The sequence below is a fragment of the Bifidobacterium indicum genome, assembly GCF_036987015.1.
GTDB lineage: Bacteria > Actinomycetota > Actinomycetes > Actinomycetales > Bifidobacteriaceae > Bombiscardovia > Bombiscardovia indica.
Genome location: NZ_BTXM01000001.1, coordinates 514,860 through 572,530 on the forward strand (window position 1 = coordinate 514,860; position 57,671 = coordinate 572,530).

Annotated in this window: 46 protein-coding genes, 1 tRNA gene and 4 pseudogenes (2 of these 51 cut by a window edge); 8 read left to right on the forward strand and 43 right to left on the reverse strand. The window is 61.7% G+C overall.

What is annotated here, in order from left to right:
- On the forward strand, positions 1–659 hold the 3' portion of the coding sequence (locus AACP59_RS02285) for a 2,3-bisphosphoglycerate-dependent phosphoglycerate mutase (protein ID WP_339349677.1). Its footprint begins 136 nt before the window's first position; the window shows 659 of its 795 coding nt (coding positions 137–795); its start codon lies beyond the left edge, outside the window; it ends in the stop codon at positions 657–659.
- Between the two features lie 44 nt (positions 660–703).
- Positions 704–1,627: a LysR family transcriptional regulator gene (locus AACP59_RS02290; RefSeq protein ID WP_297316830.1), complete on the forward strand. Its 924-nt coding sequence runs from the start codon at positions 704–706 to the stop codon at positions 1,625–1,627.
- 130 nt (positions 1,628–1,757) lie between these two features.
- Here AACP59_RS02290 and AACP59_RS02295 read toward each other — a convergent pair whose 3' ends face one another.
- From AACP59_RS02295 to AACP59_RS02345, 11 genes are all read right to left on the reverse strand, one after another.
- Complete coding sequence (locus tag AACP59_RS02295) at positions 1,758–2,702, reverse strand: DsbA family protein (RefSeq protein ID WP_339349679.1); 945 nt, start codon at positions 2,700–2,702, stop codon at positions 1,758–1,760.
- A 99-nt stretch (positions 2,703–2,801) separates the two neighbouring features.
- On the reverse strand, positions 2,802–3,521 hold the full coding sequence (gene pyrE, locus AACP59_RS02300; RefSeq protein WP_339350069.1) for an orotate phosphoribosyltransferase: 720 nt from the start codon (positions 3,519–3,521) through the stop codon (positions 2,802–2,804).
- The gene (locus AACP59_RS02305; protein ID WP_297316841.1) at positions 3,518–4,447 is read right to left on the reverse strand and encodes a dihydroorotate dehydrogenase; all 930 of its coding nucleotides are present in this window, start codon (positions 4,445–4,447) and stop codon (positions 3,518–3,520) included. The genes pyrE and AACP59_RS02305 overlap by 4 nt, the downstream gene beginning before the upstream one ends.
- Before the next feature lie 80 nt (positions 4,448–4,527).
- Positions 4,528–5,358: a dihydroorotate dehydrogenase electron transfer subunit gene (locus AACP59_RS02310; protein ID WP_339349680.1), complete on the reverse strand. Its 831-nt coding sequence runs from the start codon at positions 5,356–5,358 to the stop codon at positions 4,528–4,530.
- On the reverse strand, positions 5,355–6,437 hold the full coding sequence (gene pyrF, locus AACP59_RS02315; RefSeq protein WP_339349681.1) for an orotidine-5'-phosphate decarboxylase: 1,083 nt from the start codon (positions 6,435–6,437) through the stop codon (positions 5,355–5,357). The genes AACP59_RS02310 and pyrF overlap by 4 nt, the downstream gene beginning before the upstream one ends.
- On the reverse strand, positions 6,425–7,873 hold the full coding sequence (locus AACP59_RS02320; RefSeq protein ID WP_339349682.1) for a dihydroorotase: 1,449 nt from the start codon (positions 7,871–7,873) through the stop codon (positions 6,425–6,427). Before AACP59_RS02320 ends, pyrF begins: the two co-directional genes overlap by 13 nt.
- Before the next feature lie 19 nt (positions 7,874–7,892).
- Positions 7,893–8,306, reverse strand: a complete 414-nt coding sequence (locus AACP59_RS02325; RefSeq protein ID WP_297316835.1) for an aspartate carbamoyltransferase regulatory subunit — start codon at positions 8,304–8,306, stop codon at positions 7,893–7,895.
- On the reverse strand, positions 8,303–9,259 hold the full coding sequence (gene pyrB, locus AACP59_RS02330) for an aspartate carbamoyltransferase (RefSeq protein WP_339350071.1): 957 nt from the start codon (positions 9,257–9,259) through the stop codon (positions 8,303–8,305). The genes AACP59_RS02325 and pyrB overlap by 4 nt, the downstream gene beginning before the upstream one ends.
- A gap of 157 nt (positions 9,260–9,416) precedes the next feature.
- Positions 9,417–12,506: a bifunctional [glutamine synthetase] adenylyltransferase/[glutamine synthetase]-adenylyl-L-tyrosine phosphorylase gene (locus tag AACP59_RS02335; RefSeq protein ID WP_297316837.1), complete on the reverse strand. Its 3,090-nt coding sequence runs from the start codon at positions 12,504–12,506 to the stop codon at positions 9,417–9,419.
- A 117-nt stretch (positions 12,507–12,623) separates the two neighbouring features.
- A complete protein-coding gene (locus AACP59_RS02340; RefSeq protein ID WP_366515886.1) occupies positions 12,624–12,914 on the reverse strand; it encodes a helix-turn-helix domain-containing protein in 291 nt (96 codons plus the stop codon).
- Positions 12,901–13,578 (reverse strand): hypothetical protein, encoded by a 678-nt coding sequence (locus AACP59_RS02345; protein WP_297316838.1) that lies wholly within the window; start codon positions 13,576–13,578, stop codon positions 12,901–12,903. Before AACP59_RS02345 ends, AACP59_RS02340 begins: the two co-directional genes overlap by 14 nt.
- A 493-nt stretch (positions 13,579–14,071) precedes the next feature.
- Between AACP59_RS02345 and AACP59_RS02350 the strand changes: the two are divergent.
- Positions 14,072–14,650, forward strand: a pseudogene (locus tag AACP59_RS02350) (ROK family protein); the annotation flags it as partial.
- 75 nt (positions 14,651–14,725) lie between these two features.
- Positions 14,726–15,550, forward strand: a pseudogene (locus AACP59_RS02355) (ATP-binding cassette domain-containing protein); the annotation flags it as partial.
- A gap of 402 nt (positions 15,551–15,952) precedes the next feature.
- Here AACP59_RS02355 and metF read toward each other — a convergent pair.
- The 16 genes and pseudogenes from metF to lepA form a co-directional block, all read right to left on the reverse strand.
- On the reverse strand, positions 15,953–16,831 hold the full coding sequence (gene metF, locus AACP59_RS02360) for a methylenetetrahydrofolate reductase [NAD(P)H] (protein ID WP_297316116.1): 879 nt from the start codon (positions 16,829–16,831) through the stop codon (positions 15,953–15,955).
- Between the two features lie 50 nt (positions 16,832–16,881).
- The gene (metE, locus tag AACP59_RS02365; RefSeq protein ID WP_339349685.1) at positions 16,882–19,203 is read right to left on the reverse strand and encodes a 5-methyltetrahydropteroyltriglutamate--homocysteine S-methyltransferase; all 2,322 of its coding nucleotides are present in this window, start codon (positions 19,201–19,203) and stop codon (positions 16,882–16,884) included.
- Between the two features lie 149 nt (positions 19,204–19,352).
- Positions 19,353–19,913, reverse strand: coding sequence for a SixA phosphatase family protein (locus AACP59_RS02370; RefSeq protein ID WP_297316114.1), 561 nt, complete (start codon positions 19,911–19,913; stop codon positions 19,353–19,355).
- Between the two features lie 66 nt (positions 19,914–19,979).
- Positions 19,980–21,104: a tRNA (adenine-N1)-methyltransferase gene (locus AACP59_RS02375; RefSeq protein ID WP_297316113.1), complete on the reverse strand. Its 1,125-nt coding sequence runs from the start codon at positions 21,102–21,104 to the stop codon at positions 19,980–19,982.
- Complete coding sequence (locus AACP59_RS02380; RefSeq protein ID WP_297316112.1) at positions 21,104–23,056, reverse strand: ABC transporter ATP-binding protein; 1,953 nt, start codon at positions 23,054–23,056, stop codon at positions 21,104–21,106. The genes AACP59_RS02375 and AACP59_RS02380 overlap by 1 nt, the downstream gene beginning before the upstream one ends.
- Positions 23,056–24,819: an ABC transporter ATP-binding protein gene (locus AACP59_RS02385; protein ID WP_339349686.1), complete on the reverse strand. Its 1,764-nt coding sequence runs from the start codon at positions 24,817–24,819 to the stop codon at positions 23,056–23,058. Before AACP59_RS02385 ends, AACP59_RS02380 begins: the two co-directional genes overlap by 1 nt.
- Positions 24,820–24,980: 161 nt before the next feature.
- Entirely contained in the window at positions 24,981–25,877 is an 897-nt protein-coding gene (locus AACP59_RS02390; RefSeq protein ID WP_339349688.1) for an ABC transporter ATP-binding protein, read from the reverse strand.
- A gap of 49 nt (positions 25,878–25,926) precedes the next feature.
- The gene (locus tag AACP59_RS02395) at positions 25,927–26,382 is read right to left on the reverse strand and encodes a tripartite tricarboxylate transporter TctB family protein (RefSeq protein WP_297316109.1); all 456 of its coding nucleotides are present in this window, start codon (positions 26,380–26,382) and stop codon (positions 25,927–25,929) included.
- 86 nt (positions 26,383–26,468) lie between these two features.
- Positions 26,469–26,879: pseudogene (locus AACP59_RS09465) on the reverse strand (FAD-dependent oxidoreductase); the annotation flags it as partial.
- Between the two features lie 84 nt (positions 26,880–26,963).
- Positions 26,964–28,034, reverse strand: a pseudogene (locus tag AACP59_RS02400) (glutamate synthase subunit beta); the annotation flags it as partial.
- Positions 28,035–28,038: 4 nt separating this feature from the next.
- Positions 28,039–32,613 carry a glutamate synthase large subunit gene (gltB, locus tag AACP59_RS02405; RefSeq protein WP_339349690.1) on the reverse strand — a complete coding sequence of 1,525 codons (4,575 nt, stop codon included), beginning with the start codon at positions 32,611–32,613 and terminating at the stop codon, positions 28,039–28,041.
- Between the two features lie 288 nt (positions 32,614–32,901).
- On the reverse strand, positions 32,902–33,063 hold the full coding sequence (locus AACP59_RS02410) for a hypothetical protein (RefSeq protein ID WP_339349692.1): 162 nt from the start codon (positions 33,061–33,063) through the stop codon (positions 32,902–32,904).
- 92 nt (positions 33,064–33,155) lie between these two features.
- Positions 33,156–33,803, reverse strand: a complete 648-nt coding sequence (locus AACP59_RS02415; RefSeq protein ID WP_339349693.1) for a hypothetical protein — start codon at positions 33,801–33,803, stop codon at positions 33,156–33,158.
- An 812-nt stretch (positions 33,804–34,615) separates the two neighbouring features.
- Positions 34,616–34,987: a hypothetical protein gene (locus tag AACP59_RS02420; RefSeq protein ID WP_297316104.1), complete on the reverse strand. Its 372-nt coding sequence runs from the start codon at positions 34,985–34,987 to the stop codon at positions 34,616–34,618.
- A gap of 686 nt (positions 34,988–35,673) precedes the next feature.
- A complete protein-coding gene (hemW, locus tag AACP59_RS02425; RefSeq protein WP_339349695.1) occupies positions 35,674–37,080 on the reverse strand; it encodes a radical SAM family heme chaperone HemW in 1,407 nt (468 codons plus the stop codon).
- Position 37,081: 1 nt separating this feature from the next.
- Positions 37,082–38,959: a translation elongation factor 4 gene (gene lepA / locus AACP59_RS02430; protein WP_297316102.1), complete on the reverse strand. Its 1,878-nt coding sequence runs from the start codon at positions 38,957–38,959 to the stop codon at positions 37,082–37,084.
- A gap of 144 nt (positions 38,960–39,103) precedes the next feature.
- Here lepA and rpsT point away from each other — a divergent pair, with 144 nt between their 5' ends.
- Positions 39,104–39,364, forward strand: coding sequence for a 30S ribosomal protein S20 (rpsT, locus tag AACP59_RS02435; protein ID WP_339349697.1), 261 nt, complete (start codon positions 39,104–39,106; stop codon positions 39,362–39,364).
- Between the two features lie 35 nt (positions 39,365–39,399).
- On the opposite strand, the gene AACP59_RS02440 is transcribed toward rpsT, so the two are convergent.
- The 3 genes from AACP59_RS02440 to AACP59_RS02450 all read right to left on the reverse strand — a co-directional run bounded on the left by AACP59_RS02440 (position 39,400) and on the right by AACP59_RS02450 (position 42,354).
- A complete protein-coding gene (locus AACP59_RS02440) occupies positions 39,400–40,206 on the reverse strand; it encodes a trimeric intracellular cation channel family protein (protein ID WP_339349699.1) in 807 nt (268 codons plus the stop codon).
- 166 nt (positions 40,207–40,372) lie between these two features.
- Complete coding sequence (locus tag AACP59_RS02445) at positions 40,373–41,500, reverse strand: branched-chain amino acid aminotransferase (RefSeq protein WP_297316099.1); 1,128 nt, start codon at positions 41,498–41,500, stop codon at positions 40,373–40,375.
- Between the two features lie 212 nt (positions 41,501–41,712).
- The gene (locus AACP59_RS02450) at positions 41,713–42,354 is read right to left on the reverse strand and encodes a 50S ribosomal protein L25/general stress protein Ctc (protein WP_297316098.1); all 642 of its coding nucleotides are present in this window, start codon (positions 42,352–42,354) and stop codon (positions 41,713–41,715) included.
- Positions 42,355–42,610: 256 nt separating this feature from the next.
- Between AACP59_RS02450 and AACP59_RS02455 the strand changes: the two genes are divergently transcribed.
- A complete protein-coding gene (locus AACP59_RS02455; RefSeq protein WP_297316097.1) occupies positions 42,611–44,629 on the forward strand; it encodes an AMP-dependent synthetase/ligase in 2,019 nt (672 codons plus the stop codon).
- Between the two features lie 297 nt (positions 44,630–44,926).
- On the opposite strand, the gene AACP59_RS02460 is transcribed toward AACP59_RS02455, so the two are convergent.
- The 12 genes from AACP59_RS02460 to AACP59_RS02515 form a co-directional block, all read right to left on the reverse strand.
- The gene (locus AACP59_RS02460; protein WP_339351159.1) at positions 44,927–45,331 is read right to left on the reverse strand and encodes a DUF2511 domain-containing protein; all 405 of its coding nucleotides are present in this window, start codon (positions 45,329–45,331) and stop codon (positions 44,927–44,929) included.
- A 57-nt stretch (positions 45,332–45,388) separates the two neighbouring features.
- The gene (locus AACP59_RS02465; RefSeq protein ID WP_339349702.1) at positions 45,389–46,249 is read right to left on the reverse strand and encodes an ATP-binding cassette domain-containing protein; all 861 of its coding nucleotides are present in this window, start codon (positions 46,247–46,249) and stop codon (positions 45,389–45,391) included.
- Positions 46,233–47,039, reverse strand: a complete 807-nt coding sequence (locus AACP59_RS02470; RefSeq protein WP_339349703.1) for a murein hydrolase transporter LrgB — start codon at positions 47,037–47,039, stop codon at positions 46,233–46,235. The genes AACP59_RS02465 and AACP59_RS02470 overlap by 17 nt, the downstream gene beginning before the upstream one ends.
- Positions 47,036–47,521, reverse strand: coding sequence for a hypothetical protein (locus AACP59_RS02475; protein WP_339349704.1), 486 nt, complete (start codon positions 47,519–47,521; stop codon positions 47,036–47,038). The genes AACP59_RS02470 and AACP59_RS02475 overlap by 4 nt, the downstream gene beginning before the upstream one ends.
- 237 nt (positions 47,522–47,758) lie before the next feature.
- Positions 47,759–48,592: a hypothetical protein gene (locus AACP59_RS02480; protein ID WP_297316092.1), complete on the reverse strand. Its 834-nt coding sequence runs from the start codon at positions 48,590–48,592 to the stop codon at positions 47,759–47,761.
- 10 nt (positions 48,593–48,602) lie between these two features.
- Positions 48,603–49,202, reverse strand: a complete 600-nt coding sequence (locus tag AACP59_RS02485) for an RNA polymerase sigma factor (RefSeq protein WP_297316091.1) — start codon at positions 49,200–49,202, stop codon at positions 48,603–48,605.
- Between the two features lie 508 nt (positions 49,203–49,710).
- Positions 49,711–50,718: a GTPase Era gene (gene era / locus AACP59_RS02490; protein WP_339351157.1), complete on the reverse strand. Its 1,008-nt coding sequence runs from the start codon at positions 50,716–50,718 to the stop codon at positions 49,711–49,713.
- Positions 50,719–50,737: 19 nt separating this feature from the next.
- The gene (locus AACP59_RS02495) at positions 50,738–52,141 is read right to left on the reverse strand and encodes a hemolysin family protein (protein WP_297316089.1); all 1,404 of its coding nucleotides are present in this window, start codon (positions 52,139–52,141) and stop codon (positions 50,738–50,740) included.
- 19 nt (positions 52,142–52,160) lie between these two features.
- Positions 52,161–52,733, reverse strand: a complete 573-nt coding sequence (gene ybeY / locus AACP59_RS02500) for an rRNA maturation RNase YbeY (RefSeq protein WP_297316088.1) — start codon at positions 52,731–52,733, stop codon at positions 52,161–52,163.
- The gene (locus AACP59_RS02505; protein WP_339349706.1) at positions 52,730–54,034 is read right to left on the reverse strand and encodes a PhoH family protein; all 1,305 of its coding nucleotides are present in this window, start codon (positions 54,032–54,034) and stop codon (positions 52,730–52,732) included. The genes ybeY and AACP59_RS02505 overlap by 4 nt, the downstream gene beginning before the upstream one ends.
- A 28-nt stretch (positions 54,035–54,062) precedes the next feature.
- Positions 54,063–54,410 (reverse strand): histidine triad nucleotide-binding protein, encoded by a 348-nt coding sequence (locus AACP59_RS02510; protein ID WP_339349707.1) that lies wholly within the window; start codon positions 54,408–54,410, stop codon positions 54,063–54,065.
- Positions 54,411–54,511: 101 nt separating this feature from the next.
- A complete protein-coding gene (locus AACP59_RS02515; RefSeq protein ID WP_297316085.1) occupies positions 54,512–55,291 on the reverse strand; it encodes a 16S rRNA (uracil(1498)-N(3))-methyltransferase in 780 nt (259 codons plus the stop codon).
- 150 nt (positions 55,292–55,441) lie between these two features.
- Here AACP59_RS02515 and AACP59_RS02520 point away from each other — a divergent pair.
- Together AACP59_RS02520 and AACP59_RS02525 are read left to right on the forward strand one after the other, a co-directional pair.
- Positions 55,442–55,529, forward strand: a tRNA-Leu gene (locus tag AACP59_RS02520).
- Between the two features lie 207 nt (positions 55,530–55,736).
- On the forward strand, positions 55,737–56,615 hold the full coding sequence (locus tag AACP59_RS02525) for a TrmH family RNA methyltransferase (RefSeq protein ID WP_339349708.1): 879 nt from the start codon (positions 55,737–55,739) through the stop codon (positions 56,613–56,615).
- A 74-nt stretch (positions 56,616–56,689) separates the two neighbouring features.
- Here AACP59_RS02525 and AACP59_RS02530 read toward each other — a convergent pair whose 3' ends face one another.
- Positions 56,690–57,671 carry the 3' portion of a uracil-xanthine permease family protein gene (locus tag AACP59_RS02530; RefSeq protein WP_339349710.1) on the reverse strand. 347 nt of this gene lie beyond the right edge of the window, so only the last 982 of its 1,329 coding nucleotides appear in the window; its start codon lies beyond the right edge, outside the window; the stop codon is at positions 56,690–56,692.

The window sequence follows — 57,671 nt, forward strand, 5'->3', positions numbered from 1 at the left end:
TCTCCGAGGCCGGGCTCAGTCCCGATCTTATATTCACGTCCCTCCTCTCCAGGGCCATATGGACCGCCGATATCGTTCTGGACCTGATTGACCGGGCCTGGATTCCCGTGGAACGGACCTGGAGACTGAATGAACGGCACTACGGGGCCTTCCAGGGTGAGACCCGACCGGCCATGCTGGAGCGGTACGGAGAGGAAGAATTCCGGGCCTATCGACGTTCCTTCGATGTTCGGCCACCGGACATCGACCTCGCCTCCCCATACTTCCAGGGGGATGACCCCAGATATGCACCGACCATGCAGGACCACCTGGACACGTTTGACCCGGCGGGGATCAGGGCTGAATGCCTGAAGGACCTCCTGATCCGGCTGGAACCGTACTGGCGCGCCAGGATTGCCCCTGCGCTCCGGAATGGTGCCACGGTCCTGGTCGTCACGCATGGGTCCGTGGTCCGGGCCCTGATCAAGGAGTTGGAAGGGGTCGGCGACCAGGATATCGCCTCCATCAATGTGCCCACCGGGGTTCCCATGGTCTACGAATTCGGAACCGATGTCCGTGGTGAGCTACGCGTGAAGGGCGAGGGCCGGTACCTGGACCCACAGGCGGCCACCAAAGGCATGCAGGAGACAGCGGACCTGGGGCGGGGTGCCAAGGGGTGAGTCGGGTATTCCAGCCGTAACGGACCTGGTATAGATTTGGTGGCATGACACTGCTCCAGCTGCGCTATATCGTTAAAATCGTCGAATGCGGTTCCATGAACGAGGCCTCCCATGAGCTCTACATATCCCAGCCGGCCCTGAGTTCTTCGGTCAAGGAGCTGGAGAACGAACTGGGAATCGAAATCTTCACCCGCCACTCCCAGGGAATCGCCCTGACCGTTGACGGGGCTGAGTTCCTGACCTATGCGCGGCAGATCCTGGATCAGACCGACCTCCTCGAGGCCCGCTACAAGCAGGTCAAGCCCCGCAAGCAGCTTTGCCGGGTCTCCACCCAGCACTACATGTTCGCCGTCGAGGCCTTCGTGGAGATGATCAACTCGATCGACTCCGAGGAGTATGAGTTCACGATCAGGGAGACCAGGACGCGGGAAATCATCGACCAGGTGTCCACCCTCCAATCCGAAATAGGCATCATCTATGAGTCCGACTTCAACCGTCAGGTCCTTTCCAAGATGATGCGCGAGAAGCACCTGGACTTCCATCCCCTCTTCAAGGCGGATCTGCATGTCTTCCTTGCGCGTACCAACCCCCTGGCCAACCGGAGGGTCCTGACCATGAAGGACCTGGACCCCTATCCCTTCCTCCAGTACGAGCAAGGGGATGAGGGATCCTTCTACTTCGCCGAGGAGGCGGTCTGGCCGGACTATTCCCCCAAGCAGATCAACGTGACCGACAGGGCCACCATGCTCAACTTCATCGTTGGCCTCAACGCCTACACGGTCTGCACCGGCATCGACAACGAGGATCTGAACAACGAGAAGATCGTCAGTGTCCCCTTGGAATCGGACGAGTCGATGCTGCTGGGCTGGATCGTCAACAGCCGGACCAAGATATCACACGCGGCCGAGCTCTACCTGGACAAGCTGCGGGATGTGGTGGCCAACCATGGGTACTCCCTCATCGAGTAGGGGCAGCACTGACGGTACGTCATGACATTGGCCGGTCGGTCAAATCGCCGGAACGCAGAACCGGGGACGTCCATATACAGCCGGGCGCCCCGGTCCCTCTACCTCCGCGACCGGAGGTGGAGGATTGCGGTCAGAACGGGAGGGGGTTCCCCTCGGAGCCGATGGACGGAGTCGTTCCGCGCCTGCCCACCTGGGATGCGTCCAGACCTAGGGACTTGACCAGGGTCGAATCCAGGTGCCCCAGGCCTCCGGAAGTCTTGCCGGCAGCACTGATATCCCAATGACGGCCATTGATCAGGATGGTCGGAGTGGTGAATTCACCCTTGGAGTCCTTGGCGTCCTTTCGGGTGATGGTGTAATCGTTGACCTTCTTGACCCAGTCCTGGTAACGCCCATCGGCAAACCGGGCGGTGACGGATTCCGCCACACCTGCCTTTCCTGCCTGATCGGCCAGTTGCTGGTCGGTCACCGGCTTGTAGGACTCCTCATCGGGTTGGAAACCCTCCTCGAAGATTGCGGACTCAAAGGCCAGGAAATGGTCGGGGTCCTCTTCGGCCACAGTGGCCAAGGCGTTCCCCACCCGGGTCGAGTAGTGGTCGCTTGAGACCTTGTCCAGGAAGTTCAGGAAGGTGTAGGTCACGGTGATCTGTCCGGCCTCGACCATCTTCTCCAGCCTGGGGTCGATGACTCGTCCCACCTTCCCGCACCAGGGGCACATGGGATCCACGAAGACATGGACGATGGGGACCCCGGGCTCCTTCCTGCCCATTCCCTTGGCTGATATGGTCAGACCGCCCTCCTTGTCGGCCACGGAGGGCTTCACCTTGACGGCCTGGAGCTCCTCGTAGGCCTTCCTGCTGCCGGTCGGCCCCTGGGTCGGTGCTGCCTGGGATGCCCGGGCCTGGGCCTCCTTGTCGGCCTGACCCTTCCGGTGCCAGGAGAAGAGGCCGCCGGCCAGGACCGCCAGGACCGCAACCAGGGCGATTGCGGAGATGATGATGCTCCTGTTCTGCCTGCCGACGAGGGCCTGTGCCTGTTCGGGTTGTTCGTTCGGTTCCACTGGGTTCGTGTCCATAAGGTCCTTCGTTGTATGTCGGGACCCCGCCCGGGCGGGGTCACCCTGGTCAGGCCACCGGCCGGCGGCATGTTTTGACCTGCACCAATCTACACCAGGTCAGGCCCCGTATCTGGCCAGGTAGTCCTTGGCGGCCGATGCCACCCGATCATCCAGGAGGGGCCGGCCCCGGTCGTCTTTCATGGTGCCTGCAGCCTGGAAGATCTGATAGACGTTGACGATGCTCAGCACGGGGAAGTGGAATTCCTCCATGATTGATTCCACGGCCGATCCACTCCCCTGCCCGGTCTTTTCCATCCGGTCCACGGAAAGGACCAGACCCACGATCTCAACCTTGGCTTGGGAGAGGATCTTGGGAACCACCTGGCGGACAGCCGTGCCGGCGGTCATGACATCGTCGACCAGGAGGACCCGCATGCCGTCGTGGAGCTGGGTGCCGACCATAAGGCCGCCGTCACCATGGTCCTTGACCTCCTTGCGGTCGAAGGTGTATCCCAGGTTCATGTCGTGGGCGCCACCCAGGGCTATGGCGGTTGAAACGGCCAGGGGGATCCCTTTATAGGCCGGTCCGAAGACCGTGTCGATGTCTGGCGGGAGGGTCCCCGCCCTGACGGCCTGGACGATGGTCCTGGCGTAGAACTCCCCCAGGAGGGCGATCCCGGGCCCGTCGTTGAAGGCGCCGGCGTTGATGAAGTATGGTGAGCGCCTTCCGGACTTCAGGGTGAAGTCCCCGAACTTCAAGGCCCCGCTTTCCAGGAGGAAGCGGGTGAACCCCTGTTGGAGGTCGTTCGAACTGTTGGTTGAGGAATCCTTGTTCATTTCCATGTCTTTCCTTGAGCGAGCAGGTCGGCCAACTCCGGTCGGGAGTCCAGGAGGTCATCCAGTTCCCGGGCCACCCGGACCGGGGCGACCGGGTCCAGGAGGGCGGCTGCCCCCACCTCCACGGCGTTGGCGCCGGCGTAGAGGAACTCCAGCGCCTTCTCGCCGGAGTCGATGCCGCCGATGCCGATGATGGGGATGTCGGGGAGGGCCTTGCGGACCCTCCAGACGAATCCCAGGGCTATGGGGAAGACGCAGGGGCCCGAGACCCCACCGGTCTCCTGGGCCAGGATGGGCTCCCCCGTGGTGATGTCGATGCGCATGCCGACCAGGGTGTTGATCAGGCTGAGGGCGTCGGCCCCGCCCTCCACACTGGCCTGGGCCACGGCAACGATGTCGGTGACGTTGGGGGTCAGTTTGACGACCATGGGCTTGTCGGTCATGCCGCGCAGGCGGTGGATCAGCCGGTTCAGGGCCTTCGGGTCGGTTCCCACCGACATGCCCCCGTGGGAGACGTTGGGGCAGGAGACGTTGATCTCCAGCATGTCAGCCGGGGAATCGGCCAGGCGCTCGACCACCTGGGCGTAGTCGTCATCGCTGTGCCCCGCAACGTTGGTGACCACCGTGGCACCCAGGGATTTGAGTCTGGGGAGTTCATCGACCAGGTAGCGGTCGACGCCGGGGTTCTGCAGACCAACCGAATTGACCATCCCCGCAGGGGTCTCGGCCGTCCTGGGCGAGGGGTTGCCCTCCCAGGGGATGGGAGATACGCCCTTGGTTCCTATGGCCCCCATATCGGCCACATCATAGTAATCCTGGCAGGCATCCAGGTTGAAGGTGCCGGAGGCGGTGCCCACAGGGTTCTTCCAGGGAACCCCGGCCACGACCGTGCCATGCTTCCAGGAATGGGGCTCCAGGGGATCCATTCCCAGAGCGGGGTTCTGATTGGTTGATGCGTCCTGCTCCCCATCCATGACCGTTCCGCCTTTCTCCATGGTCTCGTCCATCAGCGCCCGCCATCCTTCCAGACCAGGTCCTGGGCCCGGAAGACCGGACCGTCCTTGCAGACCTTGAGACGTCCATTGACGGTATCCACCACACAGGCCACACAGGTGCCGTATCCGCATCCCATCCTGGACTCCATGCAACACTGGGTGGGGATGGACCGCTTGCCGGCCCAGAAGGCCACGGCCTCCATCATCGGGGTGGGGCCACAGGTGAGTATGACCGTATTCGAGGGGTCAATGCCTGATTCGACCCCATCAAGAAGGGTGATGACATCACCATGGTCATTGCTTATGGACCGCAGATCGTCCACCAGGCGTTCCACTATCCGATCGGCGAAGTGGAGGTTGCGGTAGCCGAGGAGGGCGGTCGATTGGGCACCCTCCATTCCCCGGATGGCCTGTGCCGCCCTGATCAGGGGTGGAACGCCGAGTCCCCCGCCGACCAGGATGTAATGTGCGGCACCGCCCAGGTCGAACCCCTTGCCGAGGGGACCAAGAAGGTCGACGGAATCGCCGGGACGCAGCTCGGAGAATTCACGGGTTCCCTTCCCCACCACCCCGAAGATGACCTCGATCTGACCGCCGTCCAAGACCCTGCTGATGCCCAGGGGGCGAGGAAGGAGGGTCATGGAATCAGCAGGATACAGGTTGACGAAGGAGCCCGGATGGGCCTCCTGGGCCGCGAAAGGGTCCTTGATGGTCATCCGCCAGACATCCCGATCCAGGGCCTCCATCCCGGTGATCATGTCGGTGCGCCGCCCGGGTCGACGGCCGGCCCTTCGGGCTCGGTCGATCACCGGTTCCGTGGTCGTGAAGACTGCCTGACTCATCTGTTCTCCTTCAGTGCTTGGTTCAGATCGTCCTTCATGGCTTGTGTCGCCCGTCTGGCGGCATCGGTCACCAGGCGTAGGGCCGCTGGCAGACTCAGGGCCGGCGTGTAGGCCTGGTCCTTCCTCCAGGCGGCGATGATGCCCCTGGAGGAGTTGACGATGGCCCCCCTCCCCTCGGCGTCGAACATGGGGACCACATCCCGGGCGGACCCTCCCTGGGCGCCGTACCCGGGTACCAGGAAGAAGGTGTGGGGCATGGCCCGTCGGAGGGTGGACCCGGCCTGGGGATGGGTGGCGCCGACCACGGCGCCCAGTCGGGAGTATCCGTAACCGCCATGCGAGGCCGCACCCCAGTCCTCCACCATGCCCGCCAGGTGTTCGAAGAGCATACCCCCGTCAGTGCTGTCCCCGCTTACCTGGAGCTCCTGGATCTGCTTGGAGGAGGGATTGGAGGTGTGTACCAGGACGAAGAGGTCACCATCGGCCTCCTGGGCCGCCTGGATGAAGGGGTCCAACCCGTCACTGCCCAGATAGGGGTTGACGGTGATGGCATCCTCATACCAGGGGAAGCCATGCACCTGCATCGATCTGGTACGGCCCTGCCGCCGGCTCCCACCCTCCCGCCTGGCTTCCTCCCAGGTGAGAGGCAGTCCGGAAAGGTGGGCCGCGTAGGCCGAGGCCGTGGATCCTATATCCCCGCGCTTGATGTCACCGATGACGTAGAGTCCCCTGTCGGCCGCCGCCCGGCAGGTGCCGGTATAGGCCTCGACGCCCGAGGGTCCCAGGGCCTCGTACATGGCGATCTGTGGCTTGACGGCAGGAACCAGGTCGGAAACCCCGGCAATGACGGCCAGGTTGAACTCCAGATAGGCCCGGGCCAGGTGATGGGCCCATATGGCCTGGACCTGGTCGTCTCTCGAGCCGGCATCGTCATCCGGAATGCCGGCCGCGGCCAGGCTCTGCCTGGTCCCATCACGGGCCTGATCGATGAGCTGTCCGGGGATGAGCTCAGGACGGGGGTCCAGGCCGACCACGGTGGGGTTCCCCTTCTCTTTGATGAGTTCAATCAGTCTGTCCACACTTGTCTCCCCTCCCTGGAATGGGTTTGCCGCCAATCGACCCGGTCCGCCCTGATACGGGAGAAGACCAGGTCGGAGTCCTTTATGGTGGCCCGGACCTGTCCCCTCACCTTCCAATCCTGGAAGGGGGTGTTCCTGGCCTTGGAATGGAAGCGGTCGGCGTCCACCGTCCATTCGCCCGTCGGATCCAGGATGACCAGTCCGGCATTGTCCGTTCCTGTCAGATCGATCGTGGAGTCTTCCCGGGGCATATCCTCGATCCTGGTGACCCTGGTACCCAGGAGGTCGGCGGGGGCCAGGCTCATGAGCTCGATCAGGCGCCGGTGGGAAATCAGTCCGGATTCCACCAGGGCCTGGTTGCAGACGGCATAGGCTGTTTCCAGGCCGATGATCCCGTTGGGGGCTTTGTCCAACCCACCGGCCTTGTCATCGGCGGCATGGGGTGCATGGTCGGTGGCGATCATGTCGACGGTACCGTCGGCAACGGCCCGGAGGGTGGCTTCCTGGTCCCTTCTGGACCTGAGTGGTGGGTTCATCTTGGCCATGGTGCCCAGCCTGAGTACGTCCTCGTCGCAGAGCGCCAGGTAGTGCGGCGCCGTCTCGCAGGTGACCGGCAGGCCCTCCTCCTTGGCCTGGCGAATGGCCTGGAAGGCCCCGGCCGTGCTGACATGCTGGAGGTGGACCCTGGTGCCGGTCCTCCGTGCCAGGTCGATGTCGCGCTGGACGATGGCCAGCTCTGTCGAGGCGGGGACCCCGGGCAGGCCGAGCTGTCGGCTGACCGGTCCCTCGTTGATGAAGCCGGAGTCGTGATGTTCACAGTGGTCGAGGATGGGCAGACCTGCATCCCGTGCCGCCTTGGCCACAGCCTCCAGGGTCCGGTCGGTTACAGCCGACCCGTCGTCGCTGATGGCCAGGACGGGATGGGCGGCTGCACCGGGGTTGGTCCGGGAGGCCCGGCCGGAGGGCAGGTAGATCCTCCAATCATCGGGATTGGAGGGCACCTGCCCGGCCCGATCCTTGGAGGCGGCCACACAGAGGGCGTAGTGAACGGGCAGTGGTCTACCCAGGTCCCCCTCGAAATCCTGGAGATACTCAATGACGGTGCGCCCGTCATCCATCCGGGCCCACCCGTCCATGGCCGGCTCGGTGTTGGGCAGGATCAGGACCTGGCCATATCCACCGGCAGCGGCCGCTGCGCACCCGGTGACCATGTCCTCCTTCTCGACCTGCCCCGGATCGCGGAAGTGGACGTGGGGATCCTGGAAGGCCGGAGCGAGGACCATGCCGGTCAGGTCGATTGTGCAGGTCGACGGGGCCCCTGATTCCTTCAGGGCACCGGTCTCGTCAATCAGCTCCCGGGAGGGATCACAGTCCAGGACCAGGTCGACCTGATGACCGGTCCGCCACAGTCGCAGACCCTGGAAACGTATCCTCATGCCCCAGCCCCTTCGGTCCTCAGAGTTCGGCTTTCTCGTCGCAGTAGTCGCAGCGGTAGACCCCGGAGTCATCCAGGTGGAAGCACTGGTCCGCCCCACGCTCCACGGAGGTGACACAGCGGGGATTGACGCAGGAGATGACGTTGACCAGGTGGACGGGCCTGTCGGGCTTGTGCTTGCTGACAATGTGGCCCTGGCGGACCATGTCGACCGTTGCCTGGGGGGCGATGAAACCCAGGGCCGTCAGGTCCAGGTCATCGCTCTCCTCGATCTTGATGATGTCCTTGCGGCCGTACTTGTGGCTGTCCGTGTTCATGATCAGGGCCAGACGGGTGCTGGTCGGATCCACGTGCAGATAATGCAGGACCTTCAGGGCCGTACCCGACTGGACATGATCGATGATGATGCCGTCGACGATGCTGGTGACCTTCATGCCTGCACCTCCTTCCTGACTTGGTAGCCGGGCAGTTCATCACCAAGGAGGGCGCTCTCCAGGGCCATTCTGACCAGCATCCCGTTGCGGACCTGTTCGAAGTAGGCGGCACGGGGGTCCTGGTCCACGCCGGCGGTGATTTCGCTGACCCTGGGCAGAGGGTGGAGGATGGCCATGTCCGGCCTGGCTGCCTTCAGCTTCTCCTCGTCGAGGATGTAGGTGTCGCGCAGGCGGAGGTAGTCATCTTCATTGAAGAAGCGCTCCTTCTGGACCCTGGTCATGTAGAGGATGTCCAGATCGCCGATGACCTCGCCCAGGTCGCTGGTCTCCCGGTAGGTGCAGGTCGGGGAGGCGTCGATGCGTTCCAGGATGTACTCCGGGGTCTTCAACTCGTCGGGGCTGATCAGGACGAAGTCGACCTGGCCCAGCCGGCACAGGGTGGAGATCAAGGAGTGGACGGTCCGCCCGAAGGTCAGGTCACCGCACATACCGATGGTCAGGTTGGTCAACCGGCCCTTCCTGGCGCGGATGGTGGCCAGGTCGGTCAGGGTCTGGGTGGGGTGCATGTGGCCGCCGTCGCCGGCGTTGATGACCGGGACCGAGGCGGCGCGGGAGGCCACCAGGGCCGCCCCCTCCTTGGGATGCCGCATGGCGACGATGTCGGCGTAGTTGGAGACGGTCTTCAGGGTGTCGCTGATGGACTCCCCCTTGGAGACACTGGCCAGCTGGGCCCCGGCGAACCCGATGACCTGGCCGCCAAGACGGAGCATGGCCGTCTCGAAGCTCAGACGGGTTCGGGTGCTGGGCTCGTAGAAGAGGGTGGCCAGGACCCGGCCGTCGCAGGTGTGGGCCACCTCACGCCGGTGGGAGTCGATATAGGCCGCCCTGTCCAGGAGGTCCTTGATCTGTGGCAGCGAGATGTCGTCAAGGGTGACGAGGCTGCGTCCCTGCAAGGACCTGGAGGAAACATGATTTGGGAAAACCGATTCCGTGGAGGGGACTTCCCCCGAATGACGATCAAACTGTTCAGACAACGGCTCACCTTCCTAAAAGGTGGCCACCTTGTGTGACCTGAACAATCATAATCCGCCCCTGGGACCATCAGACGGATCAATGTCCGTAGAAGAGACGCTCCATGACCTCCCGGCAGCGACGCATGGCGGCCAGGAGCTCATTGGCGAACCGCTGCCCGCGGTGGGCCGGATACCCCAGGTAGACGGCGATTCCTCCCAGGACATTGCCGTCATCCGGAAGGATGTCGGCCTGGGTGATCCTGCCCGACCAGAGGAAGTTGCCATTCCTGGCGGCCGTGCACAGGGTCCAGCTTTTCCTCAGGACCTCTGCATCATCATGGCCGATCAGGTCGGCTTCCTCCAAGGCAATCAGGGCCGGCAGGGTGGAGGTGACCCTGAGTCCGGGGCAGTCATGGGCATGACGGAGTTGGAGAAGCTGGACCGTCCACTCCACATCGGATAGGCCCCCCTTGCCCAGTTTCAGGTGACGGTCACGTCGAACGCCCCGCGGCAGGCGCTCGGCCTCCATCCTGGCCTTGAGTTTGCGAATCTCCCCCACCTGGTCCTCGCTCAGGGGTTGATCGGGATAGCGCAGGGGATCGGCGATGGTTTCCAGGAATTCTTTGGCCAGGTCGGGGTCGCCGGCCGCAGGACGCGCCCGGATCAGTGCCTGGTGCTCCCAGGTGGATGACCAGGATTGGTAATACTCGCGGCAGGATTCCAGTGACCTCACCAGTGGTCCGTTCCTTCCCTCGGGGCGCAGGTCGAGGTCCAGGTCGATCCTGGGTTCCAGACTCAGGGAGCCCCCCAGAACCGAGCGAAGGTCGGTCACAACATCCTGGGCGAAGCCGCCGGCCGCCTGGTCTTCTGCTCCCGGAGCAGGCCGGTAGATCAGGATGGCATCGGCATCCGAGTTGAAGTTCACATCACGACCGCCGTAGCGCCCCATGGCGATGAGGGCCAGACTGGCCGGTGCCGTCTCCAGTGAGGATTCCTCGAGACGACGCTCCACGGCCCAGTCCAGGCTGGTCCCGATGGCCGCATCATAGACATCGGCCATGCCGGTCAGACACTGGGCCTGGTCGTTGACCTCACTCATCCAACCCAGGCCTATGCGTTCGATCTCTTGACGACGCATGGCCCTGATGGCCGAGGCGAAATCGCAGGCCTGGTCGGCGTGACGAACCCGGTAGGACCTGCACCGGCCATCAAGCGAGTCCAGACTTCTGGGTTTCAGGTCATCGTCCCGCCCCAACCAGGTGACGGACTGGACCGACTTGGCCAGGGCACCGGAAAGGTAGCGCGAATTCGACAGGACATGGCAGAGCCGTCTGGCGGCAGAGGTGGAGTCCCTGAGAAATCCCAGGTAGGTGCTCTTGCCCCCGAAGCGTTCCTCCAGGGTCCTCCAACCCAGAAGTCCCATATCAGGGTCCTGACCCTCCCCCAGCCAGTTCAGGACGGCCGGCATAAGGATCCTGTTGATCCGGGCAGACCGTGAAACGCCACTGGTGAGAGCCTCCACGTGACGTATCGCGGCATCGGGGTCGGCAAACCCGATGGAGACGAAGCGTTCCCGCGCCGCATCGGGTCGAAGGCTGACCTCGTCCTCATCCACCTGCGCGTTGATCGGAAGCATGGGACGGAAGTAGATGGCCTGATGGAGCTGACGAACCTGAATCCGTGTGGCTTCGTACCTGTCAAGCAACTGGTCGGCATGAAGACCAAAGGCACGGGCGAGCCGTCTCAGGTCGGGATTCCCCTCCAGCTCATTGAGCCCCGGGCGCTGGCGGTGCCTGGACGTCCCCTGGCCGATGTCGGGAAAAAGATGGGTGCGACGAAGTTGCCACATCTGCAGACGGTGCTCCATGACCCGCTCGAATCGGTAGTCCTCGTCAAGCGCCTCACCGTGCTTCTGGGAGATGTACCCACCTGCGGCAAGGGCGGCCAGAGCCTGAAGGGTCGATGGGGTCCGCAGGTTCCGGTCATTGGGACCGTGGACGAGCTGGAGCATCTGGACGGTGAACTCCACGTCTCGCAGACCACCCTGGCCCAGCTTGATCTCCCGATCCCTGAGTTTTTCAGGTATGTTCCGTTCCACTCTGGCCCGCATGGCCTGGCAATCATAGACGAAGTTCCTGCGTTGGGATGCCCCCCAGACGAACTGTTGGGCCATGTCGTGGTATGCGGATCCCAGCACGGCATCGCCGGCGACCGGTCGTGCCTTCAACAGTGCTTGGAACTCCCAGCTTTCTGCCCAGGACCGGTAGTAGTCGGCATGGGCCTCCAGACGACGCACCAGGGGCCCGTCCTTCCCCTCGGGCCGCAGGGCGGTATCAACCTTCCACAGAGGCGGTTCGGCGGATCCGGGAATGATGGACTGGCAGATCTTCTGCAGGAGGATGGCGATCTTGGTGCCGATGCCGATCAGGTCCTGATCGGCAGTCTCTCCGGATGGTTCAACTACGTAGATCAGGTCGACGTCGGACACGTAATTCAGTTCCCTGGCGCCCAGTTTGCCCATGCCGATGACGGAGAAACGGCAATGCTCCGACGATGGAACCTGCTTCCTGGCAATGGCCAGCGCCCCCTCCAGGGTGGCCTCGGCAAGATCCGACAGGGACAGGCTGATCTCCGGTTGCACGGTTTCTGGATCCGCGGCGGCCAGGTCGCGAGCCATGATCGCGACCAGCTGCATCCGATATTCGGCACGAAGGGCATCGACCTCTCCGGCCAGGGTCCCTTTCCCTGCCGGTTCGGCCCCTTCGGCATCCAGTGCCTTGGCGATCCTGTCTTTTCGGACCTGAAGAGGGCAGTCGCTCAGACGAAAGGGATCACAGGCCGCTGTCTCGACCAGGGCGGGGCGCGAGCGCATCAATCTTCCCATGGCCTCGGAAGCCCCCAGGACACGAACGAGTGACCTGATGGCAGGGCAGGTTGAATCGGACTGTCCTCGCAAAAAGTCCGGTGGTCCACCGCAGGAGCGTTGGTCAAGGATCATCATCAAGGAGGACAGGGCGACATCCGGATCGCAGACCGATTCCAGGGCGTCGATCAGGGCATTTTTGATCCGCCCGTCCAGACCCAACCCGTCCAGGCGGATCAGATCGACCCTGGCCCGATCCAGATCCTGCAGACCCAGCCGGATCAAGTCCGATGTCTTGAGCTGCTGATGCCCATCTTCCGCCATGCCGCCTCCACCCGATATTCGTAAGGAGATCCCCGTGTCATTATAGGTGACAATCCAAACCGGTCGCCGGAGTCAAGGAGCCAGGCGGACGCTACGGCCTGCTCCTCGATGCATGTCCTACCTGATGCTCTCGTCTCCATGTTCCACCGGTCGGTATTCCAGGATATCCCCCGGCTGGCAGTGCAGTTCCCGACAAATACCGGCCAGGGTGGAGAAGCGAATGGCCGAGACCCGGTTGTTCTTGATCTTGGACAGGTTGACCGGAGTGATGCCCACCCTGGCGGCCAGCTCCTTTAAGGTCATCCGCCGCTCCGCTATGATCCTGTCCAGCCTCAGGACGATCCGACCCGATGGAATGTGTTCCGTGCACTGAGAGGGTCCGGCCTTCTCCTGTTCAGATGAGACCATCATCCTCCCTCTGCAGCGTGATTCCGTATGCAAGAATCCGAGCCAGGGCGTAGACGACGATAGCGGCCAAAACCAACAGCGCAACGACCGTAAAGTTGTCTTCCATAGTGATGTGAATCGGGCTTTCGTATCCGGCAAGGCCGGATTCCCGCATCGGCCCGTACCGATCGGCGGAGGCCCCTGTGGCCATATACTCGGCATTTGCTTCCATGAACCCTTCAGCAAATCCAATGGCCATGGGCACGCCTGAAAAAATCACGGCCAGAGCGACCAGACAGCGGCCCATGCCATGGAGGTGATGCAGGTTGGCCTGGTTGAAGGGGGTCACGGGTGTGTGCTCCTCATCATCGGATTGTGCATAGGTCGACATGGCGGCAAGGTCATGGAAGAACGATGCCAGCAGGACCAATATGATGGCGGCAAGAAGATAGGAGATTACCGCCTGGATCCGGATACCGGACCCGTTCGACCGTGTAACGTTCAGCCCTACGCTATAGACGTTGGGCAGGAGGGCATCGGTACACCCCAGCAACCTGAGGGGCAGATTGGACCAGGGAAGAACGGTCGTTCCCACAACGACAACAAGTGCCCCTGCCCAGTGCAGGTACTCCAGACCACGCGTCAGATTGTGCAGAAAACGATCCATCGGCTGCGGTTTGTACATGTCGGCCTCCTCGTCATCGAATATAGAAGCAACGCAATGTCAGTGACAGTATAACATATCGTTTATCGATATACGATCATTGGGATACGAGACATGCAGCGAGCGGTCTTCATCAATTCACGACACGAACCTACCCGAATCCGCGACAATTCGAACCCGGTGACCGTTCAAATGGATCAACGACCACGGCCCCCGACCCCCTCCTCCCCGCGTTCAAACGGGCGTGGCATCCGTGCCGCACCCATCCATACCCGACGAAACGGGAAGACGGCTATGTGTGCCCTGGGATCCTCGCGAACGATTCAACAGGCGCTCCGGTCTCCGCCGGACCATTTCACCGCAGGACATACCGGGGACCGTCCACACCGCCGAACCACGGCTGGGGTCCACTGCGGCACCATCGTGGTGTTCCATAGGGGTATCATTCGATTGCTCCTGGACGAGGACCGTGATCCCCCAGCTCCATGAAGATGCCCGAACCGGTCATTCCCGTATCAACGTCGACAATGATGCAAACTACGCAGCAATGGCCGAATTGCGGATGGGGGCGGCTGTCGGAAAGCGCCACTTCGTTTACATTCACGCCAATGATGGGGTCGGGGCGGGCATCATCATCAACGGCGAGCTCTGGCGGGGAACGACAGGACTGGCCGGTGAGATAGGCCATGTCCAGGTTGATCCCCTCGGAGACATCTGCATCTGCGGCAACAGGGGCTGTCTGAACACGGTTGTGGATGAGAGCCGGCTGGTCTCCCTGCTGAGCGTGACCCACGGCACCATGACCTTGGAGGACCTGGTCGCCAACGTCAAACAGGGTGACCCAGGTTGCAGGCGTATCGTCGCCGATGCAGCCATCCGCATCGGCAACGTGGTCGCCGACCTATGCAATGCCGTTGATCCACAGGTTGTCGTTCTTGGTGGCATACTCGGTACTACAGGTTCGGTCTTTCTGGACCCACTCCAGGAGACCCTGCAGCGCATGCTTTTCCCAGACGCCATGGTGCCCATGGAGGTTCTGTCCGCCCACTATCCGATTACCGGGCCAGCACTGGGTGCGGCTATGATGGCAGTCCGAGCACATCGCCGTGTCCTCGCAATCCGCAGGCCAGACATCATAGAGGAGGTGGCCGATTTGAGTGACGTCACGCCATTGATGGAGATGTGCGGCATCTCAGTCAAATTCGGATTCATTCATGCCTTGAAACAGGTAAGTCTCAGCGTTCGGCGCCGTGAGGTCCTGGCCATAGTCGGCGACAACGGAGCCGGGAAGTCCACCATGATCAAAATCATGTCAGGACTTCTCCATCCCGATTCCGGCACCCTGCGCTGGCAAGGTGAGACGGTTGCCATACCCTCCATCCGTGCAGCCGCACAGATGGGGGTTGCGGTTGTCTTCCAGGGTCAGGATTTTTGTGACAACCTGGATGTATCCGCCAACCTCTTCCTGGGCAAGGAACTGCGGGACAAACACCTGTGCAGGGATGACGAGACCATGAAGGGGCGGACCCGGCAGGTCCTTCAGTCTCTCTCATCGGTCATCCGTGTCGGTCAGCCCATGGCCTCCCTTTCCCTGGGGCAGAAGCAGACCGTGTCCATTGCCAGGACTCTCCTGGACAACCCTGAGTTGATACTCCTCGACGAACCAACTTCCTCACTCTCCGTCATGCAGTCCGCCGAGGTGCTCAACTACATCAAGCGGATGCGCTCCGAGGGGCAGAGCATCGTCATGGTGTGCCACGACCTGCCCGATGTATTTGCCGTGGCCGATAGAATAGCCGTCATGCGGCAGGGGCGTCTGGTAGGCATACTGGAAACCTCGAAGACCTCTTACGAGACGATTGTCGCACTGATTTCAGGCATCGACCCGGAAGATGTCATGAACGAAACTGAACGAATCAACGCCATGGCCAATGCTCAGGCCCGTGTTCACGCCTTGAGGGGCACACGGGCAATCAGCCTGGACGCGGTCTGAAGGGAGCCCGGCTTGTCGCCTACGGACCTTGCCGTCATCATAGGATGCGGAATTCTGGCCTTTCTGGTGGGATTCTTCTTCGGTCTGCTGCCGATGATGAACGACCGTATGACACCCGATCAGAGAACATGGTCGCAGGTGGCATCCCTGATCGGCATAGGCCTGGCGGTCGTTCCCATCCTCCTTGGCCAGGATGCGGCATCCTGGGTGGCCATTGGAGGCATGGTTGCGGGAATTCTGGTCGGCATCATTCCGGCGATCAAGAGGACCATGCAGACTCGGTTCACATGGTTGCGGCCCCGACAGGGATCAAGCACGGGAAAACCAAACGAAGAACACTCACCCAAAAGGAAGTCATCCCAGAGCGGGACATCTCGAGATAACCCATCCGAAGGTGGCAAATCACACGGGAAGCACTGAGTTGCCTTCCTGCTTAGTTGTCTTGAAGAGGTGATGGACGTTGTGCCAGATGCGGCGGGTGACGCCGGACTGGTTCATCGAGTAAAGATGGATTCCGTCCACACCCTGGGAGACCAGATCGGCGATCTGCTGAGAGGCATAGATGATTCCTGCCTCGCGCAGGCTGGTCCGGTCATCGCCCCACTTGGTCAGGATGGTCTCCACCGCAGGCGGGATCTTCGCCGCACAGACCTCGCTCATGTGACGTACCTGACCCACGTTGGTGATGGGCATGATGCCCGCCTCGATCGGCACGTCGATTCCGGTGGCCCTGGCCCTGGCCAGGAAGTCGGCGAAGTCGTCATTGTCATAGAAGAGCTGAGAAATCAGATGAGTTGCCCCGGCATCGACCTTGATCTTCAGGTTGTCCAGGTCTGCCTGGGGTGATGATGCCTCGGGATGGGTCTCCGGGTAGCATGCTCCGAAGATGGTCATGTTTGGGCGCTTGGCATGGATGTAGGCCACCAGGTCGCTGGCATGGTCGAACACGCCGGCCGGGGTCCTCCCCTCCACGCTGTCGCCGCGCAGGGGAAGCACGGCGGCCACACCCGCCTTGTCGAACATATCCAGGGCCTGGTCGACGATCTCCTGGTCGGCATACTGGGCCGTGAGGTGGGCCACGGCGGGAATGCCGTACTCGGTATGGATGGTCCTGGCTATCCGGGCCGTGGCCGTCCGGTCGGACTGCTTGCCCGTGCCATATGTGACGGATATGAAGTCGGGCATGAGCCCCTCCAGGCCATCCAGGGTGTCGTAGATGGTTCCCACCGGTGCATCTCGCTTGGGCGGGAAGACTTCCAGGGAGAATATGGGCTCATGCATGATGGATCATCTCTGTTTCTGCCGGCTGTGGGGGCCGCCGACCGCCATTGTCAGTGCTGCGCCGAGAGTTCGTCCCTGACCTGTCGGGCTGCGGCGACCATGTGCTCCAGGCTGGGCCAGGTTTCCTCGTTGCCACGGGTCTTGAGCCCGCAGTCGGGGTTGATCCAGACCTTGCCGGCATCCAGCTTGTCTAGGATGGCATGGATCCGCTCGACGATCTCCTCCCGGGAGGGGATGCGGGGCGAGTGGATGTCGTAGACCCCGGGACCCGCCTCGGTTTCGAAGTGGGCCTCCTGGATGGCATCCAGGACCGTCAGATCCGACCGGGAGGCCTCGAAGGAGATGACGTCGGCATCCATGGCATCGATGTCCTTGATGATGTCATTGAACTCCGAGTAGCACATATGGGTGTGGATCTGGGTGGTCGGCTTGACGGCCGAGTGGACCAGCCGGAAGGCGGGCACTGCCCAATCAAGGTACCTGGTGTGCCAATCGGAGCGCCGGAGGGGCAGCTTCTCGCGGAGGGCGGCCTCGTCGATCTGGATGACCCTGATTCCTGCGGCCTCCAGGTCCAGGACCTCGTCACGGATGGCCAGGGCCAGCTGTTGGGTCTGCTCTTGGTGGGAGATGTCCTCACGGGGCCAGGACCAGTTCAGAATGGTGACCGGGCCGGTCAGCATGCCCTTGACCACATGCTTGGTCCGGGACTGGGCGTAGGAGCTCCAGCGGACGGTGATGGGCCTGGCTCGGGATACGTCGCCCCAGACGATGGGGGGCTTGACGCAACGGGTGCCATAGGACTGGACCCAGGCGTTCTTGGTGAAGAGGTACCCGTTCAGGTTCTGACCGAAGTACTCGACCATGTCGTTGCGCTCAAACTCTCCATGGACCAGTACGTCCAGGCCGATCCGCTCCTGGTGGTCGATGACCTGGTCGATCTGGGAGGCGATGAACTGGTCGTACTCCTCCTGACCGATCTCCTTCTTGCGCAGCTTGGCGCGATAGGACCGCACTTCGGCCGTCTGGGGGAAGGAGCCTATGGTCGTGGTCGGCAGGGTCGGCAGACCGAGTTCATCGGCCTGGATCCGCTGCCGCTCCGCCCTGTCGGGTTGGCGGACGAAGTCCTGGTCATCCAGGGCGGCCAGACGACTGGATACAGCCTGATCACGCTCCACCCTGGTCCCGTCGAAGAGGCGCTGGTTGTCGGCCAGGGCCCGGGAGGACTTCTTCCCCGCCTCATCGGTGTCTGCCAGGACAGCCAGATCGCGCAACTCTCCCAGTTTCTCGACGGCGAAGGCGAAGTGCGGACGGACGGTCTGTGCGTCCAGCCCATCCTCATTGGCAACGGTGAAAGGCACATGGAGGAGGGAGGAGGCCGTGGAGACGACCACATCCGGGGTGAGCTGACGGACCGCGTCCAGGATGCCCAGGCTGACCGCATAATTGTTGCGCCAGATGTTGCGACCATTGACCAGCCCCGCGAAGACCATGGTCCCATGGCTCACGCCCGACCTCTTCAAGGCGGCCAGGTTCTCGTCACACCCCTCGACCAGGTCCAGGCCGATGCCGTCGAAGGCCAGCTCGTTGATCTGGTCCAGGCAGTCGCCCACATGGCCGAAGTAGGTCTGAAGGAGGACCTTCACGCTCCCCTTTCCACCCTGGCGGGCGGGTAGGATGCCCTGGTAAAGGGTCCTGAAGAGATCCAGGTCGCCATCCTCCTTGTCCAGGACCAGATAAGGTTCGTCCAGCTGGACCCATCCCGCCCCCAGGTCGGCGAAGCGACGGATGATGTCGGCATAGGCCTGGGCCAGGGAGGCGACCAGGTCCTGTCCGGGCTCGAACTTCTCGCCCTCGGGGCCGCGGGCCAGCTTGAGGAAGGTGTAGGGGCCGATCAGGACGGGCTTGGTGATGATGCCCAGGTCCTTGGCCTCCTGGAACTCATCGAAGGGCTTGGTTCCGGTCAGCTCGAGCCGGGTATCCGCGTCGATCTCGGGGACCAGGTAATGGTAGTTCGTCGTGAACCACTTCTTCATGGGCTGTGCTGTCACGTCGCCCTGGTCGCCCTGGTATCCACGGCCCATGGCAAAGAGCGTGTCCTCGGGGCCCAGGCCCAGGTCGCGGTAGCGGCGGGGCACCGCGTTGAGGAGGATGGCGGTATCCAGCATCTGATCGTAGTAGCTGAAGTCGTTGCTGGGAATCAGGTCGATGCCGGCCTCCCGCTGGAGCCTCCAGTGATCGGCACGGAGGGTGCGGGCCGTCTCCTTGACCTGGTCCAGGTCAAGCCTCCCCTTCCAATAGCCTTCGATGGCCTTCTTGAGTTCCCGTTGAGCGCCGATGCGCGGGAATCCGATCACGGATGTGCTGGCTGACATGAAACCTCCCGGATGATGGTGATACCTCAGGTCAGGTTAGCAGTGCCCGCCGTTACCGGGTAATCGGCAGGGGTAAGGTGTCGCTATAAATTCAATTGATACCCCTCCTGATTGCCGACGGGAGAAGGGCTTGTGGCAGGGCGACCGCATCACTTGGAGAAGTCGTGCGGCGCCAGGATCCCCAGAAGCCGGGCCGTGTGGGTCTCCCACTGGTTGAAGGGCTTTTCGGAACCGAATACGACCAGATTCGCCGGTGAAAGCCCCAGGTTGAGGAGGTCCAGAAGATCGGGGTCGGATTCCGGCTTGGCCAGCCACTGGCTGCAGATGGACATGATGGGCTCGTGCCCGATGATCATGAGTCGGTGCTGCCCGGGCCCGGTCTGGGCCAGCTGGTCGAAAACGGCCTGCATACCCGACTCGTAGAGGTCCTCGCGATAGTCCACCTCGGGGCCGTCCCCCAGGGGCTTGAGCATCCTGTCCAGGGTCTGACGGGCGCGTCGGGCCCCGGAACAGACGATTCTGTCTGGCACCAGATCGTATCGAACCAGACCCTTGCCCACCTTCCGGGCCTGCTTGAGCCCCTTCTCGGTCAACTGCCGGTTCCGGTCCCCATCGGGTGCGTCCGATTCGGTCTTGGCATGGCGCATCAGCATCAACGTATAGGTGCACTTGCCTGCGTGCTTGGTGATCTTTTTTATGTTGACACCCATACCGAGTCCTTTCTCCGATGGGAGGGTCGGTTAGCGAAGAGGCCATCCCCTCCCATTATGGCAGATTCAGCCCCTCGTTTCTCCACGGTCTTCTGGAGTCGTGCTGTTCCGGTCGATGGTCCCTATCTCCCTGTCCAGATCACGCAGGACCCTGCGCAGTTTCCGATCCGAGATGTCCCTGAGCTTCAGGGATTCCAGGTCCTGGTTCCCACCAGACCCGGCAACCATCTGGTCGATGTCGGTGGTGTAGTCCTTGGTGGCCCGGATCTTCCTGTGGAGGGCCTCCTGGCCGGGGGCCATGGCCCTGCTGGTCACCAGGAAGCCGGTGTGGCCGATCATCTGGTGCTCGGGACGAACCGCCAGACCGTCGGCCTTCCAGGAACGTTCCATGGTCTCCTGAATCTCCGGCTCGGTCCAGTGCCCGCTCTTGCGTAGGGCCTCCACCATCCGGCTCATCTGGGTGGTGGTGGTGATGTAGGCGGTGATGACCCCGCCCGGGGCCACCACCCGATAGGCGGAGTCCAACCTGTTCCAGGGGTCCAGCATGTCCAGGACGATCCGGTCGAAGTACCCTTCGGCCAGTTCGACCGATCTGGTGTCAAAGTCCCCGACCAGGAGGTTCCACCAGGCGGGGCGGCCGCCGTAATAGACGGTGGCGTTGCCCATGGCCACACGGGCGAATTCCGGCCGGGCCTCGATGCTGGTCAGGGACCCCTCCGGTCCGACGGCATCAAGGAGGCCCAGGCTCATGGCCCCGGAACCCGCGCCGGATTCCAGGACGCGCATCCCCTGACGGATGTCGCCCAGGGAGATGACCTGGGCGATGTCCTTGGGGTACATGATCTGGGCACCCCGGGGCATGGAGAGGATGAAGTCCTCCATACGGGGTCGCATGACCGTATACTGCCAGCCGCCGACGGCCCGGGCCGACTTCCAGGGCTTGGCCCGGTCTCGTTCCAACGGTCCGCTTGCATCAGGCTCGGCATCAGTATGGAGGCCATGCCAGGCTTTGGCTGATATGGAGGTGATGACGGAACCCTCAGGCAGGCCGACCATGGCCTCATGGGGCAGGAATCCCCGATCGGTCTGGGTCACCCCACCCGGGGTGAGCATGACGGTGAGCAGGCGACCCTTCCGGTCGGTCAGCTGCACACGCTCCCCATAGGCCAGCGGTCCGCGTCGTACCCCCATCAGTCCTCCTCGTCTCCCTTGATGAACTGGGAATTGTAGAGGGAGGCGTAGGCGCCGCCCTTCTCCAGGAGCTGGTCGTGGGTTCCCTGTTCTATGACCGAACCGTGGTTGACCACCAGGATCAGATCGGCGTCACGAATGGTGGAGAGGCGGTGCGCGATGACGAAACTGGTCCTGCCCGACCGGAGGGTGTTCATGGCCTGCTGGACCAGGAGCTCGGTACGGGTATCCACCGAGGAAGTGGCCTCGTCCAGAATCAGGATGTCCGGATCGGAAAGGAAGGCCCTGCAGATGGTCATCAGCTGACGCTCCCCCTGGCTAAGTTCACTGCTGTCCTCGTTCAGGACCGTGTCGTAGCCCTGGGGGAGCTTCCTGATGAACTCGTCCACATGGGTGGCCTTGGCCCCCTCGATCATCTGCCTGTCGGGGATGGTCTTCCCCTCGTCCAGACCGTAGAGGAGGTTGTCTCGGACCGTGCCATCGAAGAGCCAGGTGTCCTGGAGGACCATGCCGAAGTGGCTGCGGAGCTCGTGGCGGCTGACCCTGGAGGTGTCGACCCCGTCGATGGTGATCTTCCCGCCCTGAATCTCGTAGAAGCGCATCAGGAGGTTGACCAGGGTCGTCTTGCCTGCGCCGGTCGGACCGACGATGGCGATGGTCTGCCCTGGTCTGGCTTCTATGTTCAGGTCCTTGATCAGGGGCTCCTTGGGATCATAGGAGAAACGGACGTGGTCGAAGCGGACGTGACCCTGGATGCGGCCATCGTCCCCCTGACCCAGGTGGTCGGGATGCTCAGGGTCCGGACGCTCCTCGGGCTCGTCAAGGAATTCGAAGACCCGCCGACAGGAGGCCAGGGAGGACTGGAGCATGGTTCCCATGGAGGCCAGCTGGCCGATGGGCTGGGAGGCCTGACGGGTGTACTGGGTGAAGGCCTGGAGACCACCCAGGCTCATGGTCCCGTCCAGCACGTGCACACCGCCGATGATGACCACCACGACGAAGCTCAGGTTCCCGAAGAAGGTCGACATGGGGGTGACCAGGGCCGAGAAGAAGGAGGCCTTGAAGGAGGCCTGGTAGAGTTCCTGGTTCTTCTCCTCGAATTCCGCCTCGGCCGCCTTCTGATGACCGAAGGCCCTGACCACCGTGTGGCCGGAGAACATCTCCTCCACATGGCTGTTGACCTGGCCGGTCCGCATCCACTGACGGGTGAACTGGGGCTGGGTCTGCTTGAGGATGATGCCTGCACACAGGGCCATGACCGGAATGATGATGAAGGCGATCAGGGTCAGCAGGGGCGATATGGTCAGCATCATGATGAAGGCGCCGATGATGGAGAAGACCGAGAAGAGGAGCTCGCCAAGGATCTCCTGGAGGGTACCCGAGATGTTGTCGATGTCGTTGGTCGTTCGGCTCATGACCTCACCGCGGGGGGTCCGGTCGAAGTATTCGAGCGGAAGGCGGTCCATCTTGTCTTCAATCTGGCGGCGCATGGTATAGACCGCGTCGGAGACCAGCCTGGTCATCAGGAAGTTCTGGACCAGACGGACCAGGATGGAGATCACATAGATGCAACCCACGAAAAACAGTATGCGCGCGAAGCGGTTCCAGTCGATCCCCACACCCACCTGGACATCCATGGAGGCGATCATCTGGGCGAACTTGTTCTGCCCCTTGGCCTCCAGGTAGGAGACGACCGCCTCCTTGGGGGTGCCGGGCTTGGCGCCCAGCTTGACCAGCATGGATCCCAGGATGCCCTCGAAGAGAACGTTGGTGGCCTGCCCCATGATCTTGGGGCCGATGACGATCATGGCCACGGCGGTCATGCCGGCCAGGACCATGACAATGACCCTCCAGGGGCTGGCCAGGAGGTACCGGACCAGGCGCTTGACGGTGTGCCTGCGCTCGCCCTTCCGCAGTACCGGGGCCATGGACCTGTCGATTTCCTCCGCCATTACTCGGCCCTCCCTTCGCCGATACTGAGTTCCTCCACGTCAGGACCCTGGCCACCCTGGGATTCGACGATCTCCTGGTAGGTGGTGCAGGTCTGCATGAGCTGGTCATGGGTGCCCCGGCCGACTATCCGGCCCCTGTCCAGGACCAGGATCTGGTCGGCGGTCCTGATTGAAGCGGCCCGCTGAGCGACAACAACCTGTGTCGCTTCGCGGGTGACGGGGCCCAGGGCCCGGTGGAGGGCCCGGTCCGTGGTCATGTCCAGGGCCGAGAAGGAGTCGTCGAAGGTGTAGATGCGGGGGTTGCGCAGGATGGCTCTGGCCATGCAGAGACGCTGCTTCTGCCCGCCGGAGTAGTTGGTTCCGCCCTCGGCCACGGGGGCGTCCAGCCCGGCCGGATTCTCCTTGATGAAGTCCTCGGCCTGGGCGATGCGCAGGGCCTGCCAGATCCTATCGTCATCGGCCTTGGGGTTGCCATAGAGCATGTTGCTGCGTATGGTCCCGGTGAAGAGGGTGGCCTTCTGGGGAACGGGGCCGAAAAGGGATGCGAGCTGATCGGGATCGTACTCACGCACATCGTGCCCATCGACCAGGACCTGCCCACCGGTCGCGTCGAACATCCTGCTGGCCAGGCGGACGATGGTGGACTTCCCCGATCCGGTGGCCCCGATGATGGCCGTGGTGGTACCGGGCTTGGCCTCGAAGGAAATGCCGCTGAGCACGGGGTCCTCGGCACCCGGGTATGAGAAGTCCACCTGCCGGAACTCCAGAAATCCCTTCGCATCCGTGGGGCGGTAAGGGTTTTCCGGGGCCCGAATCTCGCTCCTTGCCCCCAGCACCTCGTTGATCCTCCTGGCGGCCACTGCGGCGCGCGGCAGCATGACCGACATCATGGCGGCCATCATCAGGCCGGATAGGATGATCATCAGGTATTGGATGAAGGCCTGAAGGGCGCCGATCTGCATCCCTCCCGAGTCGATCCGCTTCCCCCCGAACCACATGATGGCGATATTGGAGAGGTTGAGCAGGAACCAGAGGAGGGGAACCATCATGCTCATCAGGCGACCGGTGGAGATCAGGACATCGTAGACGTCCTTGTTGGCCTTGTCGAATCGCCGGGCCTCGGTCTTCTCCCGAACAAAGGCCCTGATGACCCGTACGCCGGAAATCTGCTCGCGAACCAGGCGGTTGACCGAATCGAGCATGTTCTGCATTTTGGAGAAGAGAGGGCCCATCTGCCGCAGGAGGACGAATGCGATGATCAAAATCACGGGGACGATGACGGCCAGGGACCAGGTCAGGGGGCCGTCCTGACGCAGGGCCAGGATCAGTCCGCCGATGAGCATGACCGGTGCCTGGAGGATGATCATCAGCGTCTGCATGGTGGTCATCTGCATCTGCTGGACATCGTTGGTGGTACGGGTGATCAGTGAGCCTGCGGAGAAGCGCTCGATCTCGTTCAGGCTGAAGCCCTCCACCGAGGAGAAGAGGTCGCGACGCAACTCGTATCCCATCCGCATGGCCAGACGGGTTGCACAGTAGACGGCCACTATATTGGCGAGGATCTGGAGGGTCGTGATCCCCATCATCTCCCAACCGATGCGGTAGATGGCATCCTGGTCACCGACGGCCACGCCCTTGTCGATGATGTCGGCCTGGAGGTTGGGGAGGTAGAGGTTGAGTGCGGTCTGCGCAACCTGGAAGAGCACCAGCACCAGCACCTGCATCCAGTAGGGTTTCAAGTAGCGGGTCCAAATCTTGATCACTTCGACATCCTTCTGAGCATGCGCTGTCCCTGGCGCTTTCAGGATAAGAAACCGTCCTAGTCTACACCCGGGAAGCCCTTTCTGAATCTACTTCTCCTTGAGCTGAGCATGAGGGAGGAAAGACAGCGGGCGGAACGGCTGAGACCATCGGCCACCCCGGATCAAGCGGCGGCAAAGGCACCCCACCGGCCATCCTCGTGGACGACCTTCAGGTCCAGGCCGAAAAGTTCGCTGAGACGGCTTCCGGTGAGCCCCTGTTCCGTCGGCCCCTGGAAGGTGATGGTACCGGGGTCCGGATCACCAGGGGTCTGTACACGGTCAGGGTCCTGCAGGGGTCGGCGGCCCATCATGGCAACCCGGTCAAAACCCAGGGGGATCTCCTCCAGGCGGTGGGTGACCAGGATGACGGTCCGCTCCGTATCCTCCTGACCAATCCGGGTCAGGGCCTTGAGGACCAGCTCCCGTCCCCCCAGGTCCAGGCCGGTCGTGGGCTCGTCCAGGATGAGCAGGTCGGGGTCGGCCATCAGGGCCCGGCAGATCAGGACCCTGCCACGTTCGCCCTCCGAGAGTCGATACATCCGCTTCCCCCGCAGATAGACAATGCCGAACCGATCCATGAGCTGCATGGCGGCATCCTCCTGGTCGCGGGTGAACTCTTCCCGCCACCTGCCGGTGGTGTCGCTGAAGGCGGTCAGGACCACATCGTAGGGGTCCTCCTGGGGGTTGATGGTCTTGGCCAGTTCGGCCGAGGCCAGTCCTATCCTCCACCGGTAGGAGAAGACGTTCACCTTGCCCAGCCTGTTGCCCAGGATGTCGACGGTGCCGCTGGTCGGGAAGCCACGGGTGCTCATCATGGAGATCAGGGTCGACTTGCCCACACCGTTGGGTCCGAAGAGCACCCACTTCTCCCCCCGGCCCACCTCCAGGTCGACATGGTCGAGGATGACGCGGCCCTGGCGTCTGTACTGCACATCCCTGAGCCTGATGGCCGGTGCCGATTGCCCTTCGAATCCGGCCCCCTGGTCCGGGGGCCCCCCGGTGACTGCGCTCCCCGACATCCTCATCCCTGCACCTTTCAGTAATCACCGTCCGCCTGGACGGGCCGTGTCAAACCGCGGTACCGTATGAATCCAGGTTGGGGTTGTCCTTGTAGGACCCGCCCACGAAGAAGAGGAGGACAATCCCCAGGCAGAAGACCGCGGCCATGGTGATGGTGGCCCAGAGCGGAATCTTGGGGAACCACATGCAGACCAGGAAGGCGATTCCCGAACCGATGATCAGGAACCATGCCAGGATACGCATCCACTGACGGAAGGAGTGTGGAGACCTGACCAGCTTGGGATTGCGATAATTGGGATTGCTGACCTGACCCTCATCCGGCAGGTCCGAGTGGCCCGTGGGTTTCCATTCCCCACTCTGGCCGGCAGCCAGCCTGCGGGACCGTTCCTGCAGGGTACGCTCGTCGACCAGACCGGCCCGGCCGCGGTCGACCCCCTGGTATTGATCCCGTTCTCCCCTACGACTGCGCTTGGCCTGTGCCCTGCGCTCAGCGCGGTTGGTCATTGCACCGCCTCCATTACTCCGTTGCTCATCAATGAACCGGACGATCGCCCCGGGGGCAACTCATCCGGAAACCGTATCAACTCATCTTAGCGTGGGATAGGAAGAGCCATGGGGCCTTGGGAGGACACGATCGCAGCGGGCAGCTCCGTGGCCCCGGTCAGATACCGGTCCACGGAGGCCGCACAGGACCGGCCTTCCGCAATGGCCCAAACCACCAGGGACTGGCCGCGGCCCGCGTCACCGCAGGAGAAGAGGCCGTCCACGTTGGTGGCATACCCATCGTCCCGTGCCACATTCCCCCGCTGGTCCAGATCGACCCTGGTCTGATCGGTCAGGGTCCGGGTCTCGGGGTGGGCGAATCCGACGGAAATCAGAACCAGGTCGGCAGGTAGGACCCGCTCGGTCCCGTCGACCGGAATCAGGCGGTGCCGGTCATCCTCCTCCACCGTGACGATCCTGACCCCCCTCACATGTCCCTGGCCGTCCTCCTGGAATCCTGCAGGCGCCATGGTGGTGTCGACCATTGCCCTAGGGTCACCCTTCTCCAGGCCGGCTGAGGACAGGACCTGCTCCTTGTCCAGGAACTCCAGGCTGTCCACGCAGTACTCATAGGTACCGCCCTCTGCCATGGAGGTGGTCTTCTGGTAGAGCCGCGCATAGATGGGCCAGGGTTGGCTTTGGGGGCGCTCCATGGGCTCACGGGGTCTGATCTGCAGTACGGTGACCGACCTGGCACCCTGGCGCAGGGCGGTTCCCAGGCAGTCGGACCCGGTATCGCCGCCGCCGATGATGACCACATCCTTACCTGCGGCATCGATTCGATGCAGGGGCTCCTTCCCCATCAGTTCGCGGGTGGGACCGGGCAGGTAGTCCATGGCATAGTGGATGCCCTCCAGGCTCCGACCGGGCAGGTCGACATTCCTGGGGACCGTGGACCCGATGGCCACGACCACCGCGTCGTACCGGCAGCGCAGCTCATCCCAGCTGATGTCACGACCGATTTCGACACCGGTATGGAAGCGGGTGCCCTCGGCCTCCATCTGCTGGAGGCGCTGGTCCAGGAGGGACTTCTCCAGCTTGAAGTTGGGGATACCGTACCGCATCAGTCCGCCGATGGCATCGGCACGTTCGTAGACGACGACCGTGTGGCCTGCGCGGGTCAGCTGCTGGGCGCAGGCCAGGCCGGCCGGGCCGGAACCGACCACGGCAACGGTCATGTCGGTCAGGCGCTGCGGGGGCTTGGGCCGCACCAGGCCCAACTTCCAGGCCTGGTCGATGATGGTCTGCTCGTCCAGCTTGATCATGGTGGCCGGCTGGTGGATGGACAGGACGCAGGAGGACTCGCAGAGGGCCGGGCAGATGCGGCCGGTCACCTCCGGGAAGTTGTTGGTCACCGAAAGCCGGTCGTAGGCATCCTCCCACTTTCCCTGGCTGACCAGGTCATTGAACTCCGGTATGACGTTGCCCAGCGGGCAGGCCGTCATGCAGAAGGGGGTGCCACAGTCCATGCACCTGGCCGCCTGCTCGGTCGTCCAGGGCTGGAGACCGGACTCGGCGTGAACATCGTTCCAGTCCTGGAGACGCTCGGCAACGGGCCGCTCCGCAAGTTCATGCCTGGTGCGGACCTTGAGGAATCCTTTGGGGTCTGCCATGATGTCAGCGGGCTCCTTCCGTGACCTGTTCGTAGGTTTGCTCCCAGACACCGGGTGCGTTGAAGTCCACCCTATCCCGCCGTGCCTGATCCATGACCTCCTTCATGGCCAGGAACTGCCTGGGGACCACATGGGTGAAGCGGCGCAGGGAGGTGGACCAGTTCCGGACCAGGGTCTGGGCCGTGACCGATCCGGTCTGCTCGGCATGGGCCTTGACCAGCCCGAAGAGCTCCTCGGCATCCTGCAGGTCGGGAACCAGGAACTTCAGCGACCCGTCCTTGGCAGCTTTGGGGTTGACCCTGGCCATGTCCAGATCCAGAACGTAGACGTCACCGCCGGAGAATCCGGCACCGAAGTTACGGCCCGTCGGACCCAGGATGACCACGGTGCCGCCGGTCATGTACTCGCAGCCATGGTCCCCGACACCCTCGACCACGAACCGGCCCCCGCCGTTCCTGACGGCGAAGCGCTCGCCGGCCTGCCCGGCCACATACATGGACCCGGAGGTGGCGCCGAAACCCGCAACATTCCCGCAGATCACGCTGGTATGGGGATCGAACCGGACCCCATCCTCGGGTCTGACCACCAGGCAGCCGCCGGAGAGTCCCTTGCCCGCATAGTCGTTGACCTCACCGTAGACACGGATGGTCTCCCCATGTGGGATGAAGGCTCCGACGGACTGCCCGGCCGATCCGTGCAGGGTGATGTCGACCGTGTCCTCGGGCAGACCTTCGGACCGGTATCTACGGGTGATCTCGTACCCCAGCATGGTCCCGACGGTCCTGTCGACGTTCCTTACCGGCTCCTCGATTCTGACCGGTTCCCGCCGGTCCAGGGCCGCCTGGGCCATCCCGATCAAAACAGTATCCATGGATCCGTCAAGTTCGTGGTCCTGATCCTCGGTGTGGTGGAGGATGGTGCCCGGGGTGGGGCCGGGCTGCATGAGGACCGGGGCCAGGTCTATCCCCTGGCTCTTCCAGGTCTCCACGGCCTTGTCCTGGTTCAGGCACTCCACGTGGCCCACCGCCTCCTCAAGGGTGGCGAAGCCCAACTGGGCCAGGATTTCTCGCACCTCCTCGGCCATGAACATGAAGAAGTCGATCACATGCTCGGGCTTGCCCTGGAACCTGGCACGGAGCTCCGGATCCTGTGTCGCGATGCCCTGGGGGCAGGTGTTCTTGTGGCAGGCGCGCATCATGACGCACCCCTCCACCATGAGGGCCGTGGTGGCGAAGCCGAATTCCTCGGCTCCCAGAAGGGCGGCCACAACCACGTCACGTCCGGTCTTGAGCTCACCGTCGCACTGGACCACCACCCTGCTTCGCAGACCGTTCATGATCAGGGTCTGTTGTGTCTCGGCCAGGCCGATCTCCCATGGGGTCCCGGCATGCTTGATGGCGTTCAGGGGTGCCGCTCCGGTTCCGCCGTCCTGACCGGAGATCAGAACCACGTCGGCATGGCACTTGGCTACACCTGCGGCCACCGTCCCCACACCGAACTCGGATACCAGCTTGACGTGTATCCGGGCCTTGGGATTGGCCATCTTCAGGTCATGGATGAGCTGTTTCAGATCCTCGATGGAGTAGATGTCGTGGTGGGGAGGTGGTGAGATCAGCTCCACACCCGGGGTGGCACGCCGCACCTCGGCGATCCAGGGGGGCACCTTGGCCCCGGGCAGGTGGCCGCCCTCCCCCGGTTTGGCCCCCTGGGCCAGCTTGATCTGGAGGTCTGTGGCAGAGACCAGGTAGTCGCTGGTGACCCCGAACCGTGCCGAGGCGATCTGCTTGATCCTGCTGGTCCGCTTCGGATCATCGATCCTGTCCTGGGATTCCCCACCCTCACCCGAATTGGACCTGGCACCGATTTTGTTCATGGCCAGGGCGAGGGTCTCGTGCGCCTCCTGGGAGATGGACCCATAACTCATGGCTCCGGTGGAGAACCTTTTGACGATCTCGCTGGCCGGTTCCACCCGGTCCAGGGGGATCGGCTGACGTTTGGGAACCAGTTTCATCAGGCCACGGAGGGTCATGATCCTGTTCGAGGTGTCATTGACGTAACGGCTGTACTCCTTGAAGAGACCGTAATCACCCCGCTGGGTGGACTGCTGGAGAAGGAAGATCGCCTGGGGGTCGTTCAGGTGGTTCTCGCCGGTACGACGCCACTTGTAGTCCCCTCCGGTCTTCAGGTTGCGGTGGGGCCTGGCCGTCCACTGGTTGGGATAGGCCACCCGGTGACGGATGGCCACCTCCTCGGCGATCTCCTCCAGACCGATGCCGCCCACCCTGGAGGTGGTCCCCGTGAAGTACTGGTCGATGACCTCCTGACTCAGCCCGACGGCCTCGAAGAGCTGGGCGCCGCGGTATGACATGATCGTGCTGACGCCCATCTTGCTCATGATCTTGAGGACCCCGGTGCTCAGGGCCTTGACCAGGTTGATCGAAGCCTGTTCCGGGGTGACGCTCAGGTAGCCGGAATTGGCCAGGTTCTCCACCGATTCCAAGGCCAGGTAGGGGTTTACACAGGCTGCACCATAGGCGATGAGGAGGGCCACGTGGTGGATCTCCCTCACGTCTCCGGCCTCGACGGCCATGGAGACCTGGGTACGGGTATGACGGCGGAGAAGGTGGTGCTGGACGGCACTGGTCAGGAGGAGGGAGGGAATGGGGCCCCAGGTATGGTTGGAATCCCTGTCGGAGAGAATCAGCACATTGCTGCCCTGGTCGATGGCATGGTCCACCTCATCGAAGATCTCGTCCAGTCGCTCCTTGAGGGCTGGGCCCTTCCCGGCCACCTGGTAGAGGCCCCTGACCAGATGGGGCTTATAGTAGCCGCCCAGGATCCTGGCGTGCTCCAGGCGCTTCAGCTGTGCCATCTGGTCGGAATCGACCACGGGCAGGTCGATCCTGATCTTCTTGGCATGGTGGGGCAGGTCCTCCAGGAGGTTGGGCTCCGGGCCGATGGCCGAGGCGATGCTGGTCACGACCTCCTCGCGCTCCCAGTCCAGGGGCGGGTTGGTCACCTGGGCGAACTTCTGGGTGAAATAGTCGAAGAGCATCCGGGACCTGTTGGACAGGACGGCGATTGGTGCGTCGTTGCCCATGGAACCGATCGGCTCCGCCCCCCGCTGCGCCATGGGTCCCAGTATCAGCTTCAGGTCCTCCTGGGTGTAGCCGAAGGCCCGCTGACGCCTTTGGACAGAGACCCGGGAATGGTTGACGTGGGCCCGCTCTGGCAGGTCGTCCAGGCGGACCGTGTTCCGGGAGACCCATTCGCGGTACGGATGCTGGCCGGCAAGCTGGTGCTTGATCTCCTCGTCCGGGATTATCCTGCCCTTGGCCGTGTCTACCAGGAACATCTTCCCCGGCTCCAGACGCCCCTTGCGCAGGATGTGGCCCTGGGGGGTCTGGTTGAGCACCCCGGCCTCGGAGGCCAGGACCAGGTGCCCCTCATCCGTGACCTGCCACCGGCCGGGACGAAGTCCGTTCCTGTCCAGCTGGGCACCCACCAGTGTCCCGTCCGTGAAGACGATGGCGGCCGGGCCGTCCCAGGGTTCGATAAGCGTGTTGTTGTATTCGTAGAAGGCCCTGAGGTCGGGGTCCAAGTCAGTGTCCTTCTCCCAAGCGGGAGGAAGCATCATGGAGATGGCATGCGGCAGGGAACGGCCGGCCAGATGGAGGAGTTCCAGGATTTCGTCGAAGGTGCCCGAGTCCGAGCCGCCAGGGGTGGCGATGGGCAGAAGGGATTCCATGTCGCCCAGAAGTTCGGAGCGCAGACGCCCCTCCCTGGCCGACATCCAGTTCCTGTTTCCCTGGATGGTGTTGATCTCCCCGTTGTGAGCTATGAGCCGGAAGGGCTGGGCCAGGGGCCAGGAGGGGAAGGTGTTGGTGGAGAAGCGTGAGTGGACGATCGCCACCCTTGCCTTCATGGCGGGGTCGAGCAGGTCGGGAAAGAAACCGGTCAGCTGCATGGTGGTCAGCATCCCCTTGTAGGTGATGGTCCTGCAGGAGAGGGAGGCGAAGTAGACCCCCACCTCATGTTCGGCCCGTTTGCGTACCCGATAGGCCAACCGTTCCAGGTCGAGGCCCCCCCGTCTGGCCTGGTCGGCGTCCTGGAGCACCAGGGTGCGGAAGAGGGGCATGGAGGAGAGGGCCTGGAGGCCCAGACCGTCAGGGTTGGCAGGGACCACACGCCAGGCCAGGACCTCCAGCCCCTCCTCTGCCGCGATGGCGGCGATGGCCTGCTCCTGCTCGGAGGCCCTGGCCGGATCCCTGTCCAGGAAGGCCAGGCCCGCCAGGTAGTGGCCCATCGACGGCAGGTCCACATCAAGGCTGGCCCGCATGAATTCGTCAGGCATGGACATCATGATGCCCGCCCCGTCGCCGGTGTTGGGCTCGGCACCCACGGCACCTCGGTGATCCAGGTTGACCAGGACCTGAATGGCCTCGTCGATGATCCTGCGCTCGTCCCTCCTGTTCAGGGTGGCCACCATTCCGATGCCGCAGGCGTCGTGCTCGGCTGCGGGGTCATAGAGACCCCGGGGCTGGTGGACGCGCAGATCAAGAGGAGTCTGGAAGGACACCGCAATCACCCCATTCTTGGACAGGTGGCGTAGGGGGCACTCCAGGTGCCCCGCTCATCGACGTAACAGTGACTTCATAGGATAACCCATCCGATTATCACATCCGTGTTACTTTTCGGATGCGGGTTCATGAGCAGGTGTTGCGCCATTCTTCGCCGCTGATTTGTCAGTATGCCCGCCCAAGGGCTCTTCGACATCCGTACTGACGGGTGCCCTCGCTCCTCCGGAATGGTCCGCTCGCGGATTCCTGTCAGGAATCAGGCCATCTCCACTGATCGGTCCTTACGCTCAGCTGTCGGCAGGTGTGTGGAGTACAAGCGCAATTCCCTTGACGCACCTGCACAAAGCCGGCAGGATCAGATGAGACAGGAACCCGCAGACGACCAGGATGACCGTAAGATAGAGCGCCAGACCCCAGCCCGCCTGCCAGAGGGTAGTGTGATTTTCCACAATGACCCCCCTCGATGGGCCGGCATGATAGTCGACGCCAACGGTTCCTGCTGAACGCTTGGCGGACAAGAGCTCACCTCGATCACCAACCTTCAGTGCCAGATCAACCGACAGAGCATCGCCATCCCTGGCCTGGATGTCCTGAGCCGCCTGATAGAGGCCGGCGGGACATTGCGGCAGGAATAGGCAATGATAACCCCGACATCCTTGCCATCCGTTGTGAACGCAGTGGCATCCCCCTCATCGGTCGACCTGGTCCACCTCTCGCTATGTTCATGCCAGACCATCCACAGACCCTGATCGTCCTTGAGCCTCAGGACCATGGGCGGGTACTCACCGACTCCCCTATCGTTCGTCATCGTGAACTTGAGCTTGGCAGAGGCACGGTGGAACACCCGTACAGTCTTCGTTGTCTCTTGGGTGCCGTCCGACCATGCAATCGTAGAATCGAGTCGCAGGATAGGGTCTGGCCCCTCATCCGGCAAATCTGCCTGGAACCGGATGCCCAATGCAATCGGACCCTCCACGACGTCATCAAGCAGCTTGGTCAGATCCAACCTGATATGCCCGTCCGAATCAAGCTTGGCGGCGATCGTCGGGAGGAGGTGATCGGAACGACAGTCATTCGAGCTCCTCACATGCACATCGACATCCTGATCTCTTGTCAGGGTGAGTCCGACAAGGTCAGCATCCAACACCCAGGAAGTGGTCAGGGCATCACCGGGGAACCTGGCGATCACTTCCAGACCCCATCGTGTTTCATCACCTGTTTCTACAGGTATGACGGCTGAGGAATCATCCGGATTCACGCAGGATGTCATGGAATCGGTGAAGACGAAAGGCCTTGTCTCGGCGGTAGGGGCCGACGGGTGAAGACATGGCCGATCCTGGCGTCTTCGGTGATCCTATGGGACATCAATCCGGTTTCGGTGAATAATGGCCCCCCTCCATCATCCATGATCAGGTAGGCTCAGGCCTTCACCCGCACGGTCAGCGTGTCTCCCGAACCCTTGACGTACAGTACGGGTTGGATGGCTCAGCTTGACTCCTGATCAGCAATAACGGTATTGACCGACCGGAGGATGCGTTCCCGACGGTCGAATCCCTCCCAGTTCTCGCACAACCTCCGCGGGGAACGACATTCGTCCGAGAAGAGGGCATCTATGGCGTCTTCCTGGACCGATAAGGCACCACTGAACAAAGGTCGTTCACCCTGTCCGAACACTTCCGGATCCACCTTGGTGACGGCCTGCCCGATTAACTCGGTGACCTTGCTGGGTTTTGAGCCTATCGGCAGTCTGGGGAACGCCACCTTTCATGGAATACCCGGTGTATTCCTTCAGTCGGTAGAGGCTGAAGGTGTGTACCCTGACCTGCTGTCCTGGGCTCACATGGATGGTCAGGGGCAGGGTCGGAAGCTCCTGGTCATTGATATTAGTGACTTCGGTGCCGCCCTTCGGCATGGTCGTGATGATCCTCCCCGCCACGGCGAAACAGCTCAGACAGACCGGAAGCAGACAGATATAGTATACCGAAGAAGACCGATGCCCTTTCATGAGGCCACCTTTGCGAAGAAAAGGCCGGTCGAGGAAAGTATGACCACGTTCAGTTCCAGGATGATGACCCAGACGGCCAACCACTGCCACCCTCCATGCCTGCGCTGCCCGACCATGTCAACGGCCTTGGAAGCATCCATGGGAAGCATGGCCGCACCGATGCAGAGTACTACCATGCCCGCCAGGGAGGCCTCCGACCTGCGGCCGAAGATGAAGGCGAACACCACCAGGGAGAACAGATAGAGGCATTGGAACGTGAATACCGTCATTCCAGCGGATCGGTCTTGGGTGGCGACCCTGATAAGGAGGAACTCGGCAAGGCACCAGACCAGGATGACCACCATCAGGATGTATCTGGGAGAGGGCATACCAGGGGTGTAGATAGATCCGGTCAAGGGGTGAAGACGCGGGCCCGCCTCCCGCCACCCCGTACCTGCTCAGAAGGGGGTTGGCTGCGACGATACCCAGGAGTGCGCCCATATACAACGTGGAGGAGAAGATGAACACGTGCATAACCCAGGGTCTACGGGAGGCCTGGACGATGAGCGGCGGAACCAGGAAAGAGACGGCACAGAGACACAGGAAAAGAGAAGGGACATCACACCCCCGGTCTGGTCGTTGATACCCGTACAGGCCAGGAACCAAGGCCTGAGGACGCTGAGCGAAGTGAAATCCAGACTGTAGCGGACCTGAATGGCCGCACTGGCAGCAAGGACCAGGCAGAGGGCAATGAAACGGATGGTCAGCCCCGTATAGGAGAAGGGGTTGGCCAACCGGTTCTCCCTCTCCCTGTCGCGCAGGTTCCTCCGCCTCTTCCTGGTCTTGGCAACAGGGTCCTCATCGTCCCATATCGGTCGACCCTTTCCGCTGGCTCCGGTCAGAAGCGGAACGTACAGCAGACGGTTCCCGACGGTGTAAACCAAACTGCTGAGCGAATTCGCCATGGAACCAATTTCCCTCTCGTGTGCCTTTGCCCCGATGGATTCTAGAAGAGTCGAGTGGATGGACGATCACCGGATCGGAGACAGGGTTCAATAAGCACAAGCGCCATCCCTCAGGCGTCGATTGATTCCAGGATCCGTTCGATAACCAGATCGTTCAGCAACCTGCCTTGTCGGGTGGCCACGATACGTGAACCGTCCGTATGGATGAGGCCCTGATTGATCAGGTCGTCGATGGTTCCGGGACTGGGACGGAAACCGGTTCTGGTCTCCAGCTTTTCCAGGTCAAGGCCCTCACGCATCCGCAACCGTAGCATGACTGTCTCTTCCAGGTCCTGGGAAGAGGTCAACGTTTCGGCACCCTGCCATGGAATCAGCCCCCTCAGCATGGTCGAGGCCCACGCAGGGGGGTGTCTGATATCCCAGGACCGAATCGAAGCACGGGTCAACCCTTCTGCCCCGGGCACGGATTGCTGCCACCATGGGTCCAGGGGATACGAATCCATTTTGAACGGGCTCGGAAGATCGGCATCCCCCTTCCCCTGCGACTCCGGAAGTACATGCTCCCGGCCTTCCACCGGAAGCGTCCTGCGGAATCCCGGCGATAGGGCACTTTCTCCTGTTCCATCCTCACAGGTACTTCCCGCCTTCACCGGTTCGGCTTCCACGGACAGATAGTGTGAGTGGGCACCCGGCCCTATCCCGGCCCAGTCCACATTCCGCCAGTATCCCAGGTTGTGTCTGCACTCGTGTCCGGGCCGGGCCCAGTTTGAAATCTCGTACCAGTCCAGACCAGCCCCCGTCAAAAGGTCATCGGCCAACTCGTACATGGCGGCCTCGTCGTCATCGTTCGGTCGGGGCATACGACCGGTGGCCACGGCACGGCCCATCTTCGTGGTCGGCTCCAGGGTCAGGGCATAGGCCGAGACATGGTCCACCCCCAGGTCGATGGCCGCCTCCAGGCTGGTCCGCCAATCCGCCAGGCTCTCACCCGGTGTTCCATAGATCAAATCAACGCTGGCCTCCAGACCCAGGGCCCTGGCCGTCTCGACGTTCGCGGTCACATTGGCGGGGGTGTGGGTCCGGTCCAGGGTCTTCAGTACATGGGGAACCGCCGACTGCATCCCAAAGGAAACCCTGGTGAACCCATCCTGTATCAGGGTCTCCAGATACGCGGCGTCAACCGTATCCGGATTGGCCTCCGTCGTGATTTCGGCCCCATCCTCCAGTCCCCAAAGGTCCCTGGCCGCCCGGACCATGCGGCCCAGGTCGTCCGGTGGAAGGATGGTGGGTGTTCCGCCTCCGAAGAAGATGGACGAGATGGCCGGTTCGACGATGCCTCGGGACTCCTGCCAGGCCTTGGACAGCTCCATCTCACGTATGGCCAGGTCGGCGTAGTGCTTCCTGCTGGCCCCTCCGCCCAGGTCGGTGGCCGTATAGGTATTGAAGTCGCAGTACCCGCAACGTCTCAGGCAGAAAGGCACATGGATGTAGACCTCGAAAGGAGGCCTTTCCCCCATCTCAGCCCTCCTTCTTGGCTGCTGCGCGAATCTTGTCCTTGGTATCACGGTCTGTGGCCTGCTCGGTGCTCAGGGCGGCGATGAAGGCCTCCTGGGGTACTTGCACATGACCCAGCATCTTCATCCGCTTCTTGCCGGCCTTCTGCTTCTCCAAAAGCTTGCGCTTACGGGTGATGTCCCCGCCGTAACACTTGGCCAGCACGTCCTTGCGGAGGGCGCTGATGGTCTCGCGGGCGATGATCCTGGACCCGATAGCCGCCTGGATGGGGATCTCGAACTGCTGCCGCGGTATGAGTCTGCGCAGCTTCTTGGTCATCATGACCCCGTAGGAGTAAGCCTTGTCCTTATGGACAATGGCCGAGAAAGCGTCGATCTTCTCCCCCTGGATGAGAATGTCGACCTTGACCAGGTCCGCAGACCGGCTGCCCGCACTCTGGTAGTCCAGACTGGCATACCCCTTGGTGCGGCTCTTGAGCTGGTCGAAGAAGTCGAAGACGATCTCTGCCAGGGGCATTGTGTAATGCATCTCCACCCGATCCGGACTCAGGTACTCCATGGTCCCCATCTGGCCACGGTGGTCCTGGCAGAGCTCCATGACCGACCCGATGAACTCCTTGGGGGTGATGATGTCGGCATTTACCACCGGTTCGGTGATCTTTTTGACCTTCCCCTCGGGAAACTCACTGGGGTTCTTGACCAGGAGCTCGGTCCCATCCTCCATAGTCACCTGGTAGGTGACATTCGGGGCCGTGGCGATCAGATCCATGTCGAACTCACGGCTCAGGCGCTCGGTCACGATCTCCATGTGAAGGAGGCCCAGGAAGCCGCAGCGGAAACCGAAGCCCAGAGCCACGGAGGTCTCGGGCTCATAGACCAGGGCCGCATCGTTGAGCTTGAGCTTGTCCAGGGCATCCCTGAGCTCGGGGAACTGGGCGTTGTCAATCGGGAAGAGCCCGGAATAGACCATGGGTTGGGGATCCTGGTAGCCGGGAAGGGGTTCATCCGCCGGACGGGCCTCGTCGGTGACCGTGTCGCCCACTTTGGACTGACTGACGTCCTTGACCCCGGTGATCACATAGCCCACCTCGCCCGCACCCAGGGCCTTGGTCGGGATCATATCGGGGCTGATCACGCCCAGCTCGATAGGGTCGTGGACCGTGCCCAGGCTCATCATCCTGATCTTTCGGCGGGTCTTGAGCTCCCCGTCCATCATGCGGATATAGGTGACGATACCCCGGTAGGAGTCGTAGACCGAATCGAAGATCAGGGCACGGGCCGGGGCCTTTGGATCACCCTGGGGAGGCGGCACCTCCTCGACGATCCTGTCTACCAGTTCATGCACACCCTCGCCCGTCTTGCCGGAGACGCGCAGGACCTGGTCCAGGTCGCACCCGATCAGGTTGGCGATCTCCTCGGCATGCTTGTCGGGCTCGGCCGAGGGAAGATCGATCTTGTTCAGAACGGGGATGATGGTCAGGTCGTCGTCCAGGGCCATATAAAGGTTGGAGAGGGTTTGGGCCTCGATGCCCTGGGTGGCGTCCACCAGGAGGACAGCCCCCTCGCAGGCCTCCAAGGCTCTGGACACCTCATAGGTGAAGTCCACGTGGCCCGGGGTGTCGATCATGCCCAGGGTGTACTCGGTGCCGTCCTTGACCCAGGGTAGGCGGACGGCCTGGGACTTGATGGTGATCCCCCGCTCCTGCTCGATGTCCATCCTGTCCAGAAAGCGGTCGTGCATCTCGCGCTGGGGTACGATCCCGCTCAACTGCAGGATCCGATCGGCCACGGTCGACTTGCCGTGGTCGATGTGGGCGATGATGCAGAAATTGCGGATCAGCGACTGGTCGGTGAATCCTGGTTGATTCTTGACATGCTCCACCGGGCTGTGCTCCTATCTCAGTTTGGATTATCGATTCTAGCCGATGCCCTGGGCGAGTGGCCCTTCCGGCCAGCCCCTCTTTTCCTTGACCCGTGCTAGCATGTAATCTTGTCTGTACAGATACACACATCGTTTGGAGCAACATTGGCAAACATCAAGTCGCAGAAGAAGCGGGTCATCACCAACGAGAAGGCACACCTGCGCAATAAGGAGGTCAAGAGCGCCATCAAGACTTCCGTACGTTCCGTACGCACGGCCGTGGATGCCGGTGACAAGGAGGCCGCCCAGGCCGCCTATCGGGTCGCCGCCCGTCGTCTGGACCAGGCCGCCGGCAAGGGTGTGATTCACCGCAACCAGGCCGCCAACCGCAAGTCCGGCCTGGCCACCGCCATCAACGCGCTCTGACCTATCGGGGCTTCGGCCCTACTGGACCATCATCCTCAGCGCTGGGATGATGGTCTTTTTTTCTTGGACCCATCACGCCGGTGGGTCGACCGCCTGGAAGAGATGGTCACCTTCAGGTCGGATCTGCCCCCCAGCATGTGGCTGATGGCGGCGCCGATCTGCTCATCACTCATGGGCAGGTGGGCCTTGCTGCGTTCGACCGCCCCGGGGACGACGATGTCGAAGCGTACCGACAGAAACCGCAGGACGACGACCAGAGCCACGACCGACAGCTCCAACAGCATCTCCACCTGGGTGGTGTAGAGCCCCCGCTCCCGGAGCCGCACCACCACCAGGGTCAAAAAGCATCCGATCAGGGAGGGCAGGGCGTACCAGTGCTTGTCCTGGATGACCGCCGGAACCTGATTGAGCAGGACGTCACGCAGAAGGCCGCCGGCCAGAGCTGTGGCCATCCCCAGGAAGATTGCGGTCATCCCCCCTGTCCCGCAGCCCAGGGCCTTGGCCGTGCCATTGACGGCGAAGGCACCCACGGCCATGGCATCCGAGACGATCATCTGCCACTTCATCCGGTCGATCTCCGGATGGGCCACGGCCACGACCAGGCCGGACAGGATGGTGGCCAGGACCGATCCCTTGTCGGCGATCCCCACGGGCGGGACCAGACCTAGGAGGACGTCACGGACGATTCCGCCTCCCAGGGCCGTTATCCAGGCCACCAGGAGGATGGACATGATATCGAACTGCCTCCGGACCGCCGCCAGGCCACCGGCGAGACCGCAGCTGAAGATACCCAGGTACTCGATGGCCACGAAGATCAGGTTGCCTTCCAAGACGGTCTTCATGCCCTGCCTTTCCATGCGGCCGGGAGGTGCCGGCGACTGCTTTCCGGTCCAAGCCTAACCAAGGTCCGTCCGCCACATGCCGGTTGTGGAAGGCCAAGATCGACCATGCAAAACGGCGGGCCGGTATTCTACGGAATACCGGCCCGCCGTCCGATTGAGGAAAGTCTCAGCAGACCTTCCACATCCAGTTGTGCGGATCCTCGATCTCACCCAGCTGGATGCCCAAAAGCTCGTTGCGCAGGTCCATGGTGACCTGGCCGGAGCCGCCGTCGGCCACCTGGACATCGAACTCCTCCGACTTGAAGCGGCCGATGGGCGTGATGATGGCGGCGGTGCCGCAGGCGAAAACCTCGGTCACCTCGCCGGACCTGATGTCATCCAGAAGGTCCTGGAGGCGGATCATGGTCTCGACCACGTCACGGCCGTGGTCCTTGGCCAACTGAATCAGGGAGTTTCTGGTCACACCGGGCAGGATTGTACCGGTCAGGCTGGGGGTCTCCAGGTGTCCGTCCTTGTGGACGGTGAACATGTTCATGCCACCCAGCTCCTCCAGGTAGGTCCTGGTGGATGCGTCGACGAAGCAGACCTGTTCGCAGCCGTGCTCCTTGCCGCGGTTCTCCCCCAGGAGGGAGGCCGCATAATTGCCGCCGCACTTGGCGAAGCCGGTGCCACCGGGGCCGGTGCGGAACCATTTGTCCTCGACCCAGATGCTGACCGGCTTGACGCCGCCCGCGAAGTAGGGACCGGAGGGCGAGGCTATGACGCAGTAATCCACCTCATGGGGTGCGCGGACGCCCAGGAAGGGCTCGGAGGCATACATGAAGGGACGCATGTAGAGCGTGTACTCACGACGGGTGGGTACCCAGGCCGCGTCCTGCCTGACCAGGGCGGCCACCGATCCCAGGAAGTCCTCCATATCCAGAGGCGGGAGGGCCAGACGCCTGGCGGAATTGTGGAAGCGCTCAGCATTGGCATCGGGGCGGAAGAGCCAGATGGAACCGTCACCATGGTGGTAGGCCTTCAGTCCTTCGAAGACCTCCTGGGCATAGTGGAGAACAGAGGCACCCGGGTTCAGGGCAAGGGGGCCGTAGGGCTCGACCCGCCGGTCGGACCAGCCACCATCCCGGGTCCACCTCATGTGTGTCATATTGTCGGAAAAGAGCTGTCCGAAGGCCGGCTTGTCGATCAGCCTGGCCCGCTCTTCATCGGTGGCCGGGTGGTCGTTGGGCTCGACCGGGAAGGAATCCGCCATCCTGCTCAGGACTGCCGGTTCGTGATGTGATTGCTCTGCCATTGTTGCCACTTCTTCTCACTGCTGGTTGGGTTGTTGGACGCTGCGCTTATGGCGACTGGCGTTTAAGGGAACTATGACATAGCCGATCGGATGCGGAGTTTTGCGTTTCACATTATGACCGGCCCCTCTACCGGCCGCCTTGGGACGGCAGGAGGGCCGGGGAGCGACAGGCGCCCACCCGGCCCTCGAAGGTGCAGAAGTCCGAAGGGGGCTCACTCAGCCGATTCCTCGGAGGAAGCCGCTCCCTCGCCCTCGCCCTCGCCAGCGGCAGGGACGGCGGCCTCGGTCTCGGCCGGGTTGGTCAGGGTCTCCTCCTTGGGGATCTCGACGGTCACGATGGAATCCTCAAGGTCATCGATGATCAGTTCGGAACCTTCCGGCAGCTTGATGTCCTTGGCGAGGATCCTGTCACCGTCGGACATGCCCTCGACACTGATGTCAATACGCTCGGGCAGGTTCGATACGTCGGCCCGGACCTGGAGGTTCTGGGTGTCGATGAAGGCCACTGCCGCACCCTTGGTCTCGCCGTTGATGAAGACGGGGACCTCGACGGTCACCTTCTCGCCGGCACGGACCTCATAGAAGTCGATGTGCTCGACCTGGCGCTTGACCGGGTTCCGCTGAACGTCCTTGACCACGGCCATCTTGGTCCTGCCGTCGAACTCGATGCTGAAGAGGGCGTTGGCACGGCGCAGGGCCAGGGTGGTCTCACGCATGGGAAGCTTGATGTAGTCCGGCTGGGCGCCACCGGCATAGATGGTGGCGGGAATCTGTCGGGCCACACGCATGCGGCGGGCAGCTCCCTTGCCGAACTGGTCGCGGACTTCACCCTTGAGCTTCAAGGTATTGGGCATTCTCATTCCTCCTTGGTTGATTGAGGGACCGACCAGGGCCGATCCTGGCGCATCGCCGCGTCGGATTCCTGGGCCGTCCGGTAAGAAGGTCGAAGACAATCACGCCGAGTCGATTACGGAGACGGAGAGTCTCCCTCGCCAAAGCAACCCTGCCACTATACCACCACCGGTGCCTGATGCAAAGACGAAGGCCGGGGCCGGATTTTTCCTAGACCACGAGTATCCTTGTCGTATCTGATTGCGATAAGGAGTCAATGTGTCGTTACTATCATCGGTCAAATCTTACGTGACACACCGTGTGGGTCATGAGGATGATCCGACGGAGGATCCGAACGCTGCAGACGGTGCCGGAACCGGCCGAACGTCCGAGCAGGACCAGGCAGGACTACCCAACAGGCACTTCTGGTCGGCGGACTACGCCACCACCACCTTCCTGGATCAGGGTCTGATGACGGCCAGGACCGATGGCATGGGCCCGGTCCCGGATGGCATGACCATCTATGACATCTACGCAGACCGCGCGCGTCGCACCCCGGACAAGCCCGTCCTCCATTTTGTGGAGAACGGTGCCTGGACATACCGGACCGGCAGGGAGGTCCTGAGCGACATACGCAAGACCGCAAAGGGCTTCCTCCACTATGGCATCAAGAAAGGCGACGCCGTCGCTTTCATGTGCCGAACCAGTTATGAGTGGGACATCATCGATGCGGCCGTCCTATCCATCGGTGGAGTCATCGCCACCATCTACGACACCGATTCTGCCGAGCAGATCCGGTTCATCGTCAACAACTCCGATGCCCGCCTCCTGATCGTCCAGACCACGGACATGCGGGCAAAGGCCGAGGGGGCCGAGAAGGACTGCCCCACCCTGGAGCGGATCTCCTGCCTGGAATCAGGCCTCCTCCAGGAGTTCCAGGCGTATGGCGAGTCGGTCAGCGATGCAGAGCTGGACGAGCGTATCAACTCCATCATGAAGGGCGATCTCTGCTCCATCGTCTACACCTCCGGGTCAACCGCCGCCCCCAAGGGGGTGGAAATGACCCATGAGCACTACTGCCAACTGGCCAGGAACCTGAACGCCTTCATCCCGAACCTGACCCACGACCCCGAAGGGTCCATCCTCCTCTTCCTCCCCCAGGCCCACACCTTCGCCCGGGCTATCAGCTACGGGGTGATTTACGGCGACATGCACGTATACATCTCCTCGGGCATGGCCACCCTCCTCCCCGACCTCCAGGAATCGAAGCCGACGGTCATCATCGGGGTTCCGAGGGTGTTCGAGAAGGTCTACAACGCCGCCTCCCAGAAGGCCGGCCATGGTCCCAAGGGGAAGATCTTCTCCGGGGCCGCCAAGGCCGCAAGGAAGTACATGACCGACATCTCCGTTCAGGGGTGGCCGACCAGAAGCGATGCCATGCGCAGGGCCTTGTACGATCCGATTGTCTACAACTCCCTCAGGCAGGTCCTGGGCGGCAGGGCCAAGTGGATCGTCTCCGGTGGCGCCCCCCTCGACCCCCAGCTCCTGGGCTTCTTCCGTGGCGCCAACGTACCGGTCTACGAGGGTTACGGCCTCACAGAGACCACGGCCCCCTGCGCCTTCAGCCCGTTGGGGACCCCCTACCACAAGGGTTCCGTGGGCATCCCCTTCCCCGGGTTCACGATCCGTATCGCCCAGGACGGCGAGGTGCAGATCAAGGGGACCTGCGTCTTCCACCGCTACCATAAGAACGACCAGGCAACCGAGGACTCCTTCACCCCCGATGGCTGGTATGCCACCGGTGACCTGGGTCGAATCTCGCGCGACGGCTTCCTCTACCTGACTGGCAGGAAGAAGGACCTGATCATCACGGCAGGCGGCAAGAACGTCTCCCCCAGGCCCATCGAGGAGATCATCGAGAGGTCCGAGATCGTTTCCCAGGCCCTGGTCCTGGGTGATAAACGGCCCTTCATCTCGGCCCTGGTGACCTTGAATGAGTCCGCCCTGAGGCCCTGGCTGGCCTCCAAGGGGCTGGACCAGAACATGTCCATGCAGGAGGCCGCCGGGAACGCCGTGGTCAGGGCCGAGGTCCAGGAACATGTCGACAAGGCCAACGAGGGGGTGTCCCGGGCTGAATCGGTCCGTAAGTTCATCATCCTCCCCGAGGAGTTCACCCAGGAGAACGGCCTGATGACCCCCTCCATGAAGGTGATACGCCCCAAGGTCATCAAGCGCTACACCGACCTCCTCAACACCAGGATGTACGTCTCCAAGAAGGGGAATGCGGTCCGCCGTTAGCAGGCCCTCCTCACGATACCGGAGAAAGGCCGACAGCCGGCTAGGAAAAACCGGTTGTCGGCCTTGGTGACCTGGTGGTCCTTGACATTTCGGGCCTGGATTTCATTGTTGGAGAACATGATGTGACCCTCCCCGGCGGTGAGAGGCAGCGACCGGCAATCGCACGTGCCTGATATCGACCGTGCACATCATCCTATGCCATGAAACAACAGTTCATCCCGATGCACAATCCGGTAGGTTATTTGGGATTCGGTATGCTGTCCGAAAGGGCTACATGCCGGGCCTTGTTACACCAGTTTATTTTGGCAGGTCACAGACTGAGAATGCGAAACTCATCAGAGTTCCTACAGACTTACTGTCATCTGATTTCAATGTTGAGATGTTGGTTAGATTTTCATTGCCTGGCACCTGGTTAAGTGCGTACTGTACGCCATCCGGAGTGGTAAAGCGGAGGATGGGGTCTCCCTGCCTGCTGTGCTCGCATGACACGGTGCCTTCATCTACCTTCAGGGGCCATGTGTGCCCCAGATCCTCTTTTGAAATTGTCTGTGGGTTACTGGTAGCTGCAACCAAGTTGCTTCCATCAGCGGGATATTCTTCAGGATGACTCATGCCATCAGTGCAGCCTCCAACCCCCACGGTCAGCGTGGTTGTGGCACATATAAGGAGAAGGGCCTTGATGCTCTGCTTGATTCGCTTCATGTGTATTCGACGCACTTTCATACTTGAATATTGATTTTGCTGAGTAATCGACGGTATCTAGTGTTCCCTGGCCAAAGCCATATATCCATCCTCGAGGTTGGGCGCAGTTTCTACGGAACCTGCGGGCGGGGTATCGGTAACTATGCGGTACCTTGTCCCGTTTGGTGTGGGTTCGGCGTTGATGATCGTGGCAGCATCCGGTGGGGCCGCGATGGGTGGCGTGATCCAGGTGTGACCGTCGGCTTCATGGATCAGCCCCTGTGTCGGTCCGTCATACTGCCTGCGTCCAGAGCGTAATACACATACCCAGGGGCAGGTTTGCGCAACATCATCGAGTATGTGGGTGGAGAGGATAACGGTTCGATTCTGCCCCAGCTGAGCAAGGAGAGTGCGGAACCGCATGCGCTCTTCAGGATCCAGCCCCGCTGTGGGCTCATCGACTACAAGCAGCCGGGGATCACCCATAAGGGCCTGTGCGATTCCCACCCTCCGCCTCATCCCCCCGGAGAACCCCCCGATATGTTGGCTCATCACGTCTTCCAATCCCACCTGTTCCAGGAGGGTGTGTGCCTGCTGCTGCCGAACGCGTTTGTCGTCGATCATTTTCAGGATGCCGATATAGTCGAGGAATTCAAGCGGGGACAGATTGTCATACGGGGTGATGTTCTGTGGCAGATAACCCAGGTTTCGTTTCAGAATACGCCTATTGACCGGAGTGGACAGGTCCTGTCCATCAATAAGGATTTTGCCCTTGGACGGTTTGATTATTCCTGTGAGAATACGCATGAGGGTTGTTTTGCCGGCACCATTCGGTCCAATAAGCCCTATCATGCCTTGTGGAAGGTCAACCGTCAGGTTATCTAAAACGGCTGGTCGCCCACGAAAATCCTTTGTCAGATGATCAATGGAGATAAACATGCGAGGAATTTCCTTTCAACGTCAGTAGACGGTCGGACCGAACCTGTATGTGGTTGGAGGCCATGTTTGCACCGGTGAAGAGGATGACGATAATACTCCCCTGCCAGAGCAGGGATAGGAACCCTGATTGGACGGTAAAGGCGCCGTTCGTTGGTGAGTACACAGGATCGGTATGGAACCATCCCTGAGCAATGGGATCGCCAATGACCGACAGGGGGCCGCCATTGAGCGTTGGAAGTGGTAAGAGAGGGGTATGGAAGGCCAGCCAAGCCCATACCAGGACGGCAAGAATTCGGGCTGGGACTGTGGGTAACAGGGCTCCCAGCAGGGCGGATATCCCCGTAGCAATCAGAATTGATGGTGAGAGTATGACAAGCACTACCGCCAGGGCCCTGATTATCGCCTCACCGTTGCCGTGGAAGGCTTGATAGACCGCGATCAATACAAGGATAAACAGGGAAGATGATATGCAAATACCCCAGGCCCCCAGGACTTGAGCCAAGCGGATGACAGCCATCGGTAAGGCGGAGGTGGATTCAAGTTCGTCCATACCTGCTCGCTTGCCGGCAGTCATAAGGTTGCTGAACGATGCCGCATATGCCAACGAGGTGAATATGGCAAGAACCTGTCCGGTAAAGACAAGACCCTGTATTGTGTTGAGTCCGGGTGACATGGGAGAGGCATAGGCCAGAAAGAGGGCGAAGAGCGCCAGCGGTATGCTGGCTATCCACAAGGCTTTTCGTCGATAAACCATCAGCAGTGTGATGTGTAAAAGGCTGAGTGTTCTCATAGGTCTGCCACCTTGAGTGCATTGCGTTCTGAATCACCGCACACGTTCCAACCGAAGATTGCGCATGCTGCTGCAATGATCAACGGGACGAGTCGTTGCCGGACCGGATCGGTGATGTACGGATCCCATATCAAACATAAAAACAGCCAGACGGCAATGGAGGCCAGCGACGACGTTGGCATGGACATGGTGAGTACGGCTATAAGGAAAACCAGACAATTGACAATGAGAATACCGCCGACCGGGGTAATCATGCTCACCCACCCCAGGTCACGTGGCCATAGTCGCAGCATATGCAAGCCGATAAAAAGAAGCGCCGTGGCGATGAGAAATGCCCCGGTGATGATAAGCAGCCTGGTTGCTTGAACCTTACGCCATCCACTTGGAGTCGACTCAGAGAGCTCAACGAGTGGGTCGCCGTTGAGCACACAAGCCGTACATATACCGGAAGTGATCATCGGCACCTGAGTGAGAGCCATCATAACCACCCTTATGCGGCTCAACGAACAGATTGCCTCCAGTAAGATGCCCGTAAGCAGAATGCCCAAGGTCATCATGAAAGGCAGTACCGCCGGTAGGGAAAACCTTTTGAGCTGCATACCTGCGAAAGTCAACCTCATCCACCTCTTCCATATCTGGTTTTGGCCACGGGCCGTCGCCGGACATGACCTGCAACTTGTCCCGTCTATTCAGTTAGTAGCGAGAGTGGATCAAAAGGTTCAACAGTTCTTATCCCCATCGGCGAGTTGGGCATGCCAGGCAAGAGGGGCCGTAAAGATGGCAGCGCTTAGGAGTCCCGTTGCCAGGAGGATGATCCCTGCCCAGGCAGCGGTTGTAGAGGGTGCCGAATCGACCCATGCCGGCAGGAGGAATGATGGCCCGAGATCTTGCAGAGTTCTCACTAATGGTGCAAGTGCCCCCAGGAGCAGCGCCACCCAAGAGTATTGCCATATGCAGAGAAGGGCCACAATATTAGCCAGGAGGGTTGCAGGGGCTATCACTTGGGTAATGGCTGGTAGGGGTCTCATTACCGGGTTGATTGCAGTGGCGACCAATAAGGCTGCACCCCCGACGACGATATTGGAAATAAAGGCCAGCAACAGCCTGGTAGCTACTACGACCTGAGGTCCGAGAGGCATACTGAGCATCAATTCGCGATCATCCCTAACGGAAAAAACCAGGATTACCGTCAGCGCCATGTTCAGCATGAGCAGATTTGACAATATATGCAGACCGAGGCCACCGTACCGTGCACCATGCAAAACGCTGCTGATCACAACAGCGCCCGCTGCTATCACAATTTCTATCAGCATGATATATCGGGGCAGAAGGTTCAATTGGGCCCGAACAAGTTGCCCACAGGAACGTACTCGACGCTTGAATGGTATCGGCTGTTCTGCGGCCAGCGACGGCTCCTGGTAGATTGCCTTCATCACGCTGGTGAATGCTGGAACCGGTGGCTGGGCATGCTGCTCGTTTTCCCGAAGCACCTCCTGAACTTCATCCCGGTAATCTTCTGTGACTGGGTCTGAGCTCTTGTTTTGAGTTGCCATCATTTCCCCTTCATCCTCTCCGGCTTTGCAGTCGTTGGCCGCTGCCTGAAGCGAGGGCTGTCAGCTGCGGACGCAGGATCTGTTTTGCGCGAGCAAGACGAGACTTCACGGTCCCAACCGGAATGTCAAGCAGTGAGGCAATTTCCGGATAGGATAACTCGTGGAGCCAGGCCAGGGTTACCGTGTATGCCATTTCCCTTGGGAGCGCATCAATCTTCTCCCGTATTGTTTCCATCATCAGATCCCTATTGACGAGTTCTGCAGGTTCCAGACGATCATCGGCTATCGAGTCGAGTTCCTCCGAATCCATTTGGTCGGGTAGCCTTGGCTTGCGACATTTCATATATATCTGTCGTCGTGCAATGCTGAGTATCCAGGTAAGAACCCGGCTTTCCGCGCGAAAGGATTTCGAGGAACGCCAGCACCCCAGCCACGTGTCGGCAAAAGCTTCACTGGCATCCTCGTCGCCGGATGTTCGCAGGGAAATGAAAGCTTGGACGGTATGGGCATACTTGTTGTACAGTGCTTCAAAGGCAGATTCATTTTCGGCGGCCACCATCTTGATCAGCGTTATATCATCAGTATCCGGATCAATTCGAGATCGTTCCACTGATCATGTCCCTTCGCCACTGCAGAGATGGTTCCTTCCGCGTATTGCCTGTATCCTAGACACATAGTCGCTGGTACCGCAAAGGGAATCCGCTCCCCTACGTCATTTTTGCCTTGCTCAAGGGTGCGGATGCATGCTGAACAGCGGCTGTCATCTGTGGCTGCTCTTGGTGCAGCTGATTATATGATTGCAAGCGAGGACACATTGTCGACCGGTACGTCAGTGGACACATTGTCATCTTGTTTCCGGATGAGTCGAAACGTTGTTTCATGATGAATGGCGTAGATCCCTGATACCTCGAATCCCTGTTTCCCAGTGAGTGGAATCCTTGGGCAATGCCGACCCCTTCCTCGTATGCGACCGGATTTGCTCATCCAGCAGGAAAGGGGCCCTAAGGATCGCCTATACCTCCCGTATGGAGCAGGATCGCTCGGCGACCGCAGAAGTTCATGAAACGGTTATCACGATCAAGACATAGGCTGTGCCGCCAATCAGCAGGACCTCCCCCTCAGAAGCCGAGCCTCTGGAGGAGCTTGGGGTCCCCCTGCCAGTTCTTGGCCACCTTGACGTGGAGATCAAGTGCGGCCTTCTGACCCAGGGTGCGATTGACGGCAGTCCTCAGCTTCTTCCTGACCCGGACCAGATGTTCGGCACCATGGCCGATGATGATGGGCTTCTGGGAGTCCCTCTCCACATAGATGGAGACATGGACCTGTGCCTTGTGCCCATCCTCGGCCGGCTCGATCGAGTCGACGTTCACAGCCAGGGAGTGGGGCAGCTCGTCGTCAAGCTCCTCCAGGAAGGCCCCCCTGACCAACTCCGCAATCATGTCTTCGGGACGTTCCTCGGTCAGCTGGCCTGCCGGATACATCTGCGGCCCGACCGGCATGGCGTCGATCAGGACCTGCTTGACTTCATCGACGTTGTCCTCGCTCACGGCACTGACCGGCACGATCTGATCGAAGTCCGCAAAGTCGGAGACCTCGATGAGCTTGGCCACCAGCTCCTCCCTGTCCAGGCGGTCGATCTTGGTGACCACCGCGATCAGAGGCTTGCGCCAGTGCCACTTTCCGGCTCGGTCTTTCTTGGCGAAGTTGGACCTGAGTCGGCTGAGGATCCTCTTGTCGCCGGGGCCGATGGTCTGATCGGCGGGCAGGAGGAAGGCAATGGCATCCGCGTCTGAGAGGGAGGCCTCCACCACGTCGTTCAAACGCTGGCCCAGGAGGGTCCGTGGGCGGTGGATACCAGGGGTGTCGACCAGGACCAGCTGGGCATCGGGGTCGGTGACGATACCCCGGATGGCCTTGCGGGTGGTCTCCGGCCTGGATGAAGCGATGGCGATGGGCCTGCCCACCAGGGCGTTCATCAGAGTCGACTTGCCCACGTTGGGCCTTCCCACCACGGCCACGAAACCTGAGCGGTAGGGCTGGTCCTGGGAGCCTTGGCAGGAATCGCCGCCCTCAGGGTCGGTATGGTTCTGACCGGGGGTGGTCCCCTTAGTGCGTATGTGTGTCATGTACCGCTTTTCCTTGTCTTCATTCCTGGCCACTGTCCGGACCTTCCTGGTCCGGGTCCTGACTGGCGGGTTCCTCGTCCAGGGTGATGTCCGAGTCATCCGCCGGCTCCACGATGATGGTGGCGATCTTCTTCCGGCGACCGACAGCATCAGCCGCCGTCAATCGTATGCCTCTGGTCACCGCGGAAGACCCCTCGACCGGAACCGAGCCGAGAAGCTTGGTCAGGAGTCCGTAGACCGTATCCACGTCATCCTCGTCGATATCGATCTCGAAAAGCTCCTCCAGCTCCGCTATCGAGGTACGTGCGGGCAGACTCCAGGTGTGGGGTCCGATCTGCTTGGGCTGGTTGTGCTGGACCCGGTCATGCTCGTCCTCCAGCTCACCCACGATCTGCTCGATTGCATCCTCGATGGTGACCAGACCGGCGATGCCGCCATACTCATCGACCACAAGCGCCAAATGATGACGGGACTTCTGCATGTAGTGGAAGAGGTCATCCACGGGCTTGGATTCGGGTATCAGGACCGGTTTGCGAACGATGGAGGCGATGGGCCCCTGGTCCTTTTGCCTACCCAGGGAGATGGCCCTGACCACGTCCTTCAGGTAGACCACGCCGATCAGGTCGTCCATGTCCTCGCCGATGACCGGAATCCTGGAGAAACCGGACCGGGAGAAGAGTTTCAGGGCGGCCTCCAGGCTGGTGTCCTTCCCCATGCAGATCATGTCGGTCCTGGGAACCATGATCTCACGGGTCAGGGTGGTGGAAAGGGTCAGGACGTTCTTGATCATCTCCGATATCTCGGGATCGAAAGCGCCGGCCTCGACCAGTTGGTCGACCATGGCCCTGCCCTGCTCGATCTGAATCTTCTCCAGCTCTTCGTCATCCGAGAGGTCACTACGCCGGGAGCTCCTGGACCAGGAATTAATCCTGCGCCGCTTCTTGAAAGGGGTCAGACGGACCGCGATCGATATGATCCGCACATACCTGAGCAGGATCTCCAGAGGCTGTCTGGTGCCATTTCGCCTGGGTCCGATGGTGACTGAGATGACGGCCACCAGGACGGCGGCCACCAGGCCACAGACCACCTGCTCCCAGATTCGGAAGCCGGCCACCTGGGTCATGCCCCCCACCAGAAGACCGATGAGGATGTCACAGATGACCCGGAAATAGGCGCATCCACTGGAGGTGGCCTGGCGCTGGGAGATGAGCTTCTGGGCCTTGTGGATCCGGTCGATCCGCTTCATCCTGGAGAACTGGCTCAAATCCTGGTCGGTCTGCAGACCCAGGATCAGGTTGTTCAGACTGGATCTGGTCACCCTGGTCACCGAGCCCTCGGCTGCAGCCAGGACCAGGGAGAGACCAATAAGGATCAGCACCACCAGTGCCATGGCGATCAGCATCAGGATCGAACGGCTGGTCATTGCAACTCCTCTTTCGGATTCATGACCGGCCCCTGTGACCGACCATACCCGTGCCCGGTCCATGCCCGGATTCATGACTGTCTTCGTAGGATTCCAGGGCGTTGAAGGCTCCGGCAGGCAGGGTGGCCTCACCCATGGGCCCCTGTCGCAAGGCCAGGAAGGTGAGCAGGAGCTGGCGCTGAAGGCCGAACATCTGCCCCTCCTGAGCCTTGGTGGTGTGATCATACCCCAGGAGGTGAAGGGTGCCGTGAATGGTCAGGAGCAACATCTCCTCCATGACCGAATGCCCGGCGGCCTGGGCCTGTTGGGCGGCCACCCAGGGGCAGATGACGATGTCGCCCAGGATTCCCTCCACTTTCCGGCTTCCATCGCCCGGGCGGAGCTCATCCATGGGGAAGCTCATCACGTCGGTCGGACCTTGGAGGTTCATCCACCGCTCATGCAGGGAGGCCATGGGATCCGGGTCGTTGAAGATGATGGTCATGTCGGACTGGGGGCTGACCTGCATTTGGTCCAGGACCCAGATACCCAGGTCCGAGAAGGTCCTGGCATCGATCTCCCACTGGGTCTCATTGGTGACTTCCACACTCATTCCCGCCCCGACCTTCCGCGCTGCCTGGCCGCCGCCTTGTCGTAGGCGCGGACGATCCTGCCCACCAACCTGTTGCGGACCACGTCCCCTGCCTCCAGATGGACGAAGGCGATGTCATCGATCCCTCCCAGGATCTCTTCGATCGTGGCCAGTCCCGAGGCCGGCAGTCCCACGTCGACCTGGGTGATATCGCCGGTGATGACCATCTTGGTGTTGAACCCCAATCTGGTCAGGAACATCTTCATTTGCTGACGGGTGGTGTTCTGGGCCTCGTCCAGGATGACGAAGGCGTCATTGAGCGTGCGGCCACGCATGTATGCCAGTGGGGCCACCTCGATGGTCTCATTGCTCAGGTAGTGGTGCATCCGTTCGGTACCCAGCATGTCGGAGAGGGCATCGTACAGGGGGCGTAGGTAGGGATCGACCTTGTCATTCAGGGTACCCGGGAGGAAGCCCAGGCTCTCGCCCGCCTCCACTGCGGGGCGTGTCAGGATGATGCGGCTGACCTGCTTCGTCTGGAAGGTCTGAACCGCCTTGGCCACGGCCAGGTAGGTCTTGCCTGTTCCCGCAGGCCCGATTCCGAATGTGATCGTATGGGTCTGCATAGAAGAGACATAGGCCATCTGACCTGCCGTCTTGGGACGGATGGGGCCCTTGGAAGCGTAAGTCAAAGGAGTCCTCATGGCCACTGCCGACGAAAGGGCCGCCCGGTGCCTGTTTTCGTCCTGGTCATCCTCATACGGTTCCGGGTGACGGTCATCGGCCTCCGACTCCTTGCCCTGGTGCATTCGCTCTCCTGTGATACCGGTTTCCTCCTTCCAATCGGGTTCCGCGGCTTCCGAATGCCTCTCGTACAGGTTATCTGCCCTGTTATCCGGAACTCGAGGAGACGCACCGGTGATTCCGGCACGGCGATGACCCTTGTCTGTGCCGGAATCGGCGTAGGTGGCCACATGACGACCTTGGGGCAGGGCCTGGTCCTTCCCGGATGCGGCAATGACTGCTCCGGTCAGGAAGGGATTACCCATCCGCCGGTGGTCCAGGAGTTTGCCGACCTCTTCGGCATCCATGGGCACCTGGTAGGCGGCCTGGACCAGTTCCCCGATCAGGTCGTAGACCTGGCCGGCCTCCTTGTCCCCTAGGGGGTTGGTGGCGGTCAGGATGATCCGGTTCCCCCTGATGAGGATGTTCACATGCGGAAAGGCACGTTCGATTCGGTCCATCACCGCGTCGCCCGGCCCCAGGACGAGGACGGGGTCGAGTTCCGATGGAATATCCAGGCTTCGTGTCGTTACCGCCACGTCATCCCCTCTGTCGTCTCAGCAGCAGTCACTCGGGCAGGACCTCCCCGGTCATGACATGGGCGTGCACATGGAAGACGGACTGGCCGGCATCCTCTCCGGAGTTGAAGATCAGTCGGTAGGCACCGTGGAACTCCTGGTCGGCGATGGACTGGGCCACCTCGACGATGTGGGCCAGGGTCCGGGGATCGGCCTTGGCCAGCTCGGCCACATTGGCGTAATGGCGCCTGGGAACGATCAGAACATGGATCTTGGCCTTGGGGTTGGCGTCCTTGAAGGCATAGACGCTTTCGTCCTCATAGACCCTCTGGCTGGGAATGTCACCCGCGATGATCTTGCAGAAGATGCAGCCGTCACCATGTTCTGAATCACTCATACCCGCTCCTTGGTCAGACCTTTCACGATTGAGATTCACTACCAACCATCATATGGTTCTTGTCAGATATTTCGCCCGGATTGAAGCCGGACAACCGAGAATCAGCACCTCCACCGCCCGAGGGCCCGTGCCAGGAGGGTCAGGGCCACGGGGCCAGCCGTAGAAGCCCTCAGGATGTTTCCACCCAGGGCCGTGGCCACCGCCCCGGCCTCGACCATCTCCTGGACCTCCATCATGCCGATCCCACCTTCAGGACCGATGATGACACGCACGCATCTGCCGGTATCCAGGCTTGCGGCCCGCTGCTCCACATCCTCCCAGTCCATGGTCGCGTCCTGGTGAAGCACAACAGTCAGGTCTCCCCGTCCGGTCGCCTCATGACAGTCCCTAACCAGGGGCTTGCTGGTCAGGACCGGAAGGAGTTCTGGTGTCATGGCCCGTCTGGACTGCTCGGTGGCCGCATCGAGGACCTGGCGCCACTTGCGATCGGTCCGACCCTCCTTCCACTTGGCGATGGACCGATCCGCCTGCCAGGGTCTCACCTTGTCGACCCCTATCTGGGTGGCCATATCGATGGCATCCTCATCATGACCACCCTTGGCCAGGGCCTGAACCAGGATCAGGGACACGTCAGGCGCATTCTCACGCCCGACGGCGGTGACCTCGACCAAGCCTGTTTCGACATCCTTGATGGTGGCCCGGAGCCTGAGCCCCTGCCCGTCCGACAGTTGAATTTCACAGCCCTGGGACAACCTCATCGATCGGATGGCATGACGTCTGACATGCTGGGGAAGCCTGAGCTTCCATCCCGTGTGGAGTTCGTCACTGGCCAGGGGGGTGTCGTCCCGTTCCGGGTCCAAGAGAAAGAGCGGTGCGGTCATGCCTTTCAGGCTAGCGTCGCCGGGCGAAAACCGGCGTATGGGAGATGTCGGCCTCGTGCCCCGGCCCGGACCCAACGACACGCAACCCTTGCCCCCTATGCAAAATCGGCCCAAAGATGCTATAGTTTCCTCTGTTGCGAAAGCGCACCTGTCCGGGTGGCGGAATGGTAGACGCGCTAGCTTGAGGTGCTAGTGCCTATTTTATACAGGCGTACGGGTTCAACTCCCGTTCCGGACACGGATTGGGCACCATCGGGATGATTCCGTCACGATGGTGCCTTTTCGGTAGATGGGGTTTCCCCTTCCGCCATGTCCGATTCTCACCCTCCCCTCCTCAGGCCGGTGGTTCGGCGCCGGACATGGAGCCTGCAAGTGTGGCGTGCGGGCCGGATGGCAGGTGATCGATTCCGCCGGGGACATCCCCACCTAGGGGAAGGAGACGAGGATGCGCACGATACCCATAGGGACCATCGATGATGACCGTATCGAGGCGTACACCCACCTTACCGAGCTCCAGCTTCGGAACCGGCTGGAACCGGCCAAGGGGCTCTTCATAGCCGAGTCGCCAAAGGTCATCACCCGGGCCCTGGATGCCGGTGTCGAGCCCATCTCCTTCCTGGTGGAGGAACCCTGGTTGGAGGGCATGGGCGGGTTGTTCGACCAGGTCGATGGCTCCTTCGGCCCCGATGTACCGGTCTATGTGGCCAGTCCTGAGCAGCTGAGGGCCATAACCGGATACCGCCTCCACCGGGGCGCCCTGGCCGCCATGCGCCGGTGGCCCCTCCCCTCGGTCGATCAGGTCTGCAGGGATGCCAGACGGGTGGCCGTCATGGAGAACATCGTCGACCACACCAACATCGGGGCCCTGATGCGTTCGGCGGCCGCCCTGGGGGTGGATGCCGTCCTGGTGACCCCCTCCTGCTCGGACCCCTTGTATCGGCGCGCCGCCAGGGTCTCCATGGGGACCGTCTTCCAGGTGCCTTGGACCAGGATCGGCGGGGATGACAGGCATTACTGGCCGGTTCAGGGTCTGGAGGATCTGCACCGACTGGGATTCACGACCGCCGCAATGGCCCTGAGTGATGATTCGATCAGCCTGGACGATCTGACCGCCCGTCTTCTCCCCCGATCCTGCAGTACGGATCCCGGGCATATCGACAGGCTCGCCCTGATCTTCGGTACCGAGGGTGACGGACTGTCCAGGCAGACCATCGCCCATTGCGATCTGGCGGTGCGCATTCCCATGAGTCACCAGGTGGACAGCCTGAACGTGGCCGCCTCCAGTGCCGTCGCCTTCTATGCGACGCGGCCCCTGCACGCCTGACATGGGGTGGACCCGAATCCATGCAGGGGCGCACCCCTATGCCGATGACCGTCGGCGACGATAGGTCCTGAAGGTCAGTGCTTCCCCGCTGTCTCCTGGGCCTGGGCCGGCTGGTCCTCATGGATGTAGTCATCGCCGTCGATGGTCCCCCTCCAGCGCCCGATGGCCTTGAGGCCGTGGTACATGACCAGGGTCGCGACCGAGCCGATGGCGATGCCGTTGAAACTGATGCCGGCAACCGCGAAGGTGAAGTCCGCGATACCGACGATCATGACGATGGCGCCGACGGTCATGTTGACGGACTTGCCGAAGTCGACCTTGTTCTCCACCCAGATGCGGATGCCCAGCATGCCGATCATGCCGTAGAGCATGGTCGTGACCCCGCCCAGGACGCCCGTGGGGATGGTGTTGATGACCGCGCCGAACTTCGGGCAGAGGCTGAGCAGGAAGGCGAAGGCCGCAGCGCACCAGTAGGCCGCTGTGGAGTAGACCTTGGTGGCGGCCATGACGCCGATGTTCTCGGCATAGGTGGTGGTGCCCGACCCGCCGCCGAGCCCGGCGAAGAAGGTGCCCAGGCCGTCGGAGATCAGAGCCGTGCCGATCTGGTCGTCGTAATCGCGGCCGGTCATCAGGGAGACGGACTTGACGTGGCCGATGTTCTCGGCCACCAGGACCAGGACGACCGGGATGAACATGGCCAGGACACTCATATCGACCTGGGGCGTGTGGAACCGGGGCAGGCCGATCCAGGCCGCCTCTTCGACGGCCCGGAAGTCCACCTGGTCTTGGGTGATGGCGAAGACGTACCCCACCAGGACGCCGAGCAGGATGTTCAGTCGACCGATAAGGCCCTTGAAGAGGACCGATATGAGCATGACCGCCACCAGGGTGACCAGGGCCGTCAGGGGGGCCGACTTGAAGTTGTTCCATGCCGAGGGGGCGAGGTTGAAGCCGATGATCGACACGATGGCACCGGTGACCATGGGCGGCATGATCATGTCGATCCATTTGGCACCGGCGAAGTGGACGATGACACCGATCAGGAGCAGGAGGGCA

Bases quoted from the DNA above. Each gene is read 5' to 3' on its own strand.
- AACP59_RS02290 (WP_297316830.1), top strand. From the start codon at position 704: ATGACACTGCTCCAGCTGCGCTATATCGTTAAAATCGTCGAATGCGGT.
- AACP59_RS02295 (WP_339349679.1), bottom strand. From the start codon at position 2,702: ATGGACACGAACCCAGTGGAACCGAACGAACAACCCGAACAGGCACAG.
- pyrE (WP_339350069.1), bottom strand. From the start codon at position 3,521: ATGAACAAGGATTCCTCAACCAACAGTTCGAACGACCTCCAACAGGGG.
- AACP59_RS02305 (WP_297316841.1), bottom strand. From the start codon at position 4,447: ATGGATCCCCTGGAGCCCCATTCCTGGAAGCATGGCACGGTCGTGGCC.
- AACP59_RS02310 (WP_339349680.1), bottom strand. From the start codon at position 5,358: ATGAGTCAGGCAGTCTTCACGACCACGGAACCGGTGATCGACCGAGCC.
- AACP59_RS02320 (WP_339349682.1), bottom strand. From the start codon at position 7,873: ATGAGGATACGTTTCCAGGGTCTGCGACTGTGGCGGACCGGTCATCAG.
- AACP59_RS02325 (WP_297316835.1), bottom strand. From the start codon at position 8,306: ATGAAGGTCACCAGCATCGTCGACGGCATCATCATCGATCATGTCCAG.
- AACP59_RS02335 (WP_297316837.1), bottom strand. From the start codon at position 12,506: ATGGCGGAAGATGGGCATCAGCAGCTCAAGACATCGGACTTGATCCGG.
- AACP59_RS02340 (WP_366515886.1), bottom strand. From the start codon at position 12,914: ATGGTCTCATCTGAACAGGAGAAGGCCGGACCCTCTCAGTGCACGGAA.
- AACP59_RS02345 (WP_297316838.1), bottom strand. From the start codon at position 13,578: ATGTACAAACCGCAGCCGATGGATCGTTTTCTGCACAATCTGACGCGT.
- metF (WP_297316116.1), bottom strand. From the start codon at position 16,831: ATGCATGAGCCCATATTCTCCCTGGAAGTCTTCCCGCCCAAGCGAGAT.
- metE (WP_339349685.1), bottom strand. From the start codon at position 19,203: ATGTCAGCCAGCACATCCGTGATCGGATTCCCGCGCATCGGCGCTCAA.
- AACP59_RS02370 (WP_297316114.1), bottom strand. From the start codon at position 19,913: ATGGGTGTCAACATAAAAAAGATCACCAAGCACGCAGGCAAGTGCACC.
- AACP59_RS02375 (WP_297316113.1), bottom strand. From the start codon at position 21,104: ATGGGGGTACGACGCGGACCGCTGGCCTATGGGGAGCGTGTGCAGCTG.
- AACP59_RS02380 (WP_297316112.1), bottom strand. From the start codon at position 23,056: ATGGCGGAGGAAATCGACAGGTCCATGGCCCCGGTACTGCGGAAGGGC.
- AACP59_RS02390 (WP_339349688.1), bottom strand. From the start codon at position 25,877: ATGTCGGGGAGCGCAGTCACCGGGGGGCCCCCGGACCAGGGGGCCGGA.
- AACP59_RS02395 (WP_297316109.1), bottom strand. From the start codon at position 26,382: ATGACCAACCGCGCTGAGCGCAGGGCACAGGCCAAGCGCAGTCGTAGG.
- AACP59_RS02420 (WP_297316104.1), bottom strand. From the start codon at position 34,987: ATGCCCTCTCCCAGATACATCCTGATGGTGGTCATCCTGGTCTGGTGC.
- hemW (WP_339349695.1), bottom strand. From the start codon at position 37,080: ATGGGGGAAAGGCCTCCTTTCGAGGTCTACATCCATGTGCCTTTCTGC.
- AACP59_RS02440 (WP_339349699.1), bottom strand. From the start codon at position 40,206: ATGAAGACCGTCTTGGAAGGCAACCTGATCTTCGTGGCCATCGAGTAC.
- AACP59_RS02445 (WP_297316099.1), bottom strand. From the start codon at position 41,500: ATGGCAGAGCAATCACATCACGAACCGGCAGTCCTGAGCAGGATGGCG.
- AACP59_RS02450 (WP_297316098.1), bottom strand. From the start codon at position 42,354: ATGCCCAATACCTTGAAGCTCAAGGGTGAAGTCCGCGACCAGTTCGGC.
- AACP59_RS02460 (WP_339351159.1), bottom strand. From the start codon at position 45,331: ATGAAGCGAATCAAGCAGAGCATCAAGGCCCTTCTCCTTATATGTGCC.
- AACP59_RS02465 (WP_339349702.1), bottom strand. From the start codon at position 46,249: ATGTTTATCTCCATTGATCATCTGACAAAGGATTTTCGTGGGCGACCA.
- AACP59_RS02470 (WP_339349703.1), bottom strand. From the start codon at position 47,039: ATGAGAACACTCAGCCTTTTACACATCACACTGCTGATGGTTTATCGA.
- AACP59_RS02475 (WP_339349704.1), bottom strand. From the start codon at position 47,521: ATGATGGCTCTCACTCAGGTGCCGATGATCACTTCCGGTATATGTACG.
- AACP59_RS02480 (WP_297316092.1), bottom strand. From the start codon at position 48,592: ATGGCAACTCAAAACAAGAGCTCAGACCCAGTCACAGAAGATTACCGG.
- era (WP_339351157.1), bottom strand. From the start codon at position 50,718: ATGACACACATACGCACTAAGGGGACCACCCCCGGTCAGAACCATACC.
- AACP59_RS02495 (WP_297316089.1), bottom strand. From the start codon at position 52,141: ATGACCAGCCGTTCGATCCTGATGCTGATCGCCATGGCACTGGTGGTG.
- ybeY (WP_297316088.1), bottom strand. From the start codon at position 52,733: ATGAGTGTGGAAGTCACCAATGAGACCCAGTGGGAGATCGATGCCAGG.
- AACP59_RS02510 (WP_339349707.1), bottom strand. From the start codon at position 54,410: ATGAGTGATTCAGAACATGGTGACGGCTGCATCTTCTGCAAGATCATC.
- AACP59_RS02515 (WP_297316085.1), bottom strand. From the start codon at position 55,291: ATGACCGCACCGCTCTTTCTCTTGGACCCGGAACGGGACGACACCCCC.
- AACP59_RS02525 (WP_339349708.1), top strand. From the start codon at position 55,737: ATGCGCACGATACCCATAGGGACCATCGATGATGACCGTATCGAGGCG.